Genomic DNA, 57,671 nt, shown 5'->3' with positions numbered 1-57,671 from the left:
AGGCGGATATTATAACACACGTGTCAAGCCCTAAATTTACCTTTTTTATCTCTCCGACCATTTTTTTTAACGCCGACTACTCCAAGTCCGGTTTGCCAGGCAAACCGGACTCGGCTGTCTTTTTACTGCTTCCATGAAAAAGCTGGACCTAACCCCCTCTGATAAATTATAACATTGGTATCGATTTCATATAATGCTCAAAATGAACGCATCCTGCTGGTGGACGACGAGCCCGCCATCGCGCGAATCGGGCAGGTCATGCTGGAGCGGCTGGGTTATCAGGTGACTGTGCAACTCAGCGGCGAGGACGCTCTGGAAAAATTCAAAACCGAATCAGATTCCTATGACATGGTCATCTCCGATATGGCCATGCCCCACCTCACCGGCGACCAACTCGCCGTGGAATTGAAGAAAATACGCCCCGACATCCCCATTGTCATTTGCACCGGGTTCAGCGAACGCATCAACAAAGAGAACGCGGCGGCCATCGGCGTCAAAGGCTTTCTCATGAAGCCCATCGTCAAGCAGGAAATGGCGTCCATGATTCGGGGGGTGCTGGACTCGGATAAACCAGCCTAACTTCCTCTTTAAGCATAATCCGCCGGGTTGACGCCGTAGCGCTTGGCCTGAGCCCAGACGCTGGTGCGGGAGATTCCCAGGATTCTGGCCGCCTCGGATTGGTTGCCCCTGGCTGAGGTTAAGGCCTCTATCAGGCGCGTCTTTTTAACCTGATCCAATGTGGCGCCGCCAGGCCCCCTGCTATGCAAAGGGAAAGGCTGCGGCGGCGCGCAATCCGGCTGCGCTGCTATGGGCGCGGGCAAGTGCCGGGGCTCGATCAACTCCTCATGGCAAGAGACAAAGGCGAACTCCAGGGCGCTTTTCAGCTCCCGCACATTACCCGGCCAGTTGTAATTGACCAGGGCGTCCATAGCCTCTCTGGAAATCCCCTGGATGTCCTTGCCGCTTTTCATGCGGATGCGGTTGAAAAAAGACCTGGCCAGAAGCGGGATGTCCTCCTTGCGCTCCCGAAGCGAAGGCGCCCGCAGGGGAATGACGTTGATCCGGTAGAAAAAATCCTCGCGGAATTCGCCTTTGGCAATAAGGGCCTGCAAATCCCGGTTGGTGGCGGATATAATGCGCACGTCCACCTGGATGGGCCTGTGGTCCCCCACCCTTTCCACCACCTTCTCCTCCAGCACCCGCAAGAGTTTGACCTGGGTGGACAGGGGCAAATCCCCTATTTCGTCCAGAAAGATGTCCCCTTTATCCGCAGCCTCAAACCGCCCTTCCCGGTCCCTGTGCGCGCCTGTGAACGAACCTTTTACATGTCCGAAAAGCTCGCTTTCCAACAACGATTCGTTCAAAGCTGCACAATTCACCTTTATATAAGGAGACCGGCTGCGGGACCCGGCCTCGTGAATGGCCTTGGCGATCAATTCCTTGCCCGTTCCGCTTTCTCCAAAGATGATCACCGGCGCGTCCGATTGGCCGGCGTTGCGAATCAGCTCAAACAGGGCTTGCATGGGCGCCGAAGCCCCGATCATGCCGTAAAACCGGTCCTGGGCGTCCAACTCCTGACGATAGGAGGCAATCAGGCTTTCCTTGGTCGTCAGGTCGGTGATGTCCGTAATGGTCTCCACCGCTCCGATAATCTGCCCTTCGCCGTCTTTCAGCACAGAGGCGTTTTTCACAATCCGGACCGGCGTGCCGTCCTTGCGAATCAGGGCGCAGCGCTGCCTCCGAAGCCTGCCGTGCTTGAACATCACGCACCAGTGGCAGCCCTCCGCGTTTCTGGCGATTTCACACGAACTGCACCCCAGCAAGGTGCAGGACTGCCCAAGAACTTCACTTTGGGAGTAGCCGGTGATGGTTTCAAATCCCTTGTTCACCGATATGATGGTTCCTTCCGGGCTGACGATCATTACGCCGTCCTGGATGGTGTCCACCACGGTTTTCCAATAGAGGTTCAGGTCTGAGCTGTTCATGTGTTCACCTATGTTAAGAAAATTAACATCAACTCTGTTTAACAAGTTAACACATCAGGACCACTATAGCCAGAAGATTTTACCTGCCTATCCATATGCAGCGCCAAGAACCCCTAAAATTTTTGTTTAAATTCAAAAATTTAGGCAATTTTAATTAAATCTTTAATCGTTCTGGCGCCAAGTTTGCCAATAAGGAGGATGACTTTAGGGCAAGGCAAAACATTAAAGGGGCCTGAACGCATGATGAAACAATTTGATTTAAGAGACACGATCATACCGCTTTCGTTGCTTCAGGCGACCAATCACTTCCACAAGATGGAGTCAGGGGAATCCATGGAGATCATATGCAACGACTCAGGCCCGGCGTCGGATATCCAGACCATACTTCCGGCCGGACGATTTGAAGTGGTCTCTGTTGAGGATAATTACCAGAATGAAAACGGATACAGGACTGTCATCCGAAAACTTTAAACAGGCGCCGAGCCTATAATGAAAGGAAACCAGACCATGACCAACAAAGTTCTTATCGCTCTTTCCTGCGGCACCAATAACACCAATCGTTCCACCCGCGCTTTTCATCTGGCCACCGTGGCCCATAAGGAAGGCAAGGAAGTGACCATGTTTTTGCTGGATGAAGCCGTGTATCTGGCCAAAGAAGGCCTGATCGAGCATGTCCGCGCCGCCACCGGCGACGTGGCCGACGACCTGTTGACCTACCTGCAGGCCCATGAAGTGCCCATTTTGGTGTGCACGCCTTGCGCCAAGGCTCGCCGCGTTGCTGAAGAAGATTTGATTGACGGCGCCAGAATGGCTCCTGCTACGGAACTGATTCGTCTTTCCTGTGAAAGCGCAGTTATCAGCCTGTAAGAAAGAAGGTGATTTAACATGGGACAAAAAGTTTTAATCATAGGGGCCGTGGCTCTCGGACCCAAGGTGGCTTGCCGGTTAAGGCGCCTGGACCCGTCCGCCCATGTTACCCTGATAGATCGCGATAACCTGATTTCCTACGGCGGATGCGGCATTCCTTATTATGTGGGCGGGGACGTCGCCGACCTGGAAGGCTTGTACTCCACCAGTTCACACGCCATTCGCGACGATCGTTTTTTTAAGACCGTCAAGGGCGTGAACGTCCTTAGCCGGACGGAAGTGACGGATATAGACCGAAAAGGCAAGACCGTCAGCGTGCGCAACCGGGCGACTGGTGAAGAAAAAACGCTGGATTACGACAAGCTGGTCCTGGCGACTGGGGCCAACCCGGTTGTACCGCCCATTCCCGGGGCGGATCTGCCTGGCGTGTCCGTGGTGGCCAATCTGCATAACGCCAAGGAGATTAAGGAAAAAATTTCCAAGGGCCAGGTGGAGTCGGCGGTGGTTATCGGCGGCGGCGCCATCGGCGTGGAAATGGCGGAAGCCCTGGCCGACCTATGGGGGGTGGAAACCACCCTGGTGGAAATGATGGAGCATTTACTTCCCACGGCCATCGGGCCGGACATGGGCCTGATTGTAAAAAACCATATGGAGGAGCATGACGTCCGGATTCTTCTGGGCGAGTCCGTAACCCGGATTGTGGGGACGCCTGAAACCGGCGTGGAAGGCGTCAAGACCAATAAGCGGGATATCCCCTGCCAGTTGGTCGTGCTGGCTGTCGGGGTCAGGCCCAACGCCGATTTGGCGGCAAAAGCCGGGCTGGCCATTGGGCCGCACGGCGGCATTCTGGTGGACAACACCCTGCGGACTTCGGACCCGAATATTTTCGCCGGAGGCGACTGCATTGAACTGACTCATTTGATCAGCGGCCAAAAAGTTCCCATGGCCTTCGGTTCTTTGGCCAACCGGGAAGGCCGGGTGATAGGCACGAACATCGCCGGCGGAAACGCCCAGTTTAAAGGCAGCGTAGGCGCTTTTTGCCTCAAGGCATTCGAGATGGGCGTGGCCTCGGCCGGCCTGACCGCAGCCCAGGCCCAAGACGCTGGATTCGATCCGGTGCATGCTGTGGTTGTGCAGGCGGATCGCGCCCATTTTTACCCCACCAACCAATTGATGTACATGAAGCTCATTGCGGATAAAACCACCCACAAGGTGCTCGGCGTGGAGGCCGTGGGCCATAACGGCGACGCCGTAAAAGCCCGGGTGGACGCCGTGTCCGCGGTATTGCCTTTCGGACCGGACGTTTCGGACATCACGGCGTTGGAAGTCACTTATGCGCCGCCCTTTGCTTCGGCCATGGATATTGTAAACAATGCGGGCAATGCCTTGGACAACATTCTTAAGGGCAAAAACAAGCCCATTGACGTGGCGGATTTTCTGAAGCTCTTTGACGAGGCCAAGGCTCACGTTCTGGACGTTCGGGGCAAACCCGAATCCCAGCCTTTTGTGGAACGCTTCGGCGACAGGTGGGTCAACATCCCTCAGGACCAGCTTGCCGCCCGGATCGGCGAGATCAACGGAAACGGGTACGGGACCGGCCAGTTGTGCCTGATTTGCGACACCGGGCCCAGGTCGTATGAAGCGCAATGCTTGCTGGCCAGTCACGGCATTACGGACACCGTCAACATCCAGGGCGGATACGGCATGCTTAAGAAAAGCGCCCCGGATTTCAACAATCCGGTTTAAATATTTGTCAGCGGATTAGCCTGTCCGTACAAAACAGGCTCACACTCACTCTCTCCCTTGAATAGGAAAAGCCCCGAGGCCCATGGCCCCGGGGCTTTTCCATCCCCTTTTGACATCTTCCCACAGGGAAAATATATGCAACGGGCGAAACCGCCCGAATTAACCTAATCCTCGTCCGGCGCCAGCCATTCAAACAAGGACTCGTCGAACTTGTAGCTCAGGCCGAAATACAGTCCTTCGGCGTAGTACTTTTCCGCGTCCAGGTCTTCGTCCGTGAACCCGGCGAAATTATAACCCACTCCCAGACGCGCGTTCTTGAAGGCGTTGAAAAAAATCGCCGCGCCGCCTGAGTAGCGGGTGGAGTCTCCGTCGGTATTGAGGGCGCCGCCGTGGATATCAAAGTCCAGCCACTCGGTGATGTCAAAAATCAACCGAAGCCCACCCAACGAGGTAAAAGACTCGTAATAATTCTCAAAAAGCATGACCCGCTGCCACTTTCCAGCCAACCGGCCGGAAAGAATCAAATCTTCCCTGACCTGATAGTTGTGGTGCGACGACACAATGTGGGCGCGTTTGGAGTCCACGCTGTCCGCATTGCGGGATTCCTTCCACTGGTACATCCCGATCCAATGGTACTTGTTGGTCGTGACGGGCCGGCGGGCTATCCCCAGGGTGAGAGCCTGGCGAAGCACGTCCGGGCTTTCGTCGGGCAATTCAATATTAAATTCCTCTTTGACGGCGCCGGTCCAGTTTCTGGAAAACCGGGTCGCCCAGGCTGCACGCACGCCGTACATATTGCTGTCCTTGCCAAGGCGGGTTTCCAGCCGGCCTGATTTTTTGCTGTGTTTGGACCTCTTATCCACCATGCCCATGGAAGCGGAAAAGGCATCGCCTGCGTTTTCGCCGTCAAGGGTGTTGACGTACTCCAACTGAGGGGAAAAGGACAAGCCCGGCTGAAGGTCGATAGTGCGGCGGACGCCCGTGGCGCTTTCCTGCTCGCGGCCGCTGGAGCCGCCCCGGATGCGATATTCCGAGTAGGCCTTGGTATTGGTCATGAAGTCAGAGGACACGCCGAATGTGGTTGTGGAGCGGTCCACGTCGCTGGACAAGCTGGTGACGCCGGAAAGACTGTTTATCAACTCCTGCTTGGCGTAAAGCTTGACCATCTTGTGCACCTGCCAGTCGGCGTTGGCTTCCAGGGAGCGTCTGCCGGCGTCGGAGACGTCCTGCTCCCATGACACGCCGGCCTGTCCCTTGCGTTTAAGCAAGTAGAAGTCCCTGCCCAGGCCCAGGCGATAGGTGTATATGTCTTCTTCCGCGGTGTCCGAGGTCTCCATCTGACGGATGAACCGGCCGCCCGCCTCGGTATGCCACAGGCCGAACTTGCGCTCCGCCAGAAGGCCGGCTGAAATCCGCTCGTCCTCGCCCTGGAGATCCTTGCTTTCCAAGCCTTCCAAGGTGACCGTGGTGTGCGTGTAAGGCCGGTATTCGGCTTCGGCGGTCAATTCCTGACGCCCTGCCGAGCCGGAGCCGCTGGAGTTGTCAAACCCCGGCTGCGCCGTCACGAATTCAGCCTTTGTGCTGAACTTGTCGTGCCACTGGTTTTCCATGTCCACGCGAATGGCGTCGCCGGAGGGATCTCCGTTTTTATGCACCATATGGGCGTATTCCGCTTCCACGTCGTGCTTGTCTTTAATCTTGTATTTGACGTACCCGGAGGAAATCCGGCTGCCGTCCTCGGGATGCTCATCCTGGGTGTGAGTTCCGCCAACGGACAAGTCTTCCGTAATTTGCTGCTCCGCCCTGGCGCCCCAGACGGCATGGCGCTCGGCCCCGCCTTCCGTATCGTAGGAAATGCGGATGTACTGGGGATTGTTATTTTCGTCCACGGAGGCGATGGCGTCGTGAAACGTAATATAACCGCTTACGGGGTCGATCTGGTAATCGTCCAGGCGCGTCATGGATACAGTGTTTATGATCAGGCCCGGGTTGTCCCTGGAGCGGGTGATGAGCTCGATGGTTTCGCTGTTTTCCTCGATGGGCGCGCCGGAGATGCGGTAGAAGGTCGCCGTGCCGTTGGCCCGGATTTCCTCGGTCCTGCGTTCGTAGTCAGGCTCTGCATAAAAGCCGGAAACCTTGGTCCCGCCCACTTCGATATTGGCGTTGGCGCCCGTGAGGGTGCGATCCACCCGAGCCAGGCTTTTTTCGTTGTAATCCGTGCGGTAATCGCCCCACATGACGCTGCTGTTATTCTTTTCCAGACGCACATAAAGCGCGCTGCGGCTTTGGGCGTCGTAGCCCTTCACCGAGGCGTCCCCGTAAATGGGGTAGTATTCGTCCGGGTCGATATCCCGAAGCAGGGTTTCATCTTCATCTTTATCCGAATCGTAAGCCAGGGTCAAAAGCACGTCGCCCTTCACCTTGCCTTTGAGGAAGACCGCGCCCCGGCCCCGGTAATCCAGTTCTTCGTCAAAAGAGTCCGCCTGATCCGTAGGCAGAATGGATTCCTCGGAGATGTCGTTGAAATGCACGGAAAAATCCACCAGGCCGGCCGCCACAATGGGCCTGAGCGGCGCGGCGAATCTCACCTGGGTTTTGTCTTTTAAACCGGTCCCGGCCGTAGCTGCCAGGTCAACCTCGCCCGCCCTGAAGCTGCTTTGCAGATGAAGCATGGCCCGGCCGTTTTCCACGCGGACCTGATGGCCCGGCTCTTTGGACTGGATGTCAGGCTCCAGGAACCGGCCGTCGGAGGCCTCCACAGTGACAAAATGCACGCCCAGCACGCCTATCCCGTCCTTGTCGTTGATTTGAATTTCAACGGGCATGGAGGACTTGCCGCCGTCCGCGGGAACGCTGGATGCGGAAGGGACGATTCTCAGGGTCTTGGGCGGCCCTGGATGGGCGAACGTCTTTTGGGCCAGGGCCCTCAGGTTGCCGAACATATCCTTGCCCGAAACCGTCACGTCACAAGGGCCGGGCTCCAGGGGCACGCCGTACCAGGCCAAAACCTGAGCGCGCGTTGCATTATTCAAAACCTGTTCGCCCAACTTATTGGACGGAACTTCCTTGCCGTTTACGCTAAGGACGGGAACGATCCCCTTGGGGATGACAACCATAAAACGGCCGTCTCGCGCGACCTCTCCGGCAGGCCATATAAACGCGCCTTCCTTGGCCTGCTGCGCGGTTGCCCGCCTTGCGACGTCCTCGACCTTGGGCATGGCCTTGGAAACGGGCTGAGCCGTTTCAGCGGCCTCCGCCTTGGGCGCTCCCGCTGCGGGATCGGACAAAGCCTTATCGGCCGGATAGGCGACGCCGGAGGATATGTCGCCGTCCGCGCTTGCCGGCGTGTGGTCTTTTTCGTATTCCGTATCGTCAAAGACCGTGCCGTCAAACTCCACGGCGGCTTCGTACACCCAGGAGTCGTCCAGGGATGCATTGCGTTTTTTAATGGCTTCGTAAAGAGCTTCGGCGTTCTCCTCGGGCGGAAGCAGGGCAAAATCCGCCCGGTGAAAATCGCCCTCCACCAGATCCGCAAACCGGGACTCTGGGTCTTTGGCAAACCGGTTGTCAATGGCCGACAGCTTCATGCCTTCGGGCAAAGTGATGGGATCGGGCTTGACCACGTGGGCGCCCGGCTTGAGTCCATAAATGGAGTACTGGCCTTTTTCGTCGGTAATGGCCCAGGTTCCGTCTTCCAGATAAATCCTTACGCCGCCCACGGCCAATTCGTCTTCGTCTTTTACCTTGTTTGCGTTTTCATCCACAAAAACCGTACCAAACAGGATGGCGCGATCCGAAAACAAGCCGTCCTGCTCGATGTCCACCATGGCCTGGACCTTGACGGAGTTGAACTTGACCCCCCGGCCTGTCACGGTAAAAGCCTGAGCCTTGTTGACCCCGTCGGAATCCAGGCCGCCGGGGGTCACCATGAGCACGTAGGTGATTTCCAAAGTCTGGCCGTCATCAAGGGTTCCAACGTCAAACACAAGCACCGGACCTTTTTCGCCTTTGGGGTCGCCGGCTTTTTCGCCGTCGTACTTGGTGCTGCCCCGCACATATTTAAAGCCATAGGGGATTTCGTCGCGCACGGTGGTATCAAACAGCTTGGCGCCGGCGTTGTTGCGCACCGTCAGGGTGTAAGGCACAAAGTCGCCCACCTGGACCGAAGAGTCCGTGGTGGTTTTCTCCAGCACAAAGCGGCCGTCATTATCCGGATCAAGCGGTATGTCCACGATCAACGCCGGATCTCCCGCCGACAAAATGAATTCCCCGGAATTGGGCGTTTTTTGCCGTCCGTTCTGGCCGTAGGAGTACGCGTTGACCGTATACTGGCCCGCAAAGGTATGGGCCGGAGTAACAGAGGGAAAATTGAGTCCACCGGGCGGCTGCACGTGAATATAGTATGTCCCGGGATAGACCCTTGGGAACTGGTATTCGCCGTCCGGACCGGTCAGTTGGGGTTCGATTACAGACGTCCCGCCCGTATCCGGGTCCAAAGCAAGCTGGCCGTCCGAGGTGCGGATGGATACGGTTGCGTTCGCCACCGGGTCCAAGGTAACGGAGTCGAAAACCACGCCCAAGGGATCTACGACGGCCGCGTCCACCAGGACGAATCCCGTGCCGGGATCTTCGATAGTGGCCCGCAAGGTGTCGCGGGACATGCTTTGCAGCACGCATCCGCCTGCGTTGGCCGCGGAGCAGGTTCCTCCGCCGGAGGTCTGATCCGTATCCAGCGTTATGGGAACCCTGGAACGGAAAACGCCAGTGTTGGGGCCGGTTTCCTCCAGTTGCACGTAGACGTCGTCGCCGGTCAGCATGGAAACCACGTGCACCACAATCACGTCCGCAGCCACCGGGCTGGTGTTCAGGCTGGAGGAGTGAACCTCCAGGTACACGCCGTCCCGAACCTCGTCGTAGGTGGGATACGAGGACAGCCGGTACAGACCGGCATCCTGGTAATCGTCATCGTCCTCAAAATCAGGGGCCGTGGAATTGACTCTCAGGGAATAGACCGGCTCCAGGAATCTGATAACAGCTTCGTTCTCCGCTTCCGGATCGTCTTCCACGCCTTCCTCAAGGGTATTGCAGGCCTCATTGGAGTACAAATCCGTAAAGCCGTCGCCGTCCTTGTCGATCTCAGCTTGATTGACAATCGTGGTTCCAGGGGTGATTTCGCTTATTACCCTTACGGTAAACTGCCAGGAAGCGCTTTCGTTGGATCCCAAAGCGGTGTCCGGAAACAATACGCCAACCCGTTCAATCAAATCGTTTTCGGTTGCATTGGAAAACGAAATCCAATCATTGACGCCCGAGCCATCCAACTTTACCAGCACTTTGGAGCCCACAGGCGCCGCCAGGGCATCGACGTCCAGGGCGACAACCACATTGGGAGGCAGGGGGTCTTCCACCAAAAAGCCTGTTTCGATAACGCCGTCCACCACGATATCCCGAAAGTCCGGTGCAGCGCCTCCCACATTGGTTAGGGTGATGGAGTAGGTGATATCCTCGCCTGGGTGTACGGCTTCGTCGCATTCCGGGTCGCTGTTTTTGGAAAACTGAAAAACCGCCTCATTGGAATTAAGGGTTGCCGTATCCGTGTTGCTGCTGGAAACAGCAGCCGCCGTCTGACTTTGAGCGGTAATGACAATAACTCCGGTCTGGCCGGCCACGTACGTGCCCGGGACGCTGCCGCCCAAGACCAGGTAAATGGATTCGCCCGCCGGAATGAGATCCGTTTCGGTTATCTCAGGCTCACCGTCGTCTATCAGCCCGTTTTGATTTGTATCCAGGGCGATGGTCACCGTGTCGAAGTCAAAGTCGTCTCCGGGCTGGTTGGCATAGCTTAAGCTATAAGTATCGGCCGTGTTGCCGGTGTTTGTTAAGGTATGTTGAAAGTTGATATATTGCCCGGCCGCCGCGTCCTGACTTTGATCCGCTTCCAAAGACAAGGCGTACAAGTTCCCTACTGTGACCAGGGAAATATTGGACAATGTCTTGCCGGCGATTTCCTTGCCCGTATCAAAATACGTGGCGGTCGCCTGGTTGGTAATGAGCACCCCGGCTGGAGTGACGGCCCAAGAAGGCGATGCTGCTGCCAGGAGCAACGCCAGGACTGCCACAACGATATATAAAAACTTATGCCGGATCATGTACCCTGTACCCTTGCCTTGGCCGGGGAAGCCCCCTGCCTCGGCTTTAAAATTTGCCGGGGTTCCGGCCGGCCCTTTGACCGGCCGGACTCCCGTTGATTTGCGCCTTGAAAACCTCAAAACACACTCCCGATTGCACGTAGGAGGATGTCACAAGAACCTGTACATCCGATCCGTTACTGCACCTTGGTCTGGAACTGCAAAGTAACGGATGCGCCGGAAGCAATGGTTCCGAGTTCAAAGGTGATGCTGTCGCCGACCACCTTGGCGTTATAGCCGTCCGCGCGGGCTTCCGCATCGTCAGCGTCCGTATGGGCGATGAGGGAAGCGCCGGGGTTGGCGGTGGTTCCGAAGTCGCCCGCGCCGCTCAGCAGGGAGCCGGGCACGTAGTCGCTGAAAGCAGGCACGGTGTCGTAGATGACCACGTCATCGGCGGCGGCCGTACCTTCGTTGGTGACCACCAGACGCCAGGACACGCATTCTTCGGGATTGGCCTTGGAGGCCGCTTCCACAGCAAAGGCTTCGTCAGCGACGCCGTTGCATGCCGCATCCACGGCCACGGTCTTGGACAGACGAATCTGGCCCTGGATAACCGTGGTCTGGTCAATGTTCACAACCTTGGAGGCGCCTGCATTGTAAGTGGCGGTGATGGTCAGGATGTCCAGGGTTCCGTCCGGGGCGCTGGAGGGCGCGAATTCCAGAACGGAGATAGCCAGTTTTTCGCCCGGAGCGAAAACCAGGCTGTTGGCCACAGTCTGGCCGAACACCTGAGAAACATAAGCGCCGGCGGCGTCCGTGTAGAACACGCTGTCCGTGATGGCCAGGGTGGAGAAGGGCTTGTTGCCGGAGCCGTCGCCCGTTGTGTCCACCAGGATGTTGTTGCCCCAACCGGAGGCGCTCAGGCTGTTCACGGCGGACAGGGTGAAGGCTTCCACGGTGTTGCCGTCGTTCCTCAGGGTGTGAGGATAGGCGATGGAGCCGCCGGGCTGAATCTGTCCGGTCTGGTTGGCCTGCAGGGTGACCTTTTCAGAATCGGTCACGTCAATGGCGTCCAGCTTGATATCCGAAGCGCCCGTATTGGTGGAGACGACCCGGATAAAGATGGGGTAGTCGCCGTCGCCGTCAGCCGGGGAGGACCCGTCAATGGTTTCAACCGTTGCGTCTCCGTCAAAGTCCGAGGAGTAATCGGCCAGGGCGTACACGGCGGTGGAAGGCACAGTCACCTTCAGGTAGAAAGAGTAGCTTCCGCCCGCGGAGACCGCCGGCGTGGTGGTGATGGTGTTGCCTGCCGTGCTTTTGAACACATAGGACCACCCCGTGGGCATTCCGCCCAGGACAGCGCCGTTCCAGCTTCCGCCCGCGGTAAGCTGGAAAGAGTCCGGCACGCCGGAGTCGTTCTGGATGGTCAAGGGGATGTTCACGGCTACGCCGGGCGCGGCATCATACGTGGTGGTGGGGGATTCGCTGCCCACGACCGGATAGGCGTCTTCGTTGGTGAGGGGGTTTCCGTCAGGAGTGCTGGCGCCAACCGCTGCTTCGTTGGAAAGGTCAACCATAGGAGCGGTAATGGTGAGCAGTTCCTCGGTTGCATCGTCAAACGTGGTTGCGTCGCCTGCGGAGGTTGCGGCCACCGTAGCGGTAAAGGAGCCTGCGTTGCTTCCGTCGCCGTCATAAGCGCCTGCGGGCAACTGGGCTTTGATCATAATGGTTTTTACTTCGCCTGCAGCCATGGGGCCTGTGTCCACGGCGCCGTCGTCATTGGTGTCCAGGAGGGCGGTGGTTCCATCGGCCTGCCAGAAGCTGAAAACCGTACCTGCCGGGAAATTCCCGTTCACCGCAGTCAGTTCAAAGGTGTCGGTTCCGTTGCCGTTGTTGGTAATGATGTTCTTGAACAGAACCTGCTCGCCGGAAGCGGCGGTGTTGACCTGTTGGGTGTCGTTGGGCAGGCTGTCGTCGTCGCCGCCGTCATTTACGCCGGCGGCGCCGTTTACGCCTGTATCCGTGACGGTCACGCCGTACACCTGCGGAACGATCTGGGTGGTGATGTTGGATGTGACGTTTTCGCCTGCGTCGTCGTCATCGCCGTCGTCATTTTTGTCGCCCCGGATGTTCACGGAGTTCCGGAGCAGAGTCCCGGCGGGCAAGGTTGCAATAACGGGAACCGTGTAGGTGAAGGAAATCGTCTCGTCGGCGTTCAACACGTCGTCATGGCCGCGCACGCCAAAGTCGCCTGTTGTGGAGTCGTTGTCGGCGTCGTTGACTGCAATGGGGTCAAAGCCGTTGATAGTGTCCGTGTTGGCCGTACCTTCCGCAGGGTCTGCGGCGGTGTCTTCGTAATCGCCCTCGGTAGCGTTGATTACGATGTCGGTCACGTCGGTTACGTCAAACACCGTGAGATCCAGGGCGTCCTGAATTTCCACGTCGTAAGCCGCCACCGGGCCGGTGTTGGTGATGGTGACCACAAAGGTGACCGTATCGTCCACGATGGAGTCGGTGCCCTGATCGTTGTAGGTGGAAGACTTGTTGACGTTCAGGACCGCATTGTCAGTCACCGTTGCCAGGTCTTCGTTGGTGCCGTCCAGGGTATCCACGCCGTTGCCTGCGGTGAGGTCGTCAACGGTTCCGCTGGTGGGCGTAACCGTCAGGGTGGCGCCGGCGGTCTGGCCGGGAGTGGACGTTGGCAGCTTGGCCAGCACGACCAGGTCCAACTGGGTGTCGGCCTGCAGGGTTACCGTGCCGGTTCCGCCGCCGTTGGTTATCAACGTTTCACCGGCGGTGGCCACGCCGTCGCCGTTCTGGTCGATGTACACGGCCAGATTATCAAAATCGAGGTCATCGCCGCCGGAAATGCCTTGGGCCAGGGCGATGGTGTAGGTGTCTTCTCCGTTGCCGGTGTTGGCCAGCACATGAGAAAAGTTTACGGACTGGCCGGAAGCCGCGTAAAGAGAGCGGTCTTCAGCCAAAGTGGCGGAATAAACCTGCCCGACTTCCACGGTCGCGATATTGGACTGGGCCGTCTGGGCGTTCAGGTTTGCATCCACGTAAGTTGCAGTGGCCTGGTTCTGAATACGCTCCCCCGCGCTAGTTCCAGTCGCCAAAGCAACGCCCGGCAGGACGCACAATGCCAACAAAACCGCAAATACGGTTTTCCAGCTATTTTGCCGGTTAGGGTTCCAGGTTTTCATAACATCCTCCAGTAGTGTAATAAGGTTTTTTGGCGCAAAATCCCGGGCCTTGGCAGGAGGCCGGGATTAAAAGTTAACTATTTTAATTTATGAAATTTTCACACGGCACCGAAACACCTGCACTTCTCCGGGCTGGATCGCTCTTTTGGGAACCCACCGGATGTGCGTGTATTCTTCGGGGCCGATAATGATTTCCTTTTTTTCTCCGTCCTCGCCTTGGCGCATGCGTTTGACGGGCTCTTCATCCCAGGTTGCGCCGCCGTCAATGCTGATCAAAAGATCATGCACGACCAAAGATGCGGCCGATCCGGCCACATAGGTCGTATTGGGAGGCACGGGAATCTGGACCACCAAACCGCTCAGGGCTGAGTCGCCGGCATTCCGGTAGGTCGTGCGGTACTCCACGATGTCTCCGGGATAAGCGGCGTCGGTTTTTTTCAGAACCTCGGCGCCTGCGGCGTCTTTTGTCACCAAAAGGGTTTCCATCAGGCTTTCCAGAGGGCCTGCAAAAGCAGTTGCGCACATAGCCAGGATCGCCAACGCCGCCAGGGCGAGGATTCTTTTGGATATTTGTTTGCGCATGGTTGTTCTCCTGACAAAGCGGATCATGGTTTCTTAATCCACCTTTACGCGGAAACGGATTTCCGCCTGTTCTCCTGGCTGGAGGCAAAAAGATTCGTTCCCGCCATTGTTATCAATGTCGTAGGGATTTCCGACGGTGCAATCAAAGTCCTGACCATTCACCACGCAGCTTCCGGTTCCACCGGGAGCAGGCTCGGATATAATGGCCGGCGCCCCGTCCAGGGTGGTGAACGCCACGGCGCCGTCATGCACTTCCACCTGACAGATGGGCTCTTGGCCCAGATTGACCACTTCCAGCTTCCAGATCACGCATTCGCCGGGAAGCGCTTCCAGGGTTCCGGTGCCAAAGACCGTGTCCGGCGTTCCGTCGCAATTGTTATCCACGGCGCCGGTTTTTGTGATGGTCAATTGAGTTCCGTTGACGGTGGTGATGTCCAGCACGCTGGCTGTTGCAGAGCCCACAGCCACATCGGCCCTCAGGACCAGCAGGTCGCGGGTGAACTCCACCTCGTTAAGCGTAGCCTGGACGCGCACCCGGATGTTGGTGTGATCGCCCGGATCCATGGGAATGGCAAGGCCGCCTGCGCCGTCATCCACCAGGGCGACGGTTATCCAGGAGGCTGCGCTTGAGTCGAAAATCACCACGTTATCGCCGATGTTCAGGTTTTCCGTCTTGGTCCAGGCGGTAACCTCGGAGCCCAGAGCGGCCGTGGGATATTCCAGTTCGTTCCTCAAGTGGGACTGGCTTTCGACGTAAACGGTAACGTCTTCCTGGGTGTTACCCGTGTTCTGAAGCAAATGGAGGTAATGGACCACGGAACCGGGATAGATGGGCGCACGCTGATTGGGGCTAAGAGCGATGCTTTCGTCCGTCGCCACCACAAGCTGGTCCGCCTTGACGTCTTGAGCCAGGGTGACGGGCGACTTAACCGTGAAAAATATGGTGACCGCCCCGGTGGCGCGATCTTCGGACGACGTGACCTTGGCGTAATAGGAAAAAACCTCGCCGGAATCCAGGGGGCCCGTGTGGGTGACGGTTTCCCCTCCCGGCAGGGTGAATTCCACCTGGATGTCGTCGGGAAGCGCCACGGAGCCTGTGACATCGGCCCAGGCGGAAAGCTCGTAATCGTCCTGAAAGCTGCCTTCGTTGACGGCATACAGGGTGAAGATGACGGTTTGCCCCGGAACTGCGGAAAGGGAGTTGACCACAGCCGGAGGCGTGTCAGCATTGGCGACCCCGCCGTCGTTGAAGCCAGGCGCGGGATTGCTGTTGGCGATATCCACGATGTGGGAGACGATGGTCGTCAGGGTTTCCGTGACCGTATCCGCGGCAGGCAAGCCAGAGGGATCCAGGGCTGAGGTCGCTGTAACCGTTGCAGTGTAAGGCCCGCCTAGTGAAGCGTTAGAGGGAAGCACTGCTTTGACAATTACGTTGACCGAGGCGCCCGAAGCCACGGGGCCGGTGTCGATAGTTCCGTCGCCGTTTGTGTCCAAAAGCCGGACTTCGCCCGAAGCATTGTAGAACACAAAAACAGTCCCGGCGGGAAAGCCGGTCGCGGTGACGGCCAGGTTGAAGCTGTCCTCCAGGTTGCCCTGGTTGGTTACGATATTTGTGAAGATGACGGACTCGCCCTGATTAACCTGATCCACCAATTGGCTGTCGTTGGCCGCGTCGTCGTCACCGCCGTCATTTACTCCCGCCAAAGCGCCTGCGCCGGTGTCGGCGATTTCAACGCCGTAAACCTTCGGAAAAAGGTCTTCCGTGGTGTTTGACTTGACTTCCGGCTCTGTGGTTAGCGGATCGTTATCCAGGTCGCCCTGGCAGGTTGCAAAGTTCTGTATCAGGGCGCCGCCTTCCAGGTCGTCGTCCAGGTCCACCACATAAGAAAAGCTCACGGAATCGCCTGCCGGAAGCAGGTCGATCAAGCCGGATATGGTTCCGGGAACCGCTGCGTCGTGGGTGGGCTCCTGGCCGTCCAATCCATCGTTTCCGTCGTCCCCGGCGTTGGTCGTCCAGTCGCCGTTCACCGCCAAAGAGGCGTCCTGGTAAGCCGTCCCGATGGGGAGGTCATCGGTCACCGCCACGTCCTTGGCGTCATTGGCTCCCTGGTTTTCAATCCGGACCGTGTACAGGATCGTATCGTCGGCCGTTCCGGCCCCGCTTTCCTGGTAGACGGAAGTCTTGGTGATGGTCAGCACGCCGTCGTTGGTGATGATAACCGTATCCTGGTTGGTGTCTGCGGAGCCGTCCGCGTTGGCGCCGCCGTCGGTCACCCCGCCGTTCTGGCAGGCGCCGGTCCCTTCCTGGGCCTGAACGGTCAGCACGGCGCCGTAATTTTGGGCGTCCACGGCGCCGAACGGAACCTTGCCCACCACGATTAAGGAAGCTGCCGAGCCCCTATCCAGGGTAACGGTTCCGTATCCGGCCTGGCCGGAAATATGCAGTACTTCCTCGTTGTCATCCACGGCGCCGTTCTGGTTTTCGTCCAAAACCACCTGGAGCCGTTCAAAATCGCCCGAGTCCCCGGCGGCTTCCGCCACGGATACGCAGTAGACGTCCTGGCCGTTGCCCTGGTTAGTCAGGGTGTGGAACATCAGGGCTTCGCCGTCCGGGGAGGCGTAGGCGGAACGATCGCCTTCCAGGCTCGCCGCATAGACCTGTCTGATGGTCAGGGTCACCAGGTTGGTTGAAGCCTGGCGGTCCTCGCCGTTTTCGTCCGTATAAAAAACGGAGCCCTGGTTTACGATTTTCGTTCCCGCGTCAGGCATTGCGGCCAGGGCGAGGCCCAGGCCCATGACAATCAAAAACACCAGGGCCGGGGCATGGAGCCATGCCCGTTGTATTCGACGCTGCTGGGTGATTTTTTGCTTCATGGACTTTCGCCGCCTTTATTCGTCAATTTTTACGGTGTATTTCACGCTGCCGGACAGGCCCGGTTCCAGGCTTCCGCCATAGGTCCAGGTCACCGTGCCCATGGCGCCGTCGGCAGGCTCTGTGATTGCCGTTTCCGTAAGGCCCGCCGGGGTGTTTTCAAATTCGGCGGAGCCTCCCACGTAGGTGGAGTAATCCACCACATCGTCCACTACCTTTACGTTGGTTATGGTTCCCGTGCCCTGATTGGCGAAGGTAATGCGGTATACCGCGCATTCTCCGGGCTCGGCGTCTTTCAGGATTTCGTAGGTTGCGTCAATGACCAGTTCGTCCGACAGGTCTCCGTCACAATCCGTGTCGATGGCGGCTTCTTTGGCCGCCGTGACCTCGCCCGCGCCTTCACCGCCGGTCAGGACCACCCGGGTGATGTCGGTAACGGTGCGCGTCTGGATATTGGGGCCGGATTGCAGGCTGGCTGTAAATACGGTCGTGTCGCTCCAGCCGTCGGTCACCAGGTTGGGAACCACCGTGCGCATGAAAAAGGTATATTCGCCCGTGGCAAAGGAAGTTCCGTTGGTGTACCTGGCGTCTCCGGCGTCCAGCTGTCCGGATCCGTTGGTGTCGTAGTAGACGGTCCAGACAAGGCTCTGGGCGGATGCAGCGCTAAAGGAGAGATCCGCCGTGGTTCCGGCGGCGTAGACGTCCACCTGGTGGATGTAATGGATGCTTGTCCCCGCCTGGGTGGTCTGCTCGTGATTAGGCGTAAACAGCATGCCGAACACGGTGACCGTGGCGGACGACTTGGCAGAAGCGGGATATTGCCTTCTTTCGTCCGGGTCTGCGCTTTCCTTGGAAAAATAGGAAACCACGCCGGCCTGGTTGGTCAGTTGGGTTCCGGCTTTCACGCGATCGTCCACGGTGGCTTGGTATTCGATCACCAGGCTTTCGCCGGGCAGGATGGCCTGGGCGTCCGTAAGGGTCCAGGAAACCGATCCGGCGGCCGCGTTAAAGTTAAGCGGCGCCAGGGCGACCGGCGCTCCGCCCAAGGTTGCCGAAACAAAAGCCGGCGCCGTCATCCTCATGCCTGCGGGCAGGGTGTCTGCGACCACCGTGTTATAGGCTGCTGCGTCGCCGGTGTTGGTGATGGTAATTTCGTAAGAGACGTTTCCCGAGGGATTGACCAGTTCGGTCTGCCCCGCCGCCAGGGCCTTGGCGGATTCCAGGACCGGCTGCACAATGTCTATGCTGACGGAATCGCTTAACTGCTGGGCCGAATTATCGTACTCCACATAGTTGAGGTCCGCAGCATTGGACACGGTCTGGGTGGACGGCGTGAGGCCGAAGCCCACGGCGTCGGCTATCCTGGCGCGATACACAATGGTGAAGGCATCCACGCCCGCCGTGTTTGCGTTGGCGTTGGTCACGTCGCCCATGGTCCAGGTTACGGTTCCGGTCTGCCCGGTAGCGGGCGTATCGCCGGACGGAATATCGGTATAAGTAAAGTTGTTCGCGCTGGAGTACGGCGCCGCCGCGTCCCCGTTCAGGGACACGGTGTCGTAAAAAGCCAGGCCGGCCGGAAGAGCGTCTTCCACAACCAGGCTGCTTGTCACGCCCTCGGTCAGGCCCACGGTCAGGGTGAAGGTGACCAAGTCGCCGATGCGCACGTCATTATCCGCCGGGCCGTAGGTGTCGGAGGTGCGAGCCTTGGAAAAAGTCGTGTCATCCCTGTTGGTTGTTGTGAACGAATCGGAATCCGTGTAGTCGTCCACGCCGCCGGCGCCGTCCCGTTCGCCGGCGTTTGCGCCGGACAGGGAGGTCCAGTCAATATCCAAGGTGTTGGCGAATTCCTGGCCCGGCTCCGCAGCGCTTAAAACCTCCACCTGATAGGTGAACTGCAAGGAGGAGTCGGCAGCCAGATCAATGCTCAAGGGCGTAGCCTGGGTGCGTCCCCAAACCAGGGTCTCGGCGTTTCCGGCTGTTCCGTCGCCCGTAACGTCCGGGGCGGTCGTGATATCGCCAACAGGAAGATCAGCCGTGAGAGCCAGGCCTTCGGGCAGGGAGTCCTGAATATTGATGTCGTAAGCCGTAAAGGCGTTCGTATTTCCGTTTGCAATGGTGACCCGGTATTCCAGGATGTCGCCTGCGTCAGGCGCGGTCATGGAGGAAAAGTCTCCATCGCTCCGGGTGATGTTCCGGCCTTCCTTGGTTACCGTGAGCTGGGGTTCAAGGACCGTAAAGGAAACGGCGCCCGCGTTGATCGTGGTGGTCGCCGCGGTTTCTCCGTTGTCGTAGGTGACCGTTCCCAGGTTGTCGTGGGCGGTTCCGGCCTGGTTGTCCGCAACGTTGTCTATACGGGCTGCGTAATTGATAACGATTCGTGGGTCCAATACGCCGCCCAGGGTGTCGTCTTCCTCGTCCGTAATCACGGTTCCGAAATTCCAGATAACGGTTCCTGTCGCCTGATCCGCGGCGAATGCGATGAGCGCGGCTTCCACGTCATTGGAGTCGGCGAAGCCTGCTACGGCGGAGCCGTTGACGGAAAGGATTCCGGTGAAGGTATACGTCACGTCATAGGTTGCGTTGTTTTCCAACACCAATCCCGCCGATCCGGCGTTTAGCTGGTCCGTGACCACGAGGTCGTTGGTTGTGCTTTCGGGCAGATCAATGGTGATGGAAAAAGCGCGCCTGGCGCCGGGAACGTTTGCAGGAAATCCCGCGACAAGGCCTTCATCCGCCTTGGCTGCGGTAATTGGATCAACGTCAATGCCCACGTCCAGGGCGACATTGAACACATCGGAGTCTTCATAGTCGTTCAAGCCGCCGTCGCCGGGAATGTCGCCGTTTCTCATGCCCAAAGCCGCGCCGTCGGCGCCGATGGTTCCGGTAGCCGTATTCAGAGCGACGGAGTCATCCGCCAGAGAAGTCCAGGAGCAATAGGACGTGTTGGACAGGTTCTCCTGGGGCTGGACGTCCGTATCCACCAAAATGGAATAGGTAAACGTCTTGGACTGGCCTGCATTTAAGGTATCGTACACAAAAAACGGGGCGTCGGCGTTGGATTCGTCCACGGTGTCCGGGATGGTTCCGCCCACTTCGCCCGCGACATAGTTGAAATCCTCGGCGGTGAAGTCTTCGGTCACGCGCACATTGTGGGCCGTCACCGTGCTTGTGTTTTCCACCGTAATGCTCACCGTCAGCTTGTCGCCTGCGTCCACGTTAGCCGAAGGGCTCACTTCTCTTGTGATCGTAACGGCCGGCTCGCGAACCACCAGGTTGACGTCCACCAGTTCCACGGTCTGGGGCACGGAGTTGAGTTCATACCTCACCTCGGCGTCGGTGTTGTTCAGATTGGTTCCGGCCTGGTTTCCGGCCGTGTTTTCCACCCGGGCGATGAAATTGACCGTGATGGTCTGCTCGCCTGCGGCCGGGGTCAGGGTTTGATCGCCGAATGCGCTGAAATCCCATGTAATGACCGACTGGCCGCCATTATCCGTGATGGCGGGGACGATGTTCCCGCCTGGAATAAATCCCGCCGGCAATGAGAATGTGGAACCTTCAATGGCCGTGAGGCCGTCGGGCAGAGTGTCTTCCAAAACCCAGTTTTCCAGGGTGGACGGAGGCACGGTGAATTTGAGTTGATATTGCACTTCCTCGCCGATGACCACGTCCTGAGGGCCGGCAAAGGGAGCGCCGCCGCCCAGGGGCGTGTAGGACGCGGCCAGGATGGCTTTGGAGCCGGTGACGTCCACGGCTTCAATGTCCGCGTCCGCATTGGCTGTGACGGAATAATCCCTGGCTCCGGCTTCCTCGCCGCTGGCAACGTCCATACCGCCGGTCTGGCTGCCCGACGCCTCGTCCAAGGTGTCGTAGGTTACGGTGGCCGTGTTCTGGATGGTTTCGTTGGGGTTGACCGTGGTTCCGACGTACACCTGATACTTGAAGGTCACGCTGTCCGTGGGGTCCATTTTGTCCAGGGCGGCGTTCATGGAATCGTCAAAGGAAATAGCTGCGCCGTAACCGCCAAAATTTTGCTCTCCAATATCCCCGCTGTCCGTAATGCCGTCTCCGTCGTTATCCAATCCGTCCACAGCCATGTTCAGCAACTGGAATTTGGCATTTACGGCGTCCGATACTTCCACGTCGTAGGCTGGCGCGCGGCCCGCCGCGTTTGCGATAGTGATGGAGTATTCCAGAGTGTCGCCCGCCGTCGCCGAAGTCGAGTCCGCGTAACCTACCTCGCCTTCGGTAAGGTTGCGCACCTGCTTGGTTATGGAGATGCTTGGGGTGCTGACAGTGACGGTGTCCTGCCTGTCGGCCTCGAGTGTGAAGCCGGAGGTGGATGTGTTGTAGGTGGTACCCAGATAGGCGAACTGAGCCGAGGCCGTGTTGGTCAGTTTGGTTCCATCCACGTTATTGCCGCTTTCGGCGTTCTGATCCTGGTTCATCACACGGGAGCCCACTATCATGCGGAACTCGGCAGTGGCCCCGAATACCGTAAAGTCGTCCACATCCATGACGACATTTCCCGTGCCATAAGGCGCCGGGGCTGGCATGGAGTTGATGGCGGCCCCATTGGGAGAATCTGTGGCAGCCGCGCCCAGGATGCCGGTTCCTGTGGCCATGGCGTCAGTCACGGTGATATTGGTGACGGATTCGCCTCCGTCCATGCCGAACCAGGTGGCCAGAATTTCGTGGGTAACATCTTCACCGATAAACACCCCGGGGTCGACTGAATCGGCTTCTGTGGTGGAAACCAGGTTTTTTTCCATACGGAACCCGACAATCCGGGCCCGGATGGTGTCCAGGGAGTATAGATCGACGTCCGCGCCGGAGGCGTCCTTTATCATGCCCTCCACCTGGGCGTGAAAGGTCAGGGGATTGGTTTCATTGGCCACGGTGAGGTTGAATGTGATAGTCCGGCTGGCCCCTGCGTTGATGGAGGCCAGGCTCAAGGTGTAGTTGCCGCCGCCGTTGTCGGTCATGCCGCCGCTTCCGGTTACCGTAAAGCCGGAGCCCACATCCACCGTCAGGGTTCCGTTATTTGCTGTTGCGTCGCCGCGGTTGCTGATCCGAATGGCAAAGGTTTCCGTATCGCCTGTTCCGCTGACAGTCCTTACGATGGAAACGCCCGGGTTGATATCAATATCCAGGTCCGGGGTGCGGGGATTGACGCTCACGTTATCCGTTGCGCTAAAAGAGGCGCCGCAGGTGTTTTCGTAATCCAGGGTGACCGCATTGTTGCTGGTAGCCGGAAAAGCAGGGTCGAGCCCGTCGCCGGCGGTTTCCTGGCGGTCGTCCTGGTTTTCGGCGGAGTCAATCGACCCGGTCTGGACTATCTGGAAAGTCAGGGTGGCGGATTCTCCGTACCGGAGGAGCGTCAGCAGAGGATCAAAGGTGAAAATCGGCGCCGAAGCCGAACCCGTGACTGTCGGGTTGCCTACAAATACGCCGTTATGATCCAGGGTTGGCGTAAAGGCCGATGTATCAATACTGAAGCCCGCGGGCAAATCATTGGTAAGCACCAGGTTTTCGGCCGAGCCGCCGCCGTTGGTTACGGTAATGACCACCTTGCCGTTGACGTCCGGCGGGGCGGTTTCCGCCAGGTTGGTGATCGCCTGGGTGATATTGACCGCGTTGCTGAAATCGGGCACGGTGACCAGATAAGCGGGGTCGTCGCCGTCATCCGGCTCGGTCAGGGGTGAGGCGCCGCAGCCCCACTGCGCATAGGCTGTGTTGGTCTGATTGGTGCAAACGCCTTGAACGGTTCCCTGAAAATAATAGCTAACGGAATTTCCCGCCGGGATGTCCGGGATGGACATATAGCCGGTATCGGTTCCGGCCAGGACGTCGGGACTGGAAAAACTTGCATTGTCGTCCCAGCGGGTGAGATCAAAATTCCCGCCGATGGCGTCCCGCAAGACCACGTTCTGAGCGGTTGCGCTGCCGTTATTGGCAATGTCCACCCGCCAGATAAGCGTGTCGCCCTGCCCGCCGTAGACAGTATTGGCGCGGTCGGCTTCTCCGTCTCCGGCCGTGACGTTCCAACCGGTTTTCGTGACGGTGATTTCGGGCCGGTCAATGGGCACGTCAAAGCCTGCTCCGCCCGCCACGCCGGTGCCCACGCCATCGCGTTCGCAGGGCTTTTCCCAATTGGCCGCGGCGGAAATAAGCTGGTTGGCGTTGAACTCCTCCTGGGCGGAGACCTGAAAAGAAATGACATAGACGTCCCCGATATCCATGTCCTCCAAAGCCGCGACATAGTAGGTCTGCCCCGAATCGGACGTCCAGGTGAGATCGGCGCCGGATTCATTAGGATTGGCAATGCCCACGGGACCCCCGCCGTTAATGCTGAGGGTTGCGCTCCCCGGAACGTAATCCAGGCCGGTGGTTCCCAGGTTTTGGGTAACCACCACGTTGTAGTTGTGGGTCCGTCCGTTGTTCTTGAGGGTCAGGTTGATGTTTCCGCTGCCGCACAAAGTCACGCCGCCCGATGCGTTGGTCAGAGTCATGAGGGAGGGCGGTTGGGTGAATACAGGCACCGTGGCCGCCGTTTCCGTCTCGCACGCAGTGTACACAGCGGAATCATCATAGAAGCCGTATTCGGCAATGACATTGCTGGCGTTGGAAAAATCGCAGGACTGGCCCGTGAGTTCCGCGTTCACCTGCACTTCCGCCACCTGGTTCGGGGCGAGAGAACCCAGTTCCCAGGTGATATCCCAGGTCGCTCCGCCGTCCGCCGTGACCGGGGCGCCCGCGCCTCCGTCCACGGTGGAACTGACGTAGTTGAACATTTTGTCCAACTCTTCCGTAAGGATGACGTTGTAGGCCGTTCCCGAACCTTTGTTGGTGATGTAAAAGGTCCACATGAGCTCCCCGGAACTGGCCTGCACCTGGGCCGGGGTGGCGTTCACCCTGAGATCGCCTGCCAGCTGCACGGTGGGAGAGTCGCCTGCAGTGTCCGAGCAGGGCTGGCCGCAGTCGTCTTCGTAATCCACCCGGGCGGATATGGAATAGTCATTGGTGCAGGTTTTTACTGCATCAAAATATATATCGCCTGACTCACCCGAGCCCAGCGGAGCGGCGAACGTGAATGTCAAATCGTTCCCCACATGGGAAACCGATGGCGTCTGGGCGCCAAAGCCCACGTAGGTGGGATTTCCCAGGTATTCATAGTTGGAGGTGTCTACGGTCACCACCACATTGTTGGCGTTCCATGCGGTCAGCTTGTCAACGCTTACGTGAACCGGCTGAGTGTCCGCCGAGGTCAGAGGCTGGGACCTGGAAACGGAATTGGTTTGCAGATCAATGCCAATATCCAGAGCCGCACGGGAAACGGGAACCTGTACTCCCAGGAAAAAACGGCTGCCGCCCGCTTCGGAGCATCCGGCCGTGGATTGGGAAACGTAAACCTCGGTTTCCGACAAGAAAGAGCCGGCTGGCTCGCAAGGCGTGAGAGCTGCGTTGCTGACAGTGAGTTCGTACTGAAAGGTCACGGACTTGCCGGCTACGGCGTCCCCGCCCGTCACGGCGTTTAAAAAGCCCAGGTCTACAGTCAGCGGCGAGACCGAGGTTATATTCGCTCCGGGAACGGAGGTGAATCCGCTTCCTGCGTCATATGTCAGGGAGTTTGCCGCATAAACCTGGCCGCCCTGCATGTCGTCCTGCATGTAAGAATTGGTCCATACGCCGGCGCTGCCTGCATCAAAGTTCAACACAACGGAGTATTGGACGTCGGACGAAGGGCAAACGTTGAAACTGCCCTCAGCCAGGGTATTGAGAATTTCTTTGGTTTCGTCCAGTTCCACGCCCGCCGGCGGCTCTTTGCTTTGCAGATACATGCTTGCGGAAGCGCTGGCCGACTCGGGACAGGGGCAGGAGGTCTGGGCGTTGATGATATTGGCCGTGTTGTTGATGTAGGCGCCCGCCTCGCAGGGGTCGTTGGTTGTGACGGTTTCAATGATCAGACTGGGAGACGCGGCCGCCTGAGCCGGGGTAAGGGTCCAGGTGAGCGTGTTCCCGGTCAGGTCGATTGTCCCCACGGGAAGAGGTGCGACCGTCGCGGGATTAATCAACGTGGAGGGGAAGACGTCCGTTATTATGATATTGCCCGTCCATTCAGCCGCTTCGGTCAGGGAGGGCGTGATGGTGAACTCCACCCGTTCGTTCAGGAAGACGCGCTCGGGGTCTCCGCCGTCCGGGGTGTAGGTCATTTCCAGGTCAATGGTCGGGCCGGTCTGACTGTCGTAAGAGGCGTAAACCACCGGAGGCGCAAATATGTCGCCGCAGGCGTTGGTATAGGCCGGGGAGAAAATCAGCATGCCGGAGGCGCCGCCGCAGGGGTCCGAGGCGGCAAGGGTTATGGTCAGGGTTTCCGTATCTCCCGGGGCGATGCTTCCGCCGTTCAGGGTAAAGCCGCCCGAGCCGTCATGGGTCCAGCCGGCGGATACGCTGTCCACTACCACGTCGCCGGGAAGGCTTGTGGAAATCGTGAAGTTGTAGGCGGTCCCTCTCGTTCCCACTGGCGAATCCACGTTCTGGATCGTCAGGGCCATGTCGCCGGTTCCGCAATAATCCAGGGAAGCATTGGCGGTTCCGATGGAGATGTTGGGCTGCTTGAGCGTCAGAAAGGGCGAATTGTCGTCCGTGTAAACCGTGCCGGGATCGCAGGGATCTTCCGCCTCCACGTCTATGGCCAAATCGTCGCACCCCGCCACATCCAACTCAAAGGTAAACTCCCGGCTTTCGCCCGCCGGTATTTCCCCGGTGACGATTTCATATTGACCGCCGTTCAGGGACGGAGTCAAAGTCCCGCCTACCAGCGAAGGATTGGAGAAATCCGCCCCCCAATTGGCGTTGAAGTTTATTTTGAATAGCGAGCCGTCGCCGTCGTTGGTAATCCTGGCGGTCAATCGGACCGTATCGCCCACCTCCACATTGAAGGGATTGGGGGACACGGCGATTAAATCCACCAGAATGAGGCCGGATTTGATGGTCACCAGGGAGGTGTTGGAATCCGGGGATTCGGGCTCGTCGTAGTTTGCGGTTACGGAAATCAGCTGCTGGCCGGGCACCGCGGTGCAATCCGTGGCCAGGCGATAAGTCATGTTGATGCTGTCCCCGGGGGCCAGGGTCAGGCCTTCGTTGAAATTGATGATAAAAGGATCGCCGGCCGTAACATTTGGGGTAAGGCCTGCGTCATTGGTCAAGGTTCCGGCCACGTAGGAGAAGCCCGCCGGAATATCCACGGAAAATGCGACGTTAGTGGAAGTCAGGGCTGTGGGGTTGGACGCGGCAAGTTGGTAGGTTTGCCCCTGGGAGCCTGCAATGGAGTCATTGATAAAGGCGTCGGGTATGGTTTGGGTGATGGAAAGCGGGCCGGCCAGCGCGGTCGAAGCGAGGGAGCACACTACCATTAATGTCATTAATACATGGCGATACATCGAATACAGCCTGATTTAACTTTTTCTAACAGAGATGGAGCATGAACAGCACAGAGGGACCGCCATGCATAGTTGGTATGAGCATAAACTAAGGTCATTTTTCCTGTCAACATTTTAAATGATAATCATTATCGCACTTTGACCCGATAAAAAGGGGCGGAGGACCCGGCAGGAGAAAAGGAATAACTACTTGATTTATTGACTATTTCTAATAAAAGGGAAGGATGGCGGCCGACTTTTTTAGAGAATAGTGATGAACTCTATAGCAATTATTAGGATTACGATTGCACACGCCGGACTACATTTCAATTTATCCACCCTTTGTTGCTGGTTGTGAGTAATTTAATACAGTAATTATAAAATTTAACGAAATTTATATGTATTCCTTAAAAGCCGCTTCACAAAATCATCGACTGGGCAAAATCAGCCGCCTGTTCTTCAATGGCTTAATTTAATAATAAAAATTAAAATTCGATATTTTTATCCAAATTTTAACTAAGCTCTTTAGTCTAGTCGACCCATATTATATCAGGCTTCAATTGATAATTGAAACATGTTCAGGACTTAAAAATACCACTCTGAATATTTTTTCCATTGGCGCCCACAGGTAAAAAGGGGGAAATGCAAAAAAAATGCATTTCCCCCCAAAAAAGCCGGATTACTCAAAAATACTGCCAGAAATTTCTGTCCGGAGTCTTTATTCCTCCTCGGAGGCCGGGTCGGCCGGTACGATTTCCGGGGCCCCGTCTTCGGGAACCGGCTGGGTTTTGAGAACGTTGATTTTCTCAATGGCTTCGGCGGCGCCCTTATGCCCCGCCTTGGCGGCCGCCCCCAGAGTCTCCAGGGCTTTTTCCATGTTTCCCGCCTGGGCCTGGGCCAAACCCAGGAGATAGACGCCGCTTGCATTGCCCGCCTTGGCGGTGACGGCGGCCCACCCCGCTGCTTTTTGCGGATCCTTTTCCTGAAGGAAGATCAGGGCCAGCTTGTTGATGGCCGGGGCGTACCCTTTTTTTCCGGCCTTGGCCAGCCACTGTTTGGCCGCTTCTTTATCCTGTTCCACGCCCGCGCCCGCCAGGTAGCAGTTGCCCAGGTTGCTCATGCACAGGATATTCCCCAGAGCGGCGCCTTTGCTGAACCATTCAACGGCTTTTGCCGGGTCTTTTTCAACGCCCAGGCCTTGAAAATACATGAGGCCCAAGGTTGCGCAGGCGTTTCCGCTGCGCCTTTCCGCGGCCCATTGGAGCCAGGTGAAGGCTTTGTCAAGGTCCCGGGGCACGCCTTCTCCGCGGTAGTACATCTGCCCGACCGTATTGGCGGCGGCGGGGGAGCCTCCGTAGGCCGCCTTAAGCCGCCATTCAAAGGCCTTGGTCAAATCCTGGGCTGTTCCTAGCCCCTTATAATAGGCCTCTCCCACCACAATCTGCGAGACCATGTGGCCTTTTTCCGCGGATTTCAGGAACCATTCAAAGGCTTTTTCCGGATCCTTGGAAGTTCCTACGCCCATTTTATAATAGGAGGCCAACAGGGCCATGGCTTTGGGGTCCTCCTGGGCGGCGGCTTTTTGGGCCCATGCAAAGGCTTTGGGATTGTCGGTCTCTCCAAAAAAGCCTTTAAGGTAGCCCGCCGAAAGCAGCATCTGGGCGGGAATGTAACCGCTGTTTCCCGCTTGTAGAGCCCAATCCAGAGCCTTTTGCGCATCCTTTTCCACGCCTGCGCCGCCAAGATACATCCTGGCCATTTGCATTTGGGCTTCAGGATCGCCGGATTGGGCTTTGGCCTTAGTCTGCACCAGGACGTCGTCCTCCACCGCGGCTCTGAGAGCGTAGTTTTCCGCATCCTGACGAATTTCCGTAAAAGGGGTGCACTCTCCGGCCGCCGCATTATCTTTTAACTTTTCCGCTGAAGGGGAGGCGATCTTGAACGTTCCCACGCGGGTGGTGGTTTCATCGCCAGGCCCGCCCAGCGAAATGACCACATAGTCCGTAAAGCCCGGCTCTCCGTCCAGATCCACTTCGTGGCGATGCTGCAGGGACACGGAGTTTTGATTCTGGGTGCTCAGGTCCATGACCAGTTTATAGGGGCCTTCAGGAGCGGAAAAAAGGCGGCAGTTGGCCGTCGCCCCGCTGGCCTGGCCGGCTTCCATGACGCCCAGTTCCTGGCCGCCGATGCTCAGTTTGACTTTCAGGACGGCCATGGGGCTTTGTTTGACGACCTTGACCACCAGGTCTGAAGCCCCTGCCTGGACGACCTGGTTTGAGGCCGATGGTCCGTCCTCGGCATGGCGGCACCCTGAGATGACCACTAATGCCAGAAGAACGAAAAACAGGGCTGCCCCGAATTGTTTAAAGGCTTTTTTTTCAACGGCGGCGAAATTCGGCGGGAAGAACATCATGAGGCGTTTCATAGGCGATTATTCCATCAACATTCATTCAGGTTAAGGCCATTTTTCTCGCCCGGCGATCATGCGGGCGGTTCCCATTTTTTTTTGCATGATACCACAAGGAAGAGCGCGGGTCCATGGGGTGAATTGGCCTTGGCAGAGGGCGTCCAGGGCGCCGGCCTGGCCGCGAACGCGCAGAAAAACGTCTTGCCAAAAAACAGGGAACATGGCAAAAATCGAGCATGAGAACAGAATATTACTGTGCGCTTTTCTCCTTGAGGGAAGCAGCGCACGCCAAAATCCGGCAATTATAAACTAAGGAACAGGAGCCTTATGAGCGACAAACAGGTGATTTATTCCATGGTGGGCGTTGGGCGGGTGCATCCCCCCAACAAACAGGTTTTACGGGACATCTCCCTGGGTTTTTATTACGGCGCCAAAATCGGGGTGCTTGGCCTCAACGGGTCGGGAAAGAGCACCTTGCTGCGAATCATGGCCGGGCTGGACAACGATTATCTGGGAGAGACCATGCTCTCCAAAGGATATTCCCGGGGGCTTTTGGAGCAAGAGCCTGCACTGGATAATGAAAAAACCGTCAAACAGGTCGTGGAGGAAGCGGTGCAGCCCATCGTGGATCTGCTGGCCCGGTTTGAGGAGATCAACAACTCCTTTGGAGATCCGGACGCAGACATCGACGCCCTGGTTGAGGAGCAGGCCAAGGTCCAGGACGCCCTGGACGCCGCCGACGCCTGGACATTGGACAGCAGACTGGAACTGGCTATGGAAGCGCTGCGGTGCCCGCCGCCGGACACGCCGGTTTCGGTGATTTCAGGCGGTGAAAGGCGGCGGGTGGCATTATGCCGCCTGTTGCTTACGGAGCCGGACATCCTGCTTTTGGACGAGCCTACCAACCACCTGGACGCGGAAACCGTGGCCTGGCTGGAAGGGCATTTGCGGGATTACAAGGGCACGGTCATCGCAGTGACGCATGACAGGTATTTTCTGGACAACGTGGCCGGCTGGATTCTCGAACTGGACCGGGGGCACGGCATTCCCTGGAAAGGAAACTACTCCTCGTGGCTTGAACAGAAAAAAGACCGCCTGGAGAAGGAGGAAAAAGCCGAATCCAAACGCCAGCGCACCCTGGCCAGGGAGTTGGAGTGGATCCGCATGAGCCCCAAGGCCAGGCAAGCCAAAGGCAAGGCCAGGGTCAACGCCTACGAAAAACTCTTGGGCGCTGAATACGAAAAACGGCGGGAGGATCTGGAAATTTACATCCCCCCCGGGCCCAGGCTGGGGGATAACGTCATTGAATTTAAAAACGTATCCAAAGCCTTTGAAGACAAGCTGGTTATTGACAACCTGTCCATGCTTATCCCGCCAGGCAGCATCGTGGGCGTAATAGGCCCCAACGGCGCCGGCAAAACCACCATGCTCAAGATGATCACCGGCGCCATGACGCCCGACTCCGGAGAGATTGTCATCGGCCAGACCGTAAAAATGGCTTATGTGGATCAATCGCGGGATGTATTGGACGGCGAAAAATCCGTGTGGGAGGAGATTTCCGGCGGAAACGACATCCTGGTGCTGGGGGACAGGCAGGTCAACTCCCGGGCCTATGCGTCCAGCTTTAACTTCGCCGGGTCGGACCAGCAAAAGAAGGTCAAGACTTTATCCGGCGGCGAGCGCAACCGGCTTCATATGGCGAAAATGCTGGCCCAATGCGCCAATGTCATTCTTTTGGACGAACCGACCAACGATCTGGACGTGAACACCTTGCGGGCGCTGGAAGAAGCCATCGACAATTTTGCAGGCAGCGCCATTGTGGTAAGCCATGATCGCTGGTTCCTGGACAGAGTGGCCACCCATGTCATCGCCTTTGAAGACGACAGCCAGGTCATCTATTATCCCGGAAACTTTTCAGACTACGAAGCGGACCGCCGCAAGAGACTCGGCTCCGCCGCGGACACGCCTCACCGGGTGCGCCATAGAAAGTTGACCAAATAGAAGGGAGCGGCGCAACGCCGCCGTGAACAGAGTCGGAACATACAAACGGCCCCGGGGAATCTTTTGAGGATTTCGCCAGGGCCGTTTTTTTTGTGTATGAATCAGGCTGGCTGTAAAATGCCGTGAGGCGCAGGCTATTCAGGAGCAGGCGTTTCCTGGGGGGCCGGGCCGATCTTTTTCATGTAGTAATCCGGGTACTTTTTGTTGAAGGCGCGGCCCAGACCGGCCAGCAGCAGCGCGGGAAGGCCCAACCGGAAAACCAGGGACCAGGGCAGGACGTCTAAAAAAGGATAAATCAGGGGCGTCAGGGCGAAGAGTCCGCAAACGACGAACAAAAAGGCCCAGAACTTGGTCATATGCTTGTTGATTTGCTTGAATATATCGGTCTCCCAGACCTCTTCGGGGGCGTCCTTTTTGGCGAAGAACGTGGTAAAGGGCGCTTTTCCGCCAATCAAAGGGATGACAGCCATGGCGAAAAGTAAAGTGTACAACAGGACTATGGCCAGCTTTCCGAAGACCACCCTGGGCTCCTGGGGAAGCAGCCAGACCCCGGCGGCTTCCAGGGCCAGGAAAATCACCATGGTTTTCAGGACGGGGGAGGCGGCGTCTTTCTTGGCCATCGACAAAAAATACAGAACAATAACGATTAGGCTGGCAAGGGAGGCGGCCCTGACGGGAAGCCCGATAAATCCAGTGGATTCTCCGGCGATCATAAACGCGGTAATGCAAAGAACAGGGATCATCTTAATTCGCCGAACAAAAGGGTTATCCGACCTTCAGGCATAATTCCGCCACTCTGCGGCCCAGTTTTTTTCCGTTCTCCAGAACAGCCTCGTCCGGCTTGCCCACGCAGGCCACGCCGTAATGCCCGGTGGCGCTCATGGGATCGCCCACGACGATCATGCCGTAGATGAACATGCATTGGATGATGGACAGCATGGTGGTTTCTTTGCCGCCGGCGGCGTCTCCCGAGGTGGTGAAGGCCGCCCCGACCTTGTTTTCCATTTGCTTGCGCGTACTGACAAAGTCGTCGAAAATCATTTTAAGCTCCGCCGCCATCCCCCCAAAATAGACGGGAGATCCTGCAATGACTCCGGCGGACTGGGTAAAATCCTCCTTGGCGACTTGTTCGGTGTTTTTCAAGACCGCGCTCACGCCGGGGACCGCATCCACGCCCGCGGCGACGGCTTCCGCCAAAACTCGGGTATTTCCCCCCTTGGAGAAATAAAGAACCAAAACCTGCATACAACGCTCCTGCTGCCTTATTTTCCCTTGCGGAACTCGTTCAGATGCCCGCGCACCTCCTGGAGCAGAGGCTGGGGGTATTCCTTGCCTGCCAGGTCGGTCCAGACCGATCTGGTCAGGTTCTTCAACTCACTCAATTCTTCGGGGGTTGATTGCACCAATTCCACGCCGTATTGCACCATGGCTTCCATGCATTTTTCGTTGGCGGCCCTGGATTTTTCCACAAACCGTTTTGTAATGTCCTCCCGAATGCCGCGAATGCTGGCCTGAGCCTCCCCGTCCACCTGGTTCCAGGCGTCCATGGAAATGACAATGGTCACGGGAGAGTAGCGGATCTTCATGGGGTTGACGTACCGGAACTTGGAGTAAAGCTGGGAGCCCACCACCCAAATGGCGGGGCCAATATTTCCGTCCGCCTGGTCCCGTTTGATCTCAACGGCCACGTCCGGCACATTGGTGGGAACGGGAATGGCTGAAAGGGCCAGCATCGTCTGGTTTTCCATGAATCCCGCCCAATTGATGCACCGAACGCCCCGGAAGTCTTCGGCTTTGGCCAGGGGCTTGGTGATGGAATACACCTGGTCGAAATCCTGGTCGGCCCATGTAATCAGGGCGAAGTTGCTTTTTTCCATATAGCCGTCAAAGACGTCCATCATTTTCTCGCGGATGTAATCCACTTCCTCATAGCTTTGGAACAAAAAAGGCAGGGAGAGGACGGAGAACTCTCTACAGGCAAGAAAGGTGCCGCCTCCGCTGAGACCGGCGCCCTGGAGCATGCCCTTGTCCACTTTTTCCAAAACGTGCACGTCGTCGCCCATGATGCCGCCCCAGTAGGTCTTTAAGATGACCTTGTCGCCGGAGGCCTTTCTGATTTCAGGCACCAGGATTTGGTCCACGTAGATGGCCCAGCCGACGTTTTTAGGCGCCAGGGTTCCGGTTTTCCACACTATCTGTGCGGCGTCGCCGGTTTCGGCATGGGTGCAAGGGGTGAATTGGAAGCATATTGCAAGCGCAAGGGCCAGGGCCAGGCAAAAGGAATAAGGTCGGCGCATTTGAGCATCCTCTTGATTAGGTCCGGAATTTCCACATTCCGGAGATTGGGCGTTGCAGCCAAGATTAGACAGGGGTCGGCGAGACTCCGGCAGTTATTAGAACGTGTATGATTCTATCTACCATTTTGTAGACCATAAGTTCAAGCCCAATTTCACTTTATCTGCAGGTTGGTTTTCCAGGACGGTCCGCGCAGTAAAAACCAGGTGAACAGGATGAAATGAGAACACAGGGGGCCTGGATCCCAAAAAGCCGGTTGAGCCGGTTTTCAGAAAGCCCTCCCGGCAGATGAATAGAGTCTATTTTCAGTTTATTACTTCCGAAAGCAGCCATTATTTCGTGCAGCCCTCTTTGTCCTTTTGAAAACTTCTTAAGACGTCGAGGGCCGCATTACCCCGAAAAACATTCTGCTTTTCGAGCACGAAATAATGTTGTCCATAGCGCCCATCCCCCAATGGGCGGCCATGGAAGCCGCCGCTTGGCCGGCGGCCCTTCCATCCAAGGCCCTTTTTAAAAAAAGGTTGAACAAGATGGCGACTGCAAGCACCTGCCTGCACAACGGATTTCCATTGAAAGTCAGCCTGGCGCGCTTGACAGCTTGAAACCCGGATCAAACACTGCTGGGGCCAGGGAGAAGCGAATCATTTTTGGACGTCCGTTGAATTTTACCGATAGAACCACATTTTTCTACAATAGTCAAGTTTTCAATTGGTTCCGGAGGCGAACGATTTTGGAGGCGCGGTGATGGGACTGGGTCAGGTATGCCAGGACTTCGGCGGCAGGGTAGGCTATTCCCAAAACCGCATGATAAAAGCCGGGGACGGCGAGGAATTGGTATAAGAATTCAAAGCCCTTGCCGGTATAAAACACCACAAAGAGGCGGCTTCCCAAATCCGTCCGGTTCAAGACGAACAAGGCTGTGTTGAGAACGGCGGTGAAGCTCCATGTGTAAAAAACGGCCAGAGACAGGGCGCGAAATCTGTGGGCGGCCCAGGGGATTCTCATGTGGAGGGCGGCGCCTGTCCAGGAGTAGAATCCAAAGGCGAAAAAGCTGAGGGCCAGGCAAAAGAGGCCGGAAAGAACCAGGACGGAGGCCAGGGCCAGGATCATGGAGACAATAATGGGGACGTTTGGGCGGAGAAAGAACAGGATGAATTCGTGGGGATCAAGCTCCTTGGAGAAGAGGAAGAAGATCATGGCCAGGAGGCAGGCGCCGCAAAGCAGGCCCAGTGCGAACTGGGCCGGGATTTTTCCTCGAGTCCATTTCAGGCCCGGGATGTCGTAGATGCTTTCCGCGGTATTCAGCCATGCAATAAAAGGCATTAGTTGGTCTGGGTTTCCATGCGCAGGACCAAGCTGTAGTCGCCCTTGTTGACCCCGGAGTTGATCTGGCTTTTGGAAAGGACCACCCCCGCCCCGCGAAACATGATGAAGTGGGAGAAAAACTGAAGGTCGTCCAGTCTTTGGCCGATGCCGAGGTTGTCCACATATTCCTTGTTTTTTCCTGGAATCACCATGGTGAGCTTGTTTCCTATCTGCTGATCCACCTCAATCTCCACGGTCTGGCCTTTTTCCGGCCCGGCGTCGTAGGTGATTTCCAGGGAGCAGATTTCGATGGGATCGTCGTCCATGGCTTCTTCGGCGGCGGCTTCGGCGGCTTCCATGAGAGCGGAGGTATCCTCTGCGCTGGGCGCCGCAGCGGCCGGTTGGTCCATGGCGGGCGGAGCCGAAGCGCTTCGAGGCGCGGCCGGAGGCGTTGCAACCGCATCTTGCCGCCTCCGTTCCATGCTCACGGAGAGGCCTTTGTTTCTCAGGAGGTCTTCAAAGAAGACCCTGACGGATTCTATTTGATCATCCGTAAACATGTCGTCCCGGAGCCAGGAATCGTATTGGGAAATGCCCTTATCCGGAGTTCCCAGGGCCATGTAGCACTTGAGGACGTTTTTCGCCGCCGGCACGCGAACGGATTCGTTGGGCACCAAGCGTTCAAACTCTACCAGGGCTCTTTCGAACTGCCTCAACTGGGCCAGGGCCACGGCGCCTTTAAAGGCGACGGCCCCTTTGTTCTTGTTTTGGGAGGTCGAAGTGGAAAAAAAGCCTTTAACCAGATCCTGAACATTGGAAGAAGCCATTTCCTCAGGGCTCGCCACATCGTCCAACTCCGTGATGTCTTTGTCGATCGCGGAGATTTTTTTGGTGATGGCGTCCAGCAGCTGTTCGCGGTTGGTAATATTGTCGTTCTTTTTTAGGAAGTTCGCTACAATCAGGTATTTTTTCTTAGCTTCCCCGTAAAGCCCTTGCTGGCGGTAGATCTCTGCTTCCTTGAAAAGGTTTTGTATGCGAGTTCTCAGATCCATCTGCGCCTCTACGGCCTGGTCGTCCTAACTCACAGGAGAGCCGCCAAGCCTAGTCCTTCATAAAATTCAATATCAGAGCGATCCGGGTAATTTGATTTACCAGATTCAGCTATTAAAATACAGCATTTTCTATGCGGCGCCTTTTTTCCTTCGCCGCATGTCGATAACGTGGACGTGGACCTTGTCCCTGATGCCTTTGAATGCCATATCCCCAACATGTGTTGCGCCGACGCTGTAGCTGATGTGCTTGAGGGTTTCCTTGGTTGTAAGGATTTGATCCCCCTTGGCCGAAGCGCACAACCGCCTGGCCAGATTCACCGCCGTGCCGATCACCGTATACTCGTAACGGGTTTTGGAGCCCACGTTTCCCACAAAGACTTCACCGGTATTCATGCCGACGCCCAACCCCAGCCGGGCGAAGGCGGGAGAGCGTTTGGCGAACTTGTAGCGCAGCTCCTGAAAATAGGTAACCATTTCGCGGGCCGTTCTTAAGCCGTTATCCGTGGGGTTTTCCAGGGCGATGGGCGCCCCGAAAAAGGCCATGACCTCGTCCCCGATGAACTTGTCGATACTGCCTTCATTGTCAAACACAGCCTTGTTCATAACGTTGTAGAACTCATCCAGAAACGCCATGATATCTTCGGCCTGGGCCACGTTAAGCATGTCGGAGAAGCCCCGAATATCCGAAAACAAAATGGTCAGCTTGACCTTTTCGCGAATCACGTTTGGACGCTGCCCGTCTTCTATTTTATCGACCAATTGGGCCACAATTTGAGGGGAATGCAGCTGCCCGAGCATGGTCTGCAGCCTGATTCTACGCTCTTTTTCCTGCAACAACAATGAGTTATGAATTGCCACGGCTGCGTTATTTGCAAAGATTGTCAAGAGCTTGAGGTCGTCTTCCGAAAAGGTCCAATCCCTGTCCACCAGGTTGACATTGAGCACGCCCACGTTTTTTTCCGCCATTTTCAGGGGCACGCACAAGGAGGAGCTGATGGTCCGCTCCTTTTGCGTGGCGCCGGGAAAGGCGGAAATATCCACCTGGCCGTTCAGCAGCAAGGGCTGGGAGTTGGCCGCCACCCATCCTGCAATGCTTTTTCCCAGCGGAATGAGAGCGTCCTGGGCGTACTCCGCCCCGGTTCCGAACGAGGCTTTGGTGGCCAGGATTTTGGAGCGGTGATCCAAGAGCATGATGGAGGAATGGTCGGCCCGGAAGCAGGTGAGCATTTCCTGGGTGATGGTGTCCAGGATGTCCGGCAGGTCCTTTTGCGAGTTAATGCCGGAGCTTACTTCCAGAAGAGCCCGCAGCACTTCCACGTTTCTGGAAAGCGTCTCTCTGGTTTTCCGTTCGATGGAGAAGGTTCGGGAAAAACTGAGGAGGTTTCGTTGCTGATAAATGACGTAGGCGCAGAACAACAGTATAAGGATGGACAGTGCAATGACATAGTTGATAAAAGTCGGAGCAATGTCGCCCTCAGTAGAGCTTGGCCAATATCCTGAAAATTTTAGGCTCAGGATTCCGAGAGTCAGGTAGAGAATGACCGCTACCGACATCAGGATCAGATGCCAGATCCGTTTTTCGGTGTTCCTGATCGTAGGGTCAACTTTTTCCATAATTACAACACATTGTATAAAAGTATCAACAGGTCAGCACTTCGAACGGGCTACGCCAGCCAAGAGAATCAGTGTGTCACCAAGAGAGACTATTAGCAACAAAAAAGAGTTCTTGCAAACTCTAGGCCTAAAAAAACACTAAATTTAGTGATTCACGGCGCAGCAAACCCCAAAACCATCACTCCAGCCAACATGATCAGGCTGCCAGGCGCCCGGTAGCGGGCGTCTTTTTCCTTGAATACCAGAATTCCATACAGCACGCCAAAGAACAAAGAGCTTCTTTTTACCGACACCATGTGGGCGGCCGGCGCCATGGATATGGCCAGGACGTGGGTGGCGATCATGCCGGCCTGGCTGGCGCCCAGGGCCCACATCAGCTTGCTTCCCAGCAAGCTGCGCACCCGTTTCAGGCCTCCCGGCCTTAATGCGACGATAACGGACAAAGCCAGCAGCACAGTGAAAAAATACACGCATCCCACATAAAGAGGGGAGGACAAGAGGATGAGTTTCTTTCCTCCCGACGCGGTGACGGAATAGATTGCCGCCACCCCCGCCATCATCAGGCACCCGGGTTCGCTGAAAAAATTCTTTACAGGCCCCAGAATGCCGGATTGTCTGTCCGTGGCCGTCAGAACATAGGCGCCCGCCGTCACCAGCCCGACGCCCGCCAATCCGGCGGAGTCCACTTTTTCGCCCAGGATGAGCCAGCCCGTAAGGATGATGAATCCGGGCGTCAGCGCCAAAAAAGGCACGGTCAGGGATAAAGGCGATCTTTTTAGGGCGCCCATGTACAAGAATAGAGACAGTATTTCCAGAGGGACCAAAGCAGCCAGCCACGCCAAGAACAGGGGCGGGTTGCTGGGCGTTTCGCCGGAAAAAATAAAAACCGCCAAAAAAGGACCGGCAAAGGCCAGGCGAGCCCAGGCCACAGTCAGCGAGTCTTCCTTGACCAACGCTTTTTTGCACAGCATGTCTGATGTCGCCAGACAGAACCCGCAGGCCAGAGCAAGCATGATCCACATTTATTCTTCCTACATGTCAGAGAGCCGGGATACGCCGACCCAGCCGTTGCCCGGAGGAGATTTGATAAACGCCTGACAGCGCCTCCAGTATATCAGACTCAGCTTGTCAAACGGCATAAATTCGTGAAGCCTGGCGAAAATCCTTCCGGCCTTCTCCCATTCCCGGGTCCTGAACAGGCCTAAAGCGTCTTCATAGGCGCTCAAATTCTTTGCTTTGCTCTCCCGCATGCCCCGGGGGTCGGCCCCAAACACCTCGTACAAGGTGACGGCGGCGTCCTTGCCCGGCATGGCGACCATGTCAGCCTCACGCAAGCCGTAGATCTTCCCTTTAGGAAGAGCCTCCCATGTGGCCCCGGAAACCGCCACGCGCAGGCCGTAAATTTTGGAAAGCCTCTCCAACTTGGCGGCGATGCCGGCGGCCTCCCCCAAAACCACGCTTTCCCGCTCTCCGCCGAGTTCAATATGGCCGACGGAAATACTCCCGGTGTGAATCCCGATACCCATGTCCACAGGCAGCTTGGCGGCCTTTCTGCGCTGCTCCGAGAAATCCCGCAAGTCGCGGTGCATTTCTATGGCGGCCCTAACCGCCTGTTCCGGCCCTTTACCCTCCATGTCCGGAAACAAGGCCATTATGCCGTCGCCCCGAAAATCGCCAATAACGCCGTTGTTTCTCAGGACGGGCAGGCCGATGGCGTCTACATAATCGTTGATGAAAGAAAAATTTTCCTCAACGCCCATGGAGTCATAATGACCGGAGTACGCCCGAATGCCCGAAAACAGGATCGACGCCGTCTCCTTACAGCACGCCTTGGCGGAATCGCCGTTCCCCCCTATCCGGCACAGAAGCCGCGCCGCGCCCTTGGCCGGAGGCGCCGCTTCAGGCGCCGGCGGTGCGCAGGTTTCCTTAAGAGCCGTCTGATGCAGCCGGGCCTTGTCTATGGCCGCCGCCGCGTGGGTCGCCAGGGCGAGCACGTGCTTTACCTCGGGCTCGCCGTAATTGGCCGGCCTCTGATTGCTGATGTTGATGGCGCCGATAATCCTGTCCGCAGCGGCAATGGGCACGCAAATCAACGAACATATGGGATAAGAGCCGGGCACGTACCGGGCGTCCTGGGACACGTCGGGCACCACCTCGGGAATCCCGGTCAGCAAAACGTCCCCCACTATGCCGACGCCGGGCTTCAGCACGGGGCGATCATTCATTTTTCTGCCAAAGGCCGCCGCAATTTCCAGCCTGCCGGTTTCCTCATTCAGCAGCATTACCGAAGCGCCCGTGGACTCCACCGTGCTGGTGGCCTCGTCCACCAGGGCCATGGCTATTTCCGCCACATCCAGGCTGGCGCCCAGCCTGGAGTGGATCTCGTGAATCAGGCTGATCTCAGATTCCTTGTCCAGCACTTGCTCCATGGCTTCCCGTTTTTCCAATTCCTGTTGGGAAAGATGGGAGAGCAGGGAGGCCATGCAGTACGACTGCGGAGGGCCTAAAACATAGCCGATAATGCGGCCGGCCAGCCATACGGGAAATTCGCCCCCTGACGCCTTGGCCTTTGCATCGCCCCACAAGGTCCGTTTGGCGGAGTCCACCACTAAAGCAGGCAGCCGAAGGGCTTCGGCCAGATCTTCCAAGACATGCGCAGCGTCCGTTTGCACCAAACGCTTGAAGTTGATGGTTGACGCCATGGTCCCGTCCTTTAAAATTGGGTTGTTTTTTGAAGGTAAGCCTAATATTTGTCTGGCGGTGAAATGTACTCCCCATGGACAAAAAATACAAATCATTGTATATACTAACCAGTATATGGGATAAAATGAACTAGTGTCAAGCAATGGGCTCTTCAACGGATTTAATGCGCATGAATTTTGCCAAAATGGATTTTATCAGTGTTTTTTCAGGGAGATAATCATGGCGATTTATGAATATGAACACCTTGGCGAGCCTTGCGGCCGCGGCGCCGTGTTTGAAGCGGTTCAGTCCATGCGGGAAAACCCGCTGACCAGATGCCCGGAATGCGGCGGGCCGGTGAGAAAAATAATATCCAGAAGCAATATCAACACGCCCAAGACGAACAGCGAGCTGAAGGACCTGGGATTTACCAAACTGGTGAGAAGAGATAACGGCGTTTACGAAAATGTTACAGCCAGATCCGGAGAGAACAAGTATATGGAGGCTGGAAAGCCGGAAACCATCCCGGATTTTTCAAAAACCATCGCCGACTAACACGCCTTACATGCCCACACCTGTTATTTCGCCTCCTTTATGTTGAAAATACTTGACAAAATACTACTTCCCGGTCATATCCTGAATAATACTGAGCAGCGGTTTAGGCAGTAAAGTGGCGGACGTAAAAGTTCGCCTGAGGGGTTTACGCCTGAAGCGCGCCAATGCTTCTTGAGTTCGACACTGTCGAGCCTAGGCTGCTGCTTGCTTCCACGCCAGAAAGGATTTTCGTCAAATGCTGCCCATGTTATTTGGTTCCCGAAGAAAGGCAAGCGGCCTGTGCTTAATCATGGCTGCTTTTTTTTGTTTAATCTTTGCAGCAGGTTGCGGAACAGAAGGTAAGGGCAACGACGATGGTGTTATTCCCAGTTATGACGGCTCGGCCGGAACCGGCGGCTCCGGAGGCTCTTCCGGCGGCTCCTCTTCAGGCGGAGGCGTAGTGGATAATACATCGGACGACGGAGAGGCCAACAATCTAATCCTCAAATCATCCCACTTGACTACAAACAGCGTAGGAACCAATATCGTTATTGGAGAGGTTCAATACACAGGCAAAAATGTAGCCTATGACTGCGCGGTTAAGGCGCGTTTTTATGACGTAAACGGCGCTATGATTTTTGTAAATGGGGCCAGCATCTTTTCCCAGAGGCCTTTGCTGCTGGCGAGCAGCGGGTATAGCCAATATTGCCTCGCCACCGGCGAGACGGGGTATTTTATGGTGGGTTTCGGCGGAGCCTTGGCGGATCTGGACCGCTATGAGATTGCTCCTAAATGCCTGGTCAGCAAGATTGGCGAGGACGTTAAAAATCCTGAAAATGAAATTGAGTTTAAAACCAAAAAGGCTTTCGAACTAACCGCTTTGGAATATTATGGGCAGGAATATTATGATTATCTGGTAATACTCGATCAGGTTCCCGACTATTTTCCCATGTATGCCATCGAGTTGGACTATACCAACAAGGGCGATGATTCCATTTACGACGCCTACGCTCAAGTAGCCTGGTTTGTGGATGGAGAACTTTACGAGATTGAGAAGGTGGATTTGTTTCAGGGGGTTCGGGAAGTCACCGCGAACGTGTCGTATGCACAGACCATCTATTCCTATCTTAAGGCCGGCAATGTCGAGCATGTTCTCATGCCTTTATGGCATGAGCGGGCGCCGATTTCCAAAAAGGCGGGTGAGTCCGAAGCCTATGAGGCCGCCTCCGGAGCTGGCGCCATTGCAGGGGATAACGCCATATCCAACACCTATGTTCACTATGTGGACCAGGACCAGTGGTTTATAATAAACGAATACGGCTGGGAAGAGCCGTACTTCTTCCCCCCCAAGGATTCCAAGGCGAAGCGGTAGCGGCGCAAAAATCGCGCCGTCCGCCGGCAATGACGGGATTTTTCGATCCCCAAGCCCCCAAGGCACACATATTGCGTTGGGGGTTTTCTTTGTGGCCGGATTGGTTTAGTCGCTGTGGGTCATGAATCCTACGACGGCGAAGATGGCGATAATAATGCCAAAGCCGAAATACAGGGCGGTGAAATAGCTGACTTTTTCTAGGTTGTCGCCCACCAGGACCGCCCGGTTGAGGATGTAGCCCCAGTACAGGGCGAACAGATAGTTGTTGATGAGTGCAACTTTGATCCGCCCAAACAGCAAAGCCAGAGTGCTGATCAGCAGCAGCAGGCCGATCTGGTACATGGGGATAGACAGTTGCGTAGAGTAAATAGCTTCCAGTTGAGCGAAATCCATTCTTACGCCTCCAAACTGCAAATTCTAACGGACTTTGAGCCAAACCCTTTTCCACGGCTCTTTTTCAGGCACTATAAAGCGGAATGGGATCAAGGTCAACTTGCAATAACCGGCGGCGCCCATTCCCGGCGCGGGGCCTTAACGTGTTATATCGGCCATTAAGTCCTTGTTATTAAGCGCCAAAGTTCTTTTTGCATGAATTATGCCCGCCCTTTAACAATAGCCTTGACCACGGCGCGTATATTGCTTAGTTTCAGAAAATGCGGTTATCGCGAAAAAATTTCATATATGTGGAGCGTAAAATGATCAACATTACCCTGCCTGATGGAACAATTGTGGAGTCTGACGGCCCCGTCTCCGGAGAAGACGTGGCCAAGGGCATTTCGGAAGGTTTTGCCAGAAACTGCGTCGCCATGGAGGTGGACGGCAAGTTGACGGACCTGTCCACGCCTATAGAAACCGACGCCTCGGTTGTTTTCATCACTACCAATGACGAGCAGGGTCTGGACATCATGCGTCACAGCGCTGCTCACGTAATGGCGGAAGCGATCCTTAACCTGTATCCCGACGCCAAGCTGACCATCGGGCCGGTGATTGAGGACGGTTTTTATTATGACATTGATATGCCGCCCATCTCGGAAGACGACTTTCCCAAGATAGAGCAGGAAATCAACAAGATTATAAAAGCAAAAAAACCCTTTGTACGGAAAACCCTGAGCAAAGCCGAGGCCCTGGACTTTTACAAGGACAACGCGTTTAAAACCGAGCTGATCAGCGAACTGGAAGACGGAACCATATCCATTTACGAGCAGGGAGGCTTTACCGACCTGTGCCGCGGCCCTCACGTTCCCAACACCGGACTGGTTAAGACCCTCAAGCTCATGAAGGTTTCGGGCGCTTATTGGAGAGGGGATTCGGAGCGGCCCATGCTGCAGCGGCTGTACGGGACCGCCTTTTTCGATAAAAAAGAGCTGAAAAGCTACCTCCATCTGCTGGAGGAAGCCAAAAAGCGGGATCACAGAAAATTGGGAACCGCCCTGGACCTGTTCAGCTTTCATGAGGAAGCGGCGGGCATGCCTTTTTTTCACGCCCGGGGCATGGAGCTTTGGAACGCGCTTTTAGCCTACTGGCGGGAAGAGCATAAAAAAGCCGGGTACGTAGAAACCAAAACCCCCATCATGCTCAACAAAGGCCTTTGGGAACGCAGCGGACATTGGGAGAACTACAGGGAGAACATGTACACCTCCCTGATCGAGGATTTCGACTACGCCATCAAGCCCATGAACTGCCCCGGCGGCATGCTCTTGTACAAGACCAAACACCACTCCTATAACGATTTGCCCATCCGGGCGGGAGAAATCGGCCTGGTTCACCGCCACGAGCTTTCGGGCGTGCTTTCCGGTCTGTTCCGGGTCCGCGCTTTTCACCAGGACGACGCCCACATCTTCATGACCGAAGAAATGATCGAAGACGAAATCCTGGGCGTGTTGCAGCTTGTGGAAAGAATGTACAGCACATTCGGCTTGGGCTTTCATCTGGAGCTTTCCACCCGGCCGGAGAAATCCATCGGCACGGACGAGCAATGGGAAAAAGCCACGGAGGGGCTCCGGGCCGCCCTGGACAAATCCGGACGCGATTATAAAATCAACGAGGGCGACGGCGCCTTCTACGGACCCAAGATAGACATCCACATCAAGGACGCCCTGGGCCGGACCTGGCAGTGCGGAACCATCCAGTTGGACATGAACCTGCCCGAGCGGTTCGACCTCACCTACGTGGGTGCGGACAACCAGCGCCACCGGCCGGTGATGATCCACCGGGTCATCTATGGTTCCATTGAGCGATTCCTGGGCATTCTGATCGAGCATTACGCCGGCAAGTTCCCCTTGTGGCTGTCTCCGTGCCAGGCGGTGGTTTTGGCCATGAACGACGACGTGGCCGGATACGCCAAAGAGGTGAAAGCCAAGCTGGAGGAAGCGGGATTGCGCATGGAGATCGACCTGCGGGCCGAAAGCATCAACAAAAAGGTGCGCGACGCCCAGTTGTCTAAAATTCCGCTCATGCTCACCGTAGGCGGCAAAGAGGAAGCAGCCCAAACCCTTGCGGTCCGCACTTTGGACGGCAAGGTGAAATACGGGGTGACCATCGGCGACTTCCTGAACAAGGTCCTCCCGCACATAGAATCCCGAAACCCGGACCTGGTGGAGTTCTGATTTTTGGAAGACAATTCAAAGTATACAAGGCTGGCCTTGGCCTGGATACTGGGGTGGACGATCTTTCGCCTTGTGTATTCTGCGGCCTTTTTATTGTCCCCGGACGAAACGAATTACTGGCAGTGGGGGAGGCATCTGGCCTGGGGTTACCACGACCAGGCCCCCCTGCTGGGCTGGGCCATAAGGCTCAGCACGGAAATCTTCGGCGTTAACGAATTCGCCGTGCGCCTGCCCTCCGTGCTTTCCATGGGCGTCGCCAGCGCGTATCTGGTTCTCCTGGCGGGACGGTATTTTTCCGGCCGCGTGGCCGTGGCCGCGGCCTTGCTGACCCAAGGCGTCCTGGAATTCAACGTAGGCGGCCTTTTGGCCACCTGCGACGGGCTTCAGGCCATGGCCTGGGCCGGGGCCACATGGCACGGCGCCAGGGCGTGCGAGGACCATGAGTGGAAGCAATGGCTGAGCACGGGCTTCTGGTTCGGGTTCGGGCTGCTGTCCAAATTCACCATGGTCATTTTTGGGCCCGGCCTGCTGATCTACATGATCTTTTCCAAAGAGCACAGGGGCCGGCTGGCTTCCATCAAGCCATATGCAGGCGTTGTCTTCGGTTTGCTGATGTTTGCTCCGGTCCTCTATTGGAACGCCGCCCATGGCTGGAATTCCGCCAGGCACGTGGCATATATCGGAGGCGCCGGCGAGTCTTTCACCCTCCATTTTAAGTATTTCGGGGACCTCATGGGCAGCCAGGCCGCGCTTTTGTCGCCCCTGGTCTTCATCCTGGCGCTGTGGGCCTGGATTCGCGTTATCAAAAGGAACTACAACCGGCGCAAGTGGATCATCCCCCTGCTCTTCTGGACCTCCTTCCCCATGTTCGCCGGATTCACCCTGCTTTCGTTCCATACCCGGATTTACGGCAATTGGCCCGGGGCCGCCTACTTGGGCGCCTGCTTGCTGGCTGCGGCCTTTTTCTCCAACGCCAAACCCAGGCTATGGAAATGGACGTTGGGAATTTCCTACGCTTTCACCATCCTGGTTCTGGTCCAGGTCGTCTTTCCCATTCTTCCCCTTTCTCCAGACCTGGACCGCCCTGCGACGGAACTGGGCGGCTGGGACGAAATCGGAGAAAAAGCCGCCGCCATGCAGGCGGAAATGCCCGACCCGGACAACACCTTTCTCTTTGGCTTCCGCTACCAGGAAGCCAGCGAACTGGCCTTTTACGTCCCGGGCCGGCCCGAAACGGTTTCCATCAACAAATGGAAGCGCCCCAATGTCTACGATTACTGGTGGAAGGACGAAGACCTGATGGGCATGGACGCCGTTGGGGTTTCCCGCCACGATAATGAAGTGAAAAAGCTGCGCAAGGTGTTTGAGTCCGTAAGCGCTCCCGTGCCTTTGGAGCTATACCGGAAAAGACCCTTTAAGGCCGAGCCGGAACTCGTCCGTACGGTTTACCTGTATAAGGCCTACGGATTCAAAGGCGGCCTCCGGTGGGAGCCCCCCAAAGGCAGCAAGGACATTCGCACAAGCAGCTAACCCCGGGCAAACGTCTAGGTTTTTGCAGGCCCTATCCAGATTTGCTTGGCGTTTACGAACTCCCGGATGCCATGGGGCCCCAGTTCCCTGCCGTATCCTGATTTTTTAACGCCCCCGCTGGGCAGCCGGGGATCCGTCTTTACCAGCCCGTTCACAGCCACCTGCCCGGCTTCCAGCTCCCAGGCAATGGATTCGCCTCTTTGGGAATCCGTCCAGACGCTCGCCGCCAGGCCGTAGGGGGTGTCATTGGCCATTTTCAAGGCCTGATCCGCGTCCTCCGCCGCCATGACCACCATGACCGGGCCGAAGGTTTCCTCGCAAGCGGCGACCATGGACGGGTCGACGTCAGCCAGAAGGGTTACGGGGTAAAAATACCCCGGCCCGTCGGGGATGCTCCCTCCAAGCAGGCAACGCGCCCCGGCCTGGACCGTTTCTTTGACCTGGCGGTGCAGGTCGTCTCTCAAATCCCCCCTGGCAATGGGGCCTATGTCCGTCTCCATGTCGGCCGGATCCCCCACTTTCAGGGCTTTTAAGCGTTCCGCAAGCAAATCCACCATCACATCATACACCTGTCTTTCCACAATGACCCGCTTGGCTGCAATGCAGGATTGCCCGGCATTGATGATGCGCATGGTTGTGATGAGGTCGGCGGCCTTGGGCAGGTCCGCGTCTGCTAAAACGATGCTTGGGTCCGATCCCCCCAATTCCAAAAGCGCGGGCTTGATTTCCGACGCCGCAATGGAGGCGACGGCGCTTCCGGCGGCGGTGGAGCCTGTGAGAGAAACGCCGCGAACCCGGGGATCCCTGATGACGGCTTCCACCTGGGCGCTTTTAACGGGCAAATTCTGCATGATGCCCGGAGGGGCGCCCACGGCGTCAAATACGCCTGCAATAGCCCGCGCACATTGGGGAACATGGGAGTCGTGCTTCATCAGGCAGGTATTTCCGGCCATAAGCGTGGGAGCGCAAAACCGAAAGGCCAGCCAAAAAGGGGCGTTCCAGGGCAGAACCCCCAGTATGGGGCCCAAGGGCTGATAGATTACGTAACTAAGAGCGGCGTCCGACTCGATGGTTTCCCGGGCCAGATACTCTTCCGCATATTGTGCGTAGTGCTCCGCACACCAGGCCGCCTTATTCACCTCGCCCAAGGCTTCCTTGACGGGCTTGCCCATCTCCCGGGTCATGGGCCGGGCCAGTTTTTCCGCATTGGTGCGCATATATGAGGCCGCTTCGTTTAACACCGCAGCCCGCTCGCCGAAACTTTGCCGCTTCCATTGATCAAACGAAGCGGCTGCCTTGGCGATGATGCCGTCAATTTCCTGAGTTCCGGCTGGTTCGTATTCATGGATCAATTGTCCCGTATTGGGATCAACCGCTTTGAGCATACTTCCTCCTTATGCACGGAATGATTTGTTTTTATTCGTCGGGTTGAGGATCTTCCGTTTCCTTCTCCTGGGGCGCCGGCTTCTCCTTCGGGGGGCAGGGCGCCCCGGCTTTTTCCGTTGGGGCGCCGTATTTTTCCAGGACCAGAAAATCCTCGTCAAAATCAAAGAAAGACCGGCAGCCGTCCTTGGTAATGTACACGGTGTCGGAAATCCCGCAGGTTTTATCGCCGTCGACCCCCCACATCCAGGGAATCAAATGGAGGGTCATTCCCTCCTGGATGACCTGGGAGTCGCCTTGTTTGAGGCTGACTATATATCCCTCGTCCCAACTGGGCGGGAAGGCGATGCCAATGGAGTAGCCGGAGCGGGTGATGAGGCTGGCGCCCACATCGTTTTCCGCTATGATGTTGCGCACGATATTGTCGGCGTCGGAAACCGTCAGCCCCGGGCGCAAAGCCGCCTTGACCTGCTTGAGGGCCAGTTTCATGCGCTCCTCGGCTTTTTCCATGGATTCGGACAACTCCCCCAGCACCACCGTGCGCATCATGGCCGTGTGGTAGCGCCGATAGCAGCCCCCGACTTCCAGGAAAACATGCTCTCCCGGTTGCACCTTGCGGCCTTCCCAGGTGGCGTGGCCGATCATGGTGCGGGGGCCGGAAGTGACGTAAGGCATCACGGCCGGGGCCTCGCCTCCGGCGCAGAACATGCCGTGGCTGATGGCCGCGGCGATTTCGTTCTCCGTGATGTCTGGGCGCACGGCCTGGAATCCGGCTCTCATGCCGGCCTCCGTGGCTTTGGCCGCTTTTTTCATGATGTCAATTTCAGCAGGGGACTTTCTTATGCGGCCTTGCTCCACAATGCCGAAGCAGTCAAGCAGGCGGCCATTGGTGAAGGTGGTATGAATGCTGTCCTGATGGTAGGCTGGAAAAAAATAGCTGTTGCGCTCATAACCGATGTCTTTGCCGGACAGGCCGAACTCCTTAAGAGCGCCGACCAGCATCTGGATGGCGTCGCCCGTATCCGGATAGGGCCGGGAAAGCTCCAGCCATGTACGCTCCAGAATATTGGACTCCTCCATGGCTCTGGTAATCATAAAGGCCTCCCCTTCCAGGGGGAGCACCAGGGCTTGAAAATAGGAGTACCCGGTGGTCTGATAGTCCGTCAGGTACATGAGGTTTTCCGGGTCCGTGATAATTACGGCGTCCAGCAGCCTCGCCACCATACGCTCGCGCAAGGCTTCCACCCGGCGTTCATACTCATCAAAGGGAAAGGTCATATCATCGCGTTTTTTCATGATTCCCCCAACCCCTCCTCCACAGCCATGGTGAACAAGGAGAGCCCTTCCATCAGGTCTTCGTCCGGGATGGTCAAAGGCGGAATGAGTTTAAGCACCCGGCCTCCCGTGCCGCAGGCGCCCAGGAGCAGGCCTTTCTCAAAGCATTTGGCCACCATCTTTTTGGCAAGGGCGCCATCCCCCACGTCCAGGCCCAGAAGCATGCCTTTTCCACGGACCGTCATGCCTCTTCCCGGATTCTTTTCAACCAGATCCCGGAGCTTTTGCTCCATCACGGCGCCTTTTCTTTTGACATCGTTCATCAGAGCATCGTCTTCAAAATAGGTCAGGGCCTCCCTGCCGGCCACAAAGGAAAAACCCTGGCCGCGAAAGGTGCCTGTGTGCTCCCCGGGCGACCAATGTTCATCGTGCTCGGGTTTGATCAGGTTCATGGCCAGCGGAGTGCCAAAGCCTCCTATGCCTTTCGCCAGGATAACAATGTCAGGCTCCAGGCCCATGCCGTCAAAACTGAAAAAGGAGCCGGTGCGTCCGCACCCCGCCTGGATGTCGTCCACCACAAGCAAGGCGCCCAGGTCTTTCGCCAACTGCTGCAAGGCAAGCAGCCATTCCTGGGTGGCAACATTCACGCCGCCCTCCGCCTGAATAGGCTCGACTAAAAATGCGGCGGGGGGCTCCAGTCCGCTGGAGGAGTCCTCGTAAATATCCCGCAGTTCCTGAACGGCCTGGGCGCCGGTCTGGTTCATGCCGTCAAAAGGATGGTGGACCACGTGGTCCAGGGGAACTCCGGAGGCGTTGCGAAAATAGGAGTTGGCCGTGCACGCCAGGGACCCCAGGGTCATGCCGTGGAAGCCGTGGCTGAATGCGGCGACGGCCGTTCTACCGGTTACTCTGCGCGCCAGCTTGAGGGCGATCTCCACGGCGTTGGTTCCGGTCGGGCCGGTAAACGCTATTTTATGCGGCATGTTTCTCGGCTCCAGGACGACGGAGACGAACTTTTCCAAAAATTCGCGTTTTGCCGTTGTGTAGGTGTCCAGGCTGTGGGCCACCCCGTCGGCCTCAATAAACTGCACCAGGGCTTTTTTCATGCCTTCGTTATTGTGCCCGTAATTGAGCACTCCGGCGCCGGCAAAAAAATCAATGTATGACTTTCCCGCTTCATCCGTCTGCCGCGCATTGGATGCGCTGGCGAACACGGTGGGATAAACCCTGCAATAGCTTCGTACGTTGGATTCTCTGTCTTCAAAAATACTCATGCAAGACTCCTTTCCGTTCTTTTTTCAACAGCTTTATCGTGAACCGGCCTGATTGGGAGTAAAACCAGGGCGCCGGATCAGGTTTGCTGAAGAAGGCGGCGGACGATAATCTGCATATCGCCCACCGCCCTGTATGATATTTACATAGAAAAGGATAACATGCGAAATCAATCAACTCAAATCCGGTTGAAAACCTGCAAGGACATATTTTGGGCAAGGCCAATGCCGACAGATATGTATATAACCAACTTCATTGATATTACGCACCGCTTTGAAAGGCGTTTTCGTGAATGCGGAATTGAGGGAAAGGAACTGACGCATCTACAACACGCTGTATGAATTCTTCCTTTGTTCAAAGAAAAAGCACAATATGCTGGAATTTTAAGGCATGGGGGCCTTGACCAGTTGAAAAAAGACCTTGGCGGCCAGGGGAATCAGGGCGTCGTTGAAATCATAACGCGGACTGTGGCAGGGCTCGCAGCGCCGCCCTTCCTCTCCCGCCCCCATAAGCATAAAAGCGCCCGGTTTTTGCTCCAGGTAGTAGCTAAAATCCTCGGAAGCCATCACGGGCGTCAGCATGGCGTCGTCAAGCCATTCCGCCCCAAGGACTTCTTTAAGGGCGGCGCGGCCCAGGCCGGCGCTTTCCGGCTCATTGACCACGGCCCCATACCTGGGGATGTGCTCCACCGTCGCCTCTGTCCCGTAAGCGGAAGCGGTTTGGACGGCGGTTTCGGTTATGAGGTCAAGCAGTACGGGACGCAGGGTATTGCGGGCGAAACGAATGCAGCCGCCCAGGACGCACTCCTCCGGGATCACGGTGTCCGGGCTGTCCGCAACAATGGAGGTAACGCTGACCACGGCGGCATGCTGGGGCGCCAGACGCCGGCTGACGATCTGTTGAAGCGCCTGCACCACGGCGGATGCCGCCAAAACAGGGTCTCGGCCTGCTTCGGGCTGGCTGGCGTGAGCGCCCCGGCCCCGGATTGTAATGCGAAACGTTCCATTAGCCGCCATGACCGGACCATCCGGGCATATGGCTTTTCCCATGGGGATGGCGGGCCAATTGTGCCAGCCGAAAACGGCGTCCACGCCGTCCAGGGCGCCGTTCTCAATCATGCGGCGGGCCCCGTGGCCTCCTTCCTCCGCAGGTTGAAAGATGAGGGTCACGGGCCCGGGAAGGCGGCTTTCATGCTTTTTCAGCCACCACCCCGCAGCCGTAAGCGCGGCTATATGGCCGTCATGTCCGCAAGCGTGCATGCAGCCCGGCGCGGCCGAGGCCCAGGGCAGATCCGTAGCTTCGGTGATGGGCATGGCGTCCATATCCGCCCTGAGGGCGATATGACGGCCGGGCGCCTTTGGTGCAAGCACGGCCAGGGAGCCTGTTCCGGCGCATTCGCGCCAGGCGATGCCGGCGCGGTCCAACTCCCGGCGAATTATTTGGGCGGTGTTGTGCTCCTGCCAGGTTAGCTCCGGACTGGCGTGCAAGGTTCGGCGCAGAGCCACGGCGTCCGCCGTCATCGTTTTCCAGGTTGCGTTTATCATGGGATTGCCTTTTTCGTAATTTTCTCAAGAAAAAGATTTTTTAAAAACACAAGGCAGCCGTCGCCTTTGTATGCGAGAAGCCAGTCAGGAGAGGCGGCAAGCTGCGCGCTGGTTACGGACCGCTCCTTTAGCAGCGCAATTTCGTGGGGATACTTGGTTAAATACTCCTCCGCGCCCGGCTTTCCGTAAGCAAAGGCGAAGTACTCCCGGCAGACCTTGTCAGGGTATACGGTTTCGTACCTCCCGTCCATGGACACTTTGGAATCCGGCAAGGACCACATGACAAACTGCCCCCAGTCGAATTCCGTCAGAATATTGCCGTGCAAGCCTTTTTCCCTGATGAAAGCAACGCCGTCCACCGGGTAGGCCATCTGCCCGGGCAATACCTGGCTTTCGGGCAGCGCTTCTATGGACAAAGGATTTCGTAATACCTGCGGATAATGAAAATGCGCCCAGACCACCTTGGCGTTCAACACCGCCAGGCAGGCCATGGAAAGCAAGGCCGCGCCCAATAGTATGGAGGCTTCCCTGGACTTGGTCTTTATGAAATAATCAGCCCCGGAAGGCAAAAGCGCCGCCATGGCAATCCCCATGAACGGGATGTGCCTCATGTGCGAGAATGCCATCCAGCTCACGGCGGCCAAAACCAGCACGGCGGACCAGTTCTTTTGAAGAGGCTTTAGACAGAAGAGCACAGCTAAAGGAAAAAGCCCCATAAAAAGCGGAATGGCAAGGTGTTTGAAGCCCATGGACATGGCTTTCCAGATGGACATCCACTCATAAATCTCGGGCCTGGGCATTAGAATTGCCTTGACCAAATAAGTCCAGTAGGTCCAGCCGTAAGGATTGATCAAAGTGGCGGCCAGACACGGCGCCAGGATGAACAAATAGGGCTTCCAGGGTTTTCGGGATAAGAACTCCCCTGCTGCATAAAGGCCGACTATGGCCAATCCGGCTACAAAACCGCCGTGGAGATTGCACCAAAGCAGGATTACAGGCGGGAAGAGCCAGAGGGGCTTGAACCGCTGGCTCAGCCGGCAAGTCTCCAGCAGATAGAGAGTGAGCGCAAAAAAGAAATAGGTGAACACCTGGGCGCGCACCGGTCCGAATCCCGTGCAAATAGCGAATGCGGGAAAAAAAAGACCAAGCAAGGCCAAGGACGTTTTAGCACCGCGCTTTTTCGCCGCCGCGTAGGCCAGAAAAAGCGTCAAAAAGGCGAAAATATATCTTAATGCCTGCAGGGCTTCTTCCCCGATACCTGCGTACAAAGGGAAAAAGATTACCCCGGTAAGCCACTCGTGGTAAATCCATACAGGGTTGACGGGCATGTAGGAAAAAGGGTCCGTATACGGAAAGCCCGGCTCCGTCCAGAAGGTGTAGCCAAAGGCCATGTAACCCCATAAATCCGGATCGGCAAGAGAGACGATCAGACCCATGGCATAGGAGAACGCGACCAGAATGAAAGCGGCCCAAACAGTTGCTTTTGATTCGATGAACCTGACCACTATCATCCACCTTCCTTTGAAAATATCACGGTGTTTTCATCCTTATAGATTTCCCGCCAGCCCGGCTCCCTGGACATGGATTTGTGGAGGGCGCCGCCCCTGTATATCAACACAATGTCATGGGGATGGCGAACCAGGAAGTCGCGCCAGCCCGCGCCAGCCTGCAAAAACCGGAAGTATTCGTCGCGCACCTTTTTGGGATAGACGGTTTCAAACCGAAGGTCCATGGCCACCTTGCATCTTGGGTAAAGCCGCCAACTGACATAACCGCCCCAGGTGGCGTAAGGCAGGATATTCCCCGAAAACCCGGCCGTCTCCAAATAGTCCACCGCATGAACCGGGTAAAACAAGGCGTCCGTTCCAGGAGCGTAGGGTTGGGCTGGGGTGTTGAGCGCCAGGGGGTTTCCGCCGTTTATAACAATGGGGGTTTTTAGAACGAAGTACTTGATGTTGCAGGCCGCCATGACCAAGGCGAACAGCAGGACAAAAAGGATTGCGCAAGTCCTGACCTTTGTTTTTCGCTTTTCGCCGCAGCAGACCTCCTGAAATAGAAACGGACCGTAGGCGCCTGCAGCCAAAACTAAAAACGGCATGTGCCTGTGATGGACCATTCCCAGAAAGGCCGTCGTCAGAAAAATCAGCGTAAACACCTTGTCCTGAAAACCGTAAAGAACAAGCATTCCGAGAGCAAAGCCAACGCAGGCCAAAAAAATTAGCAGGTCGTAAGACGGCCCGAAATGAACCCATGCACCGGGAACGGAAACCCATTCCCTGACGCCGGCCTGGGGCTCGGCCAAATGTCCAGCAATCGCCGTCCATAAGCCCAGGCCGTAGGGGTTGATTAGTGTGGCCAAAATGCAGACGGCCAAAACCTTCAGATAAGACGAATAACGCCGGCCCTCCCAAAAGCGGCCGGCGGCGTACAGGCCGATTAGCCCAAGCCCAGCCGGAAATCCTCCATGCAGGTTGGCCCAAAGGGCCATGATGAGGGGCAAAATCCACAAACGGCGGAAGTTTTCATTAATTCGGGCGGTCTCCAAAACAAAAATAAAGAGGGCGAAAAAAAAATATGTAAAACACAAGGCCCGGAAGGCCGGAAAAGCCCAGGAAAAGAAAGCGCCGCCAGCCAAAAAAAAATACAGGGAATGCTTAAGCGCCGCCCCCCGGCGCCTGGACGCCAAAAACAGCAGGAACGCCGTCAGGCAGCCCAATATATATTTTAAAACCTGAATCCCAGCCGGCCCGGTTGCCTCCCAAAGGCGGTATAAAACCACGCCGGTAAGCCATTCATGAAACACCCAATCCGGATGGGTCGGCGTATAGGCGAGGAAGTCCCGGCAGGGAAATCCGGGCTCGTTGAAAAACATGCGCCCGAAATTAAGATATCCCCATAAATCCGGTTCTGCAAAGGCGTCTGTAAGCGCTATCAGGACCAATACCGCAGAAAGGATGGACAACCCCAAGGCGGCCGGACGCGGCATAGCGGCGGCGTTAGTCTCCATAGGCTGGAATTCTAATAGAATTTATAGTGGTTAACAAGCGCCAATTTCATTTTGGACGGGCGCGCTGCAGGAGTTTGAATTTTGTTTCTTGATTGTGGTAGTGAATAAAAGCGAAAAATGCCTTGCCCCAATTTCATGAACAGACAGTCAAACCATCTTAATGTTTAAACAGGGGGTTGAGAACCCGCCGCCCCAAGGCCTTGTATGTATTTAAGATCACTATCCATATTCTTGCTGATCACGACTTTGGCGTACGGGGCCGGCATCGCCCTGATGCAGCAGCTGACCGGTTTCTACCATATACCTGTTCATGACGAGGTGCATTTTTTGGAGGCCATTAAGCTGTTTGGAGCTGAAATTTCCCTGCACAGCCTGGCCTCCTATAATGAAACTTCCGGTCCCCTGCCCTTTGTTCTTTACGGCCTTTGGGGGCGGCTGTTCGGCTTTGAGGCGCCCGCCCTGCGCTTTTTATCGCTCCTCCTGGGCTTTACGGCCTTAGGCCTGATTCATAATTTTTTGTACAACGTCATTGAAAACAAAAAGCACGCCTTGGCGGCGGCTTTTTTGTTTGCGGCCAACCCTTACACCATGGCCTTAACCGTTCTGATATACACGGACATGGCCGCCCTGGCCTTCTTGTTCGCCGCCATGATTGCCGCCAGGGAGGAAAAGCCCTGGCTCTATGGCTTCTGCATGGCGCTGGCGTTAATCAGCAGACAGTTTTTTGTTTTCTTTCCATTGGCTGTGGGGGGCGCCGCCCTGCTTCGCCTTGTCGTCAACCGTCAATGGGCGGCCTATAAAATGGCCCTGGCTTCCATAATCTCCACCTTTCCGCTGCTGCTGCTCATGATCGTGGTCTGGGGCGGTTTATGCCCTGAAAACGCGGCCAAGGCCGCTTGGGTTGACGGCATGACCGGGTTTCATCCGCGATTTGCAATCTTATACGCGTCGCTGACCGCCGTGTATGTCTTGCCCCTCCTGATTGTGAAGGCAAGGGAAATTTACCAGCCCTGGATTGTAGGCTTTTCCCTGGCGGCTTCCTTGCTGTATTGGATTTTTCCGCCCGGGGCGTCTCCTTCCGGATTGCAGTTCGGCCTTGTGTTCACGGGCTTTTTTCATCGCCTGATCTGCCTTGTTTCTTCGGCGGGTTGGTTTTATCACGCGGTGATGTTCCTGTTCTTTCTGGCTGGAGCCCCGCTTGTGCTCGGCTTTTTCAGGGAGGCGGGCCGCAGCATTCTGGAAAGAAAATTTGACGTCATTTTTCTAATAAACCTGTCTTTGGTTTTATTCTATGCGACCATGCCCTTTTCCTACCTGGCGTGGGAAAAATATCTCCTGCCCGCTCTTCCCCTGGCTTCTGCCAGCATTTTTGCGCTAAAGGGCGCCTGTTCATAAAACGATACTATTCAAAGAGGCAAATATTTTGACCTGTTGCATCGAAAATAGGTATATCAGGATAAGCCGCTACAATTCGGAAGTACAAATGGATCGCAATAATCAATAGCAAGCAAGTGCATAGAGGCTTGACAGACGCCGCAAGGCTTCGGAGGTTGCATTTTGCACCAAGGACATTTGAATGAGGATTTTGCTCGCAAAAGCGCAGAGTTAGAAAAAAAACTGCGAGAATACCGAAGCGCCGCCCAAAAATACCATGCTCTGTTTCAGCAATTTCCCTTCGGCATTACAATTAGCGATGAAAACGGCGGAATTTTGGAAACCAACGTCGTCGCAGAGGAGCTTTTGGGGATCTTAAAGGAGGAGCATGAAAGCAAGTCCATAAACCCCGAAGACTGGAACATAATTCGCCCTGACGGATCGCCCATGCCGTTGGAGGAATGGGCCGCCGTGGTCGCGCTTAGGGAAAACCGCGTGGTATCCAAGGTGATGGGGGTTGTAGGGCAGGACGGCGCCGCCGCCTGGTTTAACGTGGCCGCAGCCCCGCTTCATTTAAAGGGTTACGGGGTGGTAATAACCTACCACAATATTACGGACAAGATACAGACGGAACAGGCCCTGAAAGACAGCGAAAAGCGTTTTCAAATGTTTTTTGAAAACGCGCCGTTAGGGTATCAGTCTCTGGATGAAAACGGCTGCTTTATTCAAGTCAACCAGACTTGGCTGCAAATCCTGGGTTACGCCAGGGAAGAGGTTATAGGCAGACCTTTCAGCGACTTTTTGCATCCGGACTGGAAAGAGCATTTCAAGGAAAACTTTCCCCGCTTCAAAGCCATTGGCGAAATCCTGGGCGTGGAATTTTATATGCGGAAAAAGGACGGGGCGTTTATCCTGGTTTCCTTTAACGGCAAAATCGGAAAGGACGCCAAAGGGGATTTTAAACAGACCCATTGCATTTTACAAGACATAACCGAACAAAAACGCACCCAGGATGCGCTTGAAAAGCGCCTTTTGGCCTTGACCAGGCCAATGGAGAATCCGGAGGATGTTCAACTCCAGGACCTTTTCAGCATCAAGGACCTGCAAAACTTTCAGGACCAGTTTTCTGCGGCCATGCAAGTGGCCTCAGTCATAACCACCCCCGCCGGAGAGCCGGTCACCACCCCCAGCAACTTCACAAGGCTGTGTTCGGACCTGATCCGGTCTACGGAAATCGGCCGCGCCAACTGCTACAAGTCGGATGCCATCCTGGGAGCGCACCATCAAAACGGGCCGTTCGTCAGGCCTTGCCTGAGCGGCGGTTTATGGGACGCGGGGGCAAGCATCACCGTTGGAGGAAAGCATCTTGCCAATTGGCTCATAGGCCAGGTGCGCGATGAAACGCAGACGGAAGAAGGCATCCGAGCCTACGCCCGAACCATCGGCGCGGATGAAGAGGAATGCGCCAAAGCGTTTTGGGAAACGCCCTCCATGAAGGTCGAGGCATTCCAACGGATTGCCGACTTGCTGTATACTTTTGCCAACACGTTGTCGGACATGGCCTTCCAAAACCTGCAGCAAGCCCGTTTTATTGGGGAACGCAAACAAGCCGA

The 57,671-nt window shown here is 56.5% G+C and carries 33 protein-coding genes (1 of these 33 only partly in view); 11 read left to right on the top strand and 22 right to left on the bottom strand.

Annotated features, from left to right (window positions below):
• Window positions 1–174 precede the first annotated feature (174 nt).
• Window positions 175–579, top strand: coding sequence for a response regulator (locus BUE18_RS12480; protein WP_073476124.1), 405 nt, complete (start codon window positions 175–177; stop codon window positions 577–579).
• 8 nt (window positions 580–587) lie between these two features.
• On the opposite strand, the gene BUE18_RS12475 is transcribed toward BUE18_RS12480, so the two are convergent.
• Window positions 588–1,985, bottom strand: a complete 1,398-nt coding sequence (locus BUE18_RS12475; RefSeq protein WP_073476122.1) for a sigma-54 interaction domain-containing protein — start codon at window positions 1,983–1,985, stop codon at window positions 588–590.
• 240 nt (window positions 1,986–2,225) lie between these two features.
• Here BUE18_RS12475 and BUE18_RS12470 point away from each other — a divergent pair, with 240 nt between their 5' ends.
• From BUE18_RS12470 to BUE18_RS12460, 3 genes are read left to right on the top strand one after another with little or no spacing between them, the layout of a single operon-like run.
• The gene (locus BUE18_RS12470) at window positions 2,226–2,456 is read left to right on the top strand and encodes a sulfurtransferase TusA family protein (RefSeq protein WP_170868344.1); all 231 of its coding nucleotides are present in this window, start codon (window positions 2,226–2,228) and stop codon (window positions 2,454–2,456) included.
• 36 nt (window positions 2,457–2,492) lie between these two features.
• Window positions 2,493–2,852 carry a DsrE family protein gene (locus BUE18_RS12465; RefSeq protein ID WP_073476165.1) on the top strand — a complete coding sequence of 120 codons (360 nt, stop codon included), beginning with the start codon at window positions 2,493–2,495 and terminating at the stop codon, window positions 2,850–2,852.
• An 18-nt stretch (window positions 2,853–2,870) separates the two neighbouring features.
• Window positions 2,871–4,598, top strand: coding sequence for an FAD-dependent oxidoreductase (locus BUE18_RS12460; RefSeq protein WP_073476118.1), 1,728 nt, complete (start codon window positions 2,871–2,873; stop codon window positions 4,596–4,598).
• 164 nt (window positions 4,599–4,762) lie between these two features.
• Here the strand turns inward: BUE18_RS12460 and BUE18_RS12455 are convergent, their stop codons facing one another.
• From BUE18_RS12455 to BUE18_RS12430, 6 genes are all read right to left on the bottom strand, one after another.
• A complete protein-coding gene (locus BUE18_RS12455) occupies window positions 4,763–10,747 on the bottom strand; it encodes a DUF11 domain-containing protein (RefSeq protein ID WP_139264718.1) in 5,985 nt (1,994 codons plus the stop codon).
• A 176-nt stretch (window positions 10,748–10,923) separates the two neighbouring features.
• Window positions 10,924–13,932: a beta strand repeat-containing protein gene (locus BUE18_RS12450; protein ID WP_073476114.1), complete on the bottom strand. Its 3,009-nt coding sequence runs from the start codon at window positions 13,930–13,932 to the stop codon at window positions 10,924–10,926.
• An 87-nt stretch (window positions 13,933–14,019) separates the two neighbouring features.
• On the bottom strand, window positions 14,020–14,514 hold the full coding sequence (locus BUE18_RS12445; RefSeq protein WP_170868343.1) for a DUF11 domain-containing protein: 495 nt from the start codon (window positions 14,512–14,514) through the stop codon (window positions 14,020–14,022).
• Between the two features lie 33 nt (window positions 14,515–14,547).
• Window positions 14,548–17,388 (bottom strand): DUF11 domain-containing protein, encoded by a 2,841-nt coding sequence (locus tag BUE18_RS12440; protein WP_073476113.1) that lies wholly within the window; start codon window positions 17,386–17,388, stop codon window positions 14,548–14,550.
• A 15-nt stretch (window positions 17,389–17,403) separates the two neighbouring features.
• Entirely contained in the window at window positions 17,404–26,808 is a 9,405-nt protein-coding gene (locus BUE18_RS12435) for an isopeptide-forming domain-containing fimbrial protein (protein WP_170868342.1), read from the bottom strand.
• Between the two features lie 715 nt (window positions 26,809–27,523).
• Window positions 27,524–29,230: a tetratricopeptide repeat protein gene (locus BUE18_RS12430; RefSeq protein ID WP_073476110.1), complete on the bottom strand. Its 1,707-nt coding sequence runs from the start codon at window positions 29,228–29,230 to the stop codon at window positions 27,524–27,526.
• Window positions 29,231–29,539: 309 nt separating this feature from the next.
• Here BUE18_RS12430 and ettA point away from each other — a divergent pair, with 309 nt between their 5' ends.
• Window positions 29,540–31,213 (top strand): energy-dependent translational throttle protein EttA, encoded by a 1,674-nt coding sequence (gene ettA, locus BUE18_RS12425; RefSeq protein ID WP_073476108.1) that lies wholly within the window; start codon window positions 29,540–29,542, stop codon window positions 31,211–31,213.
• A gap of 134 nt (window positions 31,214–31,347) precedes the next feature.
• Here the strand turns inward: ettA and BUE18_RS12420 are convergent, their stop codons facing one another.
• The 8 genes from BUE18_RS12420 to BUE18_RS12385 all read right to left on the bottom strand — a co-directional run bounded on the left by BUE18_RS12420 (window position 31,348) and on the right by BUE18_RS12385 (window position 40,181).
• Complete coding sequence (locus BUE18_RS12420; RefSeq protein WP_073476106.1) at window positions 31,348–31,956, bottom strand: hypothetical protein; 609 nt, start codon at window positions 31,954–31,956, stop codon at window positions 31,348–31,350.
• A 22-nt stretch (window positions 31,957–31,978) separates the two neighbouring features.
• Window positions 31,979–32,458, bottom strand: coding sequence for a flavodoxin family protein (locus tag BUE18_RS12415; protein ID WP_073476105.1), 480 nt, complete (start codon window positions 32,456–32,458; stop codon window positions 31,979–31,981).
• A 17-nt stretch (window positions 32,459–32,475) separates the two neighbouring features.
• Window positions 32,476–33,510, bottom strand: a complete 1,035-nt coding sequence (locus BUE18_RS12410; protein ID WP_073476103.1) for a TRAP transporter substrate-binding protein — start codon at window positions 33,508–33,510, stop codon at window positions 32,476–32,478.
• Window positions 33,511–34,204: 694 nt separating this feature from the next.
• Window positions 34,205–34,831: a hypothetical protein gene (locus BUE18_RS12405; protein WP_073476101.1), complete on the bottom strand. Its 627-nt coding sequence runs from the start codon at window positions 34,829–34,831 to the stop codon at window positions 34,205–34,207.
• Entirely contained in the window at window positions 34,831–35,865 is a 1,035-nt protein-coding gene (locus BUE18_RS12400; RefSeq protein WP_073476099.1) for a hypothetical protein, read from the bottom strand. The genes BUE18_RS12405 and BUE18_RS12400 overlap by 1 nt, the downstream gene beginning before the upstream one ends.
• 129 nt (window positions 35,866–35,994) lie before the next feature.
• A complete protein-coding gene (locus BUE18_RS12395) occupies window positions 35,995–37,479 on the bottom strand; it encodes an adenylate/guanylate cyclase domain-containing protein (RefSeq protein ID WP_073476097.1) in 1,485 nt (494 codons plus the stop codon).
• Between the two features lie 152 nt (window positions 37,480–37,631).
• A complete protein-coding gene (locus BUE18_RS12390) occupies window positions 37,632–38,501 on the bottom strand; it encodes a DMT family transporter (RefSeq protein ID WP_073476095.1) in 870 nt (289 codons plus the stop codon).
• 9 nt (window positions 38,502–38,510) lie between these two features.
• On the bottom strand, window positions 38,511–40,181 hold the full coding sequence (locus BUE18_RS12385) for a GAF domain-containing protein (protein ID WP_073476093.1): 1,671 nt from the start codon (window positions 40,179–40,181) through the stop codon (window positions 38,511–38,513).
• Between the two features lie 220 nt (window positions 40,182–40,401).
• Between BUE18_RS12385 and BUE18_RS12380 the strand changes: the two genes are divergently transcribed.
• On the top strand, window positions 40,402–40,716 hold the full coding sequence (locus BUE18_RS12380; protein WP_073476092.1) for an FmdB family zinc ribbon protein: 315 nt from the start codon (window positions 40,402–40,404) through the stop codon (window positions 40,714–40,716).
• A 439-nt stretch (window positions 40,717–41,155) separates the two neighbouring features.
• Entirely contained in the window at window positions 41,156–42,067 is a 912-nt protein-coding gene (locus BUE18_RS12375; protein WP_170868341.1) for a hypothetical protein, read from the top strand.
• A 105-nt stretch (window positions 42,068–42,172) separates the two neighbouring features.
• Here BUE18_RS12375 and BUE18_RS12370 read toward each other — a convergent pair whose 3' ends face one another.
• Window positions 42,173–42,460 carry a hypothetical protein gene (locus tag BUE18_RS12370; RefSeq protein ID WP_073476089.1) on the bottom strand — a complete coding sequence of 96 codons (288 nt, stop codon included), beginning with the start codon at window positions 42,458–42,460 and terminating at the stop codon, window positions 42,173–42,175.
• Window positions 42,461–42,762: 302 nt separating this feature from the next.
• Between BUE18_RS12370 and thrS the strand changes: the two genes are divergently transcribed.
• A complete protein-coding gene (thrS, locus tag BUE18_RS12365; RefSeq protein WP_073476087.1) occupies window positions 42,763–44,673 on the top strand; it encodes a threonine--tRNA ligase in 1,911 nt (636 codons plus the stop codon).
• Window positions 44,674–44,676: 3 nt separating this feature from the next.
• Window positions 44,677–46,203 carry a glycosyltransferase family 39 protein gene (locus tag BUE18_RS12360; protein ID WP_073476085.1) on the top strand — a complete coding sequence of 509 codons (1,527 nt, stop codon included), beginning with the start codon at window positions 44,677–44,679 and terminating at the stop codon, window positions 46,201–46,203.
• Between the two features lie 14 nt (window positions 46,204–46,217).
• Here the strand turns inward: BUE18_RS12360 and BUE18_RS12355 are convergent, their stop codons facing one another.
• From BUE18_RS12355 to BUE18_RS12330, 6 genes are all read right to left on the bottom strand, one after another.
• The gene (locus BUE18_RS12355; RefSeq protein WP_073476083.1) at window positions 46,218–47,588 is read right to left on the bottom strand and encodes an NAD-dependent succinate-semialdehyde dehydrogenase; all 1,371 of its coding nucleotides are present in this window, start codon (window positions 47,586–47,588) and stop codon (window positions 46,218–46,220) included.
• A 31-nt stretch (window positions 47,589–47,619) separates the two neighbouring features.
• Window positions 47,620–48,882, bottom strand: coding sequence for an ectoine hydrolase (gene doeA, locus BUE18_RS12350; protein WP_083610974.1), 1,263 nt, complete (start codon window positions 48,880–48,882; stop codon window positions 47,620–47,622).
• The gene (locus BUE18_RS12345) at window positions 48,879–50,135 is read right to left on the bottom strand and encodes an aspartate aminotransferase family protein (protein WP_073476082.1); all 1,257 of its coding nucleotides are present in this window, start codon (window positions 50,133–50,135) and stop codon (window positions 48,879–48,881) included. The genes doeA and BUE18_RS12345 overlap by 4 nt, the downstream gene beginning before the upstream one ends.
• 381 nt (window positions 50,136–50,516) lie before the next feature.
• Entirely contained in the window at window positions 50,517–51,677 is a 1,161-nt protein-coding gene (gene doeB2 / locus BUE18_RS12340; protein ID WP_073476080.1) for a N(2)-acetyl-L-2,4-diaminobutanoate deacetylase DoeB2, read from the bottom strand.
• Window positions 51,674–53,188 (bottom strand): hypothetical protein, encoded by a 1,515-nt coding sequence (locus BUE18_RS12335; RefSeq protein ID WP_073476078.1) that lies wholly within the window; start codon window positions 53,186–53,188, stop codon window positions 51,674–51,676. Before BUE18_RS12335 ends, doeB2 begins: the two co-directional genes overlap by 4 nt.
• Window positions 53,185–54,684 (bottom strand): hypothetical protein, encoded by a 1,500-nt coding sequence (locus tag BUE18_RS12330; RefSeq protein ID WP_139264716.1) that lies wholly within the window; start codon window positions 54,682–54,684, stop codon window positions 53,185–53,187. The genes BUE18_RS12335 and BUE18_RS12330 overlap by 4 nt, the downstream gene beginning before the upstream one ends.
• A gap of 204 nt (window positions 54,685–54,888) precedes the next feature.
• Between BUE18_RS12330 and BUE18_RS12325 the strand changes: the two genes are divergently transcribed.
• Entirely contained in the window at window positions 54,889–56,079 is a 1,191-nt protein-coding gene (locus tag BUE18_RS12325; RefSeq protein WP_073476075.1) for a hypothetical protein, read from the top strand.
• Window positions 56,080–56,241: 162 nt separating this feature from the next.
• Window positions 56,242–57,671, top strand: the 5' portion of a protein-coding gene (locus tag BUE18_RS28465) for a PAS domain S-box protein (protein WP_073476073.1). It continues 1,903 nt past the right edge of the window; 1,430 of the gene's 3,333 nt are visible here — the first part of the coding sequence; it begins with the start codon at window positions 56,242–56,244; its stop codon lies beyond the right edge, outside the window.

Source organism: Desulfatibacillum alkenivorans DSM 16219 (genome assembly GCF_900142135.1).
Classification (GTDB): Bacteria; Desulfobacterota; Desulfobacteria; order Desulfobacterales; family Desulfatibacillaceae; genus Desulfatibacillum; species Desulfatibacillum alkenivorans.
The sequence above is the reverse complement of the archived record's forward strand: the minus strand, read 5'-3'. Positions and strand labels throughout refer to the sequence as shown.

Bases quoted from the DNA above. Each gene is read 5' to 3' on its own strand.
- BUE18_RS12475 (WP_073476122.1), bottom strand. From the start codon at position 1,985: ATGAACAGCTCAGACCTGAACCTCTATTGGAAAACCGTGGTGGACACC.
- BUE18_RS12470 (WP_170868344.1), top strand. From the start codon at position 2,226: ATGATGAAACAATTTGATTTAAGAGACACGATCATACCGCTTTCGTTG.
- BUE18_RS12465 (WP_073476165.1), top strand. From the start codon at position 2,493: ATGACCAACAAAGTTCTTATCGCTCTTTCCTGCGGCACCAATAACACC.
- BUE18_RS12460 (WP_073476118.1), top strand. From the start codon at position 2,871: ATGGGACAAAAAGTTTTAATCATAGGGGCCGTGGCTCTCGGACCCAAG.
- BUE18_RS12455 (WP_139264718.1), bottom strand. From the start codon at position 10,747: ATGATCCGGCATAAGTTTTTATATATCGTTGTGGCAGTCCTGGCGTTG.
- BUE18_RS12450 (WP_073476114.1), bottom strand. From the start codon at position 13,932: ATGAAAACCTGGAACCCTAACCGGCAAAATAGCTGGAAAACCGTATTT.
- BUE18_RS12445 (WP_170868343.1), bottom strand. From the start codon at position 14,514: ATGCGCAAACAAATATCCAAAAGAATCCTCGCCCTGGCGGCGTTGGCG.
- BUE18_RS12440 (WP_073476113.1), bottom strand. From the start codon at position 17,388: ATGAAGCAAAAAATCACCCAGCAGCGTCGAATACAACGGGCATGGCTC.
- BUE18_RS12435 (WP_170868342.1), bottom strand. From the start codon at position 26,808: ATGACATTAATGGTAGTGTGCTCCCTCGCTTCGACCGCGCTGGCCGGC.
- BUE18_RS12430 (WP_073476110.1), bottom strand. From the start codon at position 29,230: ATGAAACGCCTCATGATGTTCTTCCCGCCGAATTTCGCCGCCGTTGAA.
- ettA (WP_073476108.1), top strand. From the start codon at position 29,540: ATGAGCGACAAACAGGTGATTTATTCCATGGTGGGCGTTGGGCGGGTG.
- BUE18_RS12420 (WP_073476106.1), bottom strand. From the start codon at position 31,956: ATGATCCCTGTTCTTTGCATTACCGCGTTTATGATCGCCGGAGAATCC.
- BUE18_RS12415 (WP_073476105.1), bottom strand. From the start codon at position 32,458: ATGCAGGTTTTGGTTCTTTATTTCTCCAAGGGGGGAAATACCCGAGTT.
- BUE18_RS12410 (WP_073476103.1), bottom strand. From the start codon at position 33,510: ATGCGCCGACCTTATTCCTTTTGCCTGGCCCTGGCCCTTGCGCTTGCA.
- BUE18_RS12405 (WP_073476101.1), bottom strand. From the start codon at position 34,831: ATGCCTTTTATTGCATGGCTGAATACCGCGGAAAGCATCTACGACATC.
- BUE18_RS12400 (WP_073476099.1), bottom strand. From the start codon at position 35,865: ATGGATCTGAGAACTCGCATACAAAACCTTTTCAAGGAAGCAGAGATC.
- BUE18_RS12395 (WP_073476097.1), bottom strand. From the start codon at position 37,479: ATGGAAAAAGTTGACCCTACGATCAGGAACACCGAAAAACGGATCTGG.
- BUE18_RS12390 (WP_073476095.1), bottom strand. From the start codon at position 38,501: ATGTGGATCATGCTTGCTCTGGCCTGCGGGTTCTGTCTGGCGACATCA.
- BUE18_RS12385 (WP_073476093.1), bottom strand. From the start codon at position 40,181: ATGGCGTCAACCATCAACTTCAAGCGTTTGGTGCAAACGGACGCTGCG.
- BUE18_RS12380 (WP_073476092.1), top strand. From the start codon at position 40,402: ATGGCGATTTATGAATATGAACACCTTGGCGAGCCTTGCGGCCGCGGC.
- BUE18_RS12370 (WP_073476089.1), bottom strand. From the start codon at position 42,460: ATGGATTTCGCTCAACTGGAAGCTATTTACTCTACGCAACTGTCTATC.
- thrS (WP_073476087.1), top strand. From the start codon at position 42,763: ATGATCAACATTACCCTGCCTGATGGAACAATTGTGGAGTCTGACGGC.
- BUE18_RS12355 (WP_073476083.1), bottom strand. From the start codon at position 47,588: ATGCTCAAAGCGGTTGATCCCAATACGGGACAATTGATCCATGAATAC.
- doeA (WP_083610974.1), bottom strand. From the start codon at position 48,882: ATGAAAAAACGCGATGATATGACCTTTCCCTTTGATGAGTATGAACGC.
- BUE18_RS12345 (WP_073476082.1), bottom strand. From the start codon at position 50,135: ATGAGTATTTTTGAAGACAGAGAATCCAACGTACGAAGCTATTGCAGG.
- doeB2 (WP_073476080.1), bottom strand. From the start codon at position 51,677: ATGATAAACGCAACCTGGAAAACGATGACGGCGGACGCCGTGGCTCTG.
- BUE18_RS12335 (WP_073476078.1), bottom strand. From the start codon at position 53,188: ATGATAGTGGTCAGGTTCATCGAATCAAAAGCAACTGTTTGGGCCGCT.
- BUE18_RS12330 (WP_139264716.1), bottom strand. From the start codon at position 54,684: ATGGAGACTAACGCCGCCGCTATGCCGCGTCCGGCCGCCTTGGGGTTG.
- BUE18_RS12325 (WP_073476075.1), top strand. From the start codon at position 54,889: ATGTATTTAAGATCACTATCCATATTCTTGCTGATCACGACTTTGGCG.